57 protein-coding genes and 1 tRNA gene (1 of these 58 running past the window's edge) are annotated in these 57,671 nt (G+C 32.7%); 29 read left to right on the forward strand and 29 right to left on the reverse strand.

The window, feature by feature from the left end; all coding sequences use genetic code 11:
- Positions 1–150: 150 nt before the first annotated feature.
- Complete coding sequence (locus KHA90_RS19985; protein ID WP_213305435.1) at positions 151–1,062, reverse strand: AEC family transporter; 912 nt, start codon at positions 1,060–1,062, stop codon at positions 151–153.
- 116 nt (positions 1,063–1,178) lie between these two features.
- On the opposite strand from KHA90_RS19985, the gene KHA90_RS19990 reads away from it, so the two are divergent.
- From KHA90_RS19990 to meaB, 3 genes are all read left to right on the forward strand, one after another.
- Positions 1,179–1,586 carry an RrF2 family transcriptional regulator gene (locus KHA90_RS19990; protein ID WP_213305440.1) on the forward strand — a complete coding sequence of 136 codons (408 nt, stop codon included), beginning with the start codon at positions 1,179–1,181 and terminating at the stop codon, positions 1,584–1,586.
- A gap of 57 nt (positions 1,587–1,643) precedes the next feature.
- Positions 1,644–2,285, forward strand: a complete 642-nt coding sequence (locus KHA90_RS19995) for an NAD(P)-dependent oxidoreductase (protein WP_213305443.1) — start codon at positions 1,644–1,646, stop codon at positions 2,283–2,285.
- Between the two features lie 195 nt (positions 2,286–2,480).
- Positions 2,481–3,602 (forward strand): methylmalonyl Co-A mutase-associated GTPase MeaB, encoded by a 1,122-nt coding sequence (gene meaB / locus KHA90_RS20000; protein WP_213305446.1) that lies wholly within the window; start codon positions 2,481–2,483, stop codon positions 3,600–3,602.
- A gap of 37 nt (positions 3,603–3,639) precedes the next feature.
- Here meaB and KHA90_RS20005 read toward each other — a convergent pair whose 3' ends face one another.
- Positions 3,640–5,574 (reverse strand): LTA synthase family protein, encoded by a 1,935-nt coding sequence (locus tag KHA90_RS20005; RefSeq protein WP_213305449.1) that lies wholly within the window; start codon positions 5,572–5,574, stop codon positions 3,640–3,642.
- Between the two features lie 82 nt (positions 5,575–5,656).
- Positions 5,657–5,884 (reverse strand): hypothetical protein, encoded by a 228-nt coding sequence (locus KHA90_RS20010; RefSeq protein WP_213305452.1) that lies wholly within the window; start codon positions 5,882–5,884, stop codon positions 5,657–5,659.
- Between the two features lie 460 nt (positions 5,885–6,344).
- On the opposite strand from KHA90_RS20010, the gene KHA90_RS20015 reads away from it, so the two are divergent.
- Both KHA90_RS20015 and KHA90_RS20020 read left to right on the forward strand, forming a co-directional pair.
- Positions 6,345–6,860 carry a hypothetical protein gene (locus tag KHA90_RS20015; RefSeq protein ID WP_213305455.1) on the forward strand — a complete coding sequence of 172 codons (516 nt, stop codon included), beginning with the start codon at positions 6,345–6,347 and terminating at the stop codon, positions 6,858–6,860.
- 168 nt (positions 6,861–7,028) lie between these two features.
- On the forward strand, positions 7,029–7,964 hold the full coding sequence (locus KHA90_RS20020; RefSeq protein ID WP_213305458.1) for a DUF6268 family outer membrane beta-barrel protein: 936 nt from the start codon (positions 7,029–7,031) through the stop codon (positions 7,962–7,964).
- Positions 7,965–7,966: 2 nt separating this feature from the next.
- Here KHA90_RS20020 and KHA90_RS20025 read toward each other — a convergent pair whose 3' ends face one another.
- The 4 genes from KHA90_RS20025 to KHA90_RS20040 all read right to left on the reverse strand — a co-directional run bounded on the left by KHA90_RS20025 (position 7,967) and on the right by KHA90_RS20040 (position 11,954).
- Positions 7,967–8,680: a LytR/AlgR family response regulator transcription factor gene (locus tag KHA90_RS20025; RefSeq protein WP_213305461.1), complete on the reverse strand. Its 714-nt coding sequence runs from the start codon at positions 8,678–8,680 to the stop codon at positions 7,967–7,969.
- 410 nt (positions 8,681–9,090) lie between these two features.
- Positions 9,091–10,140: a sensor histidine kinase gene (locus tag KHA90_RS20030; protein ID WP_213305464.1), complete on the reverse strand. Its 1,050-nt coding sequence runs from the start codon at positions 10,138–10,140 to the stop codon at positions 9,091–9,093.
- 124 nt (positions 10,141–10,264) lie between these two features.
- Positions 10,265–10,861: a porin family protein gene (locus tag KHA90_RS20035; RefSeq protein WP_213305466.1), complete on the reverse strand. Its 597-nt coding sequence runs from the start codon at positions 10,859–10,861 to the stop codon at positions 10,265–10,267.
- A 214-nt stretch (positions 10,862–11,075) separates the two neighbouring features.
- Positions 11,076–11,954: a PPK2 family polyphosphate kinase gene (locus KHA90_RS20040; protein ID WP_213305468.1), complete on the reverse strand. Its 879-nt coding sequence runs from the start codon at positions 11,952–11,954 to the stop codon at positions 11,076–11,078.
- A gap of 270 nt (positions 11,955–12,224) precedes the next feature.
- Between KHA90_RS20040 and KHA90_RS20045 the strand changes: the two genes are divergently transcribed.
- From KHA90_RS20045 to KHA90_RS20080, 8 genes are all read left to right on the forward strand, one after another.
- Complete coding sequence (locus tag KHA90_RS20045; protein ID WP_213305470.1) at positions 12,225–13,061, forward strand: DUF6929 family protein; 837 nt, start codon at positions 12,225–12,227, stop codon at positions 13,059–13,061.
- Between the two features lie 450 nt (positions 13,062–13,511).
- Complete coding sequence (locus tag KHA90_RS20050) at positions 13,512–14,012, forward strand: RNA polymerase sigma factor (RefSeq protein WP_213305472.1); 501 nt, start codon at positions 13,512–13,514, stop codon at positions 14,010–14,012.
- 2 nt (positions 14,013–14,014) lie between these two features.
- Positions 14,015–14,956, forward strand: a complete 942-nt coding sequence (locus KHA90_RS20055) for a hypothetical protein (protein ID WP_213305474.1) — start codon at positions 14,015–14,017, stop codon at positions 14,954–14,956.
- A 35-nt stretch (positions 14,957–14,991) separates the two neighbouring features.
- Positions 14,992–17,130, forward strand: a complete 2,139-nt coding sequence (locus KHA90_RS20060) for a vWA domain-containing protein (protein WP_213305476.1) — start codon at positions 14,992–14,994, stop codon at positions 17,128–17,130.
- A gap of 44 nt (positions 17,131–17,174) precedes the next feature.
- Entirely contained in the window at positions 17,175–17,528 is a 354-nt protein-coding gene (locus KHA90_RS20065) for a TonB-dependent receptor plug domain-containing protein (RefSeq protein ID WP_213305479.1), read from the forward strand.
- 134 nt (positions 17,529–17,662) lie between these two features.
- Positions 17,663–18,250 (forward strand): phospholipid scramblase-related protein, encoded by a 588-nt coding sequence (locus tag KHA90_RS20070; protein WP_213305482.1) that lies wholly within the window; start codon positions 17,663–17,665, stop codon positions 18,248–18,250.
- Positions 18,251–18,362: 112 nt separating this feature from the next.
- Entirely contained in the window at positions 18,363–19,079 is a 717-nt protein-coding gene (locus KHA90_RS20075; protein ID WP_213305485.1) for a 3-ketoacyl-ACP reductase, read from the forward strand.
- A gap of 101 nt (positions 19,080–19,180) precedes the next feature.
- The gene (locus KHA90_RS20080; RefSeq protein ID WP_213305488.1) at positions 19,181–19,690 is read left to right on the forward strand and encodes a hypothetical protein; all 510 of its coding nucleotides are present in this window, start codon (positions 19,181–19,183) and stop codon (positions 19,688–19,690) included.
- Between the two features lie 198 nt (positions 19,691–19,888).
- Here KHA90_RS20080 and mtaB read toward each other — a convergent pair whose 3' ends face one another.
- Entirely contained in the window at positions 19,889–21,223 is a 1,335-nt protein-coding gene (gene mtaB / locus KHA90_RS20085; protein ID WP_213305503.1) for a tRNA (N(6)-L-threonylcarbamoyladenosine(37)-C(2))-methylthiotransferase MtaB, read from the reverse strand.
- A 503-nt stretch (positions 21,224–21,726) separates the two neighbouring features.
- Here mtaB and KHA90_RS20090 point away from each other — a divergent pair.
- Positions 21,727–22,245: a hypothetical protein gene (locus KHA90_RS20090; protein WP_213305506.1), complete on the forward strand. Its 519-nt coding sequence runs from the start codon at positions 21,727–21,729 to the stop codon at positions 22,243–22,245.
- Between the two features lie 100 nt (positions 22,246–22,345).
- On the opposite strand, the gene KHA90_RS20095 is transcribed toward KHA90_RS20090, so the two are convergent.
- From KHA90_RS20095 to hisS, 12 genes are all read right to left on the reverse strand, one after another.
- The gene (locus tag KHA90_RS20095; RefSeq protein ID WP_213305509.1) at positions 22,346–22,873 is read right to left on the reverse strand and encodes a GNAT family N-acetyltransferase; all 528 of its coding nucleotides are present in this window, start codon (positions 22,871–22,873) and stop codon (positions 22,346–22,348) included.
- Positions 22,874–22,884: 11 nt separating this feature from the next.
- A complete protein-coding gene (locus KHA90_RS20100) occupies positions 22,885–23,688 on the reverse strand; it encodes a Cof-type HAD-IIB family hydrolase (RefSeq protein ID WP_213305512.1) in 804 nt (267 codons plus the stop codon).
- A 90-nt stretch (positions 23,689–23,778) separates the two neighbouring features.
- A complete protein-coding gene (locus KHA90_RS20105) occupies positions 23,779–23,997 on the reverse strand; it encodes a putative signal transducing protein (RefSeq protein WP_213305515.1) in 219 nt (72 codons plus the stop codon).
- 39 nt (positions 23,998–24,036) lie between these two features.
- Positions 24,037–24,852: an alpha/beta hydrolase gene (locus KHA90_RS20110; RefSeq protein ID WP_213305518.1), complete on the reverse strand. Its 816-nt coding sequence runs from the start codon at positions 24,850–24,852 to the stop codon at positions 24,037–24,039.
- 88 nt (positions 24,853–24,940) lie between these two features.
- The gene (locus tag KHA90_RS20115) at positions 24,941–25,600 is read right to left on the reverse strand and encodes a DEAD/DEAH box helicase (protein WP_213305521.1); all 660 of its coding nucleotides are present in this window, start codon (positions 25,598–25,600) and stop codon (positions 24,941–24,943) included.
- Positions 25,601–25,696: 96 nt separating this feature from the next.
- Positions 25,697–26,860, reverse strand: coding sequence for a sigma-54-dependent transcriptional regulator (locus tag KHA90_RS20120; protein ID WP_213305524.1), 1,164 nt, complete (start codon positions 26,858–26,860; stop codon positions 25,697–25,699).
- 201 nt (positions 26,861–27,061) lie between these two features.
- Complete coding sequence (locus tag KHA90_RS20125; RefSeq protein ID WP_213305527.1) at positions 27,062–28,378, reverse strand: ABC transporter permease; 1,317 nt, start codon at positions 28,376–28,378, stop codon at positions 27,062–27,064.
- Between the two features lie 106 nt (positions 28,379–28,484).
- Positions 28,485–29,405, reverse strand: a complete 921-nt coding sequence (locus KHA90_RS20130; protein WP_213305540.1) for an ABC transporter ATP-binding protein — start codon at positions 29,403–29,405, stop codon at positions 28,485–28,487.
- 162 nt (positions 29,406–29,567) lie between these two features.
- Complete coding sequence (dnaJ, locus tag KHA90_RS20135) at positions 29,568–30,683, reverse strand: molecular chaperone DnaJ (protein WP_213305543.1); 1,116 nt, start codon at positions 30,681–30,683, stop codon at positions 29,568–29,570.
- 76 nt (positions 30,684–30,759) lie between these two features.
- Positions 30,760–31,338 carry a nucleotide exchange factor GrpE gene (locus KHA90_RS20140; RefSeq protein ID WP_213305548.1) on the reverse strand — a complete coding sequence of 193 codons (579 nt, stop codon included), beginning with the start codon at positions 31,336–31,338 and terminating at the stop codon, positions 30,760–30,762.
- 549 nt (positions 31,339–31,887) lie between these two features.
- Positions 31,888–31,958: transfer RNA gene (locus KHA90_RS20145), tRNA-Trp, on the reverse strand.
- 335 nt (positions 31,959–32,293) lie between these two features.
- A complete protein-coding gene (hisS, locus tag KHA90_RS20150) occupies positions 32,294–33,721 on the reverse strand; it encodes a histidine--tRNA ligase (protein ID WP_213305551.1) in 1,428 nt (475 codons plus the stop codon).
- A 210-nt stretch (positions 33,722–33,931) separates the two neighbouring features.
- On the opposite strand from hisS, the gene KHA90_RS20155 reads away from it, so the two are divergent.
- Complete coding sequence (locus KHA90_RS20155) at positions 33,932–35,176, forward strand: ABC transporter permease (RefSeq protein ID WP_213305554.1); 1,245 nt, start codon at positions 33,932–33,934, stop codon at positions 35,174–35,176.
- Between the two features lie 197 nt (positions 35,177–35,373).
- On the opposite strand, the gene prmC is transcribed toward KHA90_RS20155, so the two are convergent.
- The 3 genes from prmC to KHA90_RS20170 form a co-directional block, all read right to left on the reverse strand.
- Positions 35,374–36,240, reverse strand: a complete 867-nt coding sequence (gene prmC, locus KHA90_RS20160) for a peptide chain release factor N(5)-glutamine methyltransferase (RefSeq protein WP_213305557.1) — start codon at positions 36,238–36,240, stop codon at positions 35,374–35,376.
- A gap of 74 nt (positions 36,241–36,314) precedes the next feature.
- The gene (locus KHA90_RS20165; protein ID WP_213305559.1) at positions 36,315–37,121 is read right to left on the reverse strand and encodes a hypothetical protein; all 807 of its coding nucleotides are present in this window, start codon (positions 37,119–37,121) and stop codon (positions 36,315–36,317) included.
- A gap of 4 nt (positions 37,122–37,125) precedes the next feature.
- Positions 37,126–37,611 carry a GNAT family N-acetyltransferase gene (locus KHA90_RS20170; protein ID WP_213305561.1) on the reverse strand — a complete coding sequence of 162 codons (486 nt, stop codon included), beginning with the start codon at positions 37,609–37,611 and terminating at the stop codon, positions 37,126–37,128.
- 95 nt (positions 37,612–37,706) lie between these two features.
- On the opposite strand from KHA90_RS20170, the gene ribD reads away from it, so the two are divergent.
- The 3 genes from ribD to KHA90_RS20185 all read left to right on the forward strand — a co-directional run bounded on the left by ribD (position 37,707) and on the right by KHA90_RS20185 (position 40,166).
- Positions 37,707–38,756 carry a bifunctional diaminohydroxyphosphoribosylaminopyrimidine deaminase/5-amino-6-(5-phosphoribosylamino)uracil reductase RibD gene (gene ribD, locus KHA90_RS20175; RefSeq protein WP_213305563.1) on the forward strand — a complete coding sequence of 350 codons (1,050 nt, stop codon included), beginning with the start codon at positions 37,707–37,709 and terminating at the stop codon, positions 38,754–38,756.
- Complete coding sequence (locus KHA90_RS20180; RefSeq protein ID WP_213305565.1) at positions 38,749–39,351, forward strand: HAD family hydrolase; 603 nt, start codon at positions 38,749–38,751, stop codon at positions 39,349–39,351. Before ribD ends, KHA90_RS20180 begins: the two co-directional genes overlap by 8 nt.
- 182 nt (positions 39,352–39,533) lie before the next feature.
- Positions 39,534–40,166: an IMPACT family protein gene (locus KHA90_RS20185; RefSeq protein WP_213305567.1), complete on the forward strand. Its 633-nt coding sequence runs from the start codon at positions 39,534–39,536 to the stop codon at positions 40,164–40,166.
- A gap of 31 nt (positions 40,167–40,197) precedes the next feature.
- Here KHA90_RS20185 and KHA90_RS20190 read toward each other — a convergent pair whose 3' ends face one another.
- A complete protein-coding gene (locus KHA90_RS20190; RefSeq protein WP_213305569.1) occupies positions 40,198–40,602 on the reverse strand; it encodes an acyl-CoA thioesterase in 405 nt (134 codons plus the stop codon).
- A 186-nt stretch (positions 40,603–40,788) separates the two neighbouring features.
- On the opposite strand from KHA90_RS20190, the gene dnaA reads away from it, so the two are divergent.
- The 9 genes from dnaA (at position 40,789) to scpA (ending at position 50,501) form a co-directional block, all read left to right on the forward strand.
- Positions 40,789–42,216, forward strand: a complete 1,428-nt coding sequence (gene dnaA, locus KHA90_RS20195) for a chromosomal replication initiator protein DnaA (protein WP_213305577.1) — start codon at positions 40,789–40,791, stop codon at positions 42,214–42,216.
- A 9-nt stretch (positions 42,217–42,225) separates the two neighbouring features.
- On the forward strand, positions 42,226–42,690 hold the full coding sequence (locus KHA90_RS20200) for a low molecular weight protein-tyrosine-phosphatase (RefSeq protein WP_213305580.1): 465 nt from the start codon (positions 42,226–42,228) through the stop codon (positions 42,688–42,690).
- 33 nt (positions 42,691–42,723) lie between these two features.
- Complete coding sequence (locus KHA90_RS20205; RefSeq protein WP_213305583.1) at positions 42,724–43,437, forward strand: SAM-dependent methyltransferase; 714 nt, start codon at positions 42,724–42,726, stop codon at positions 43,435–43,437.
- A 53-nt stretch (positions 43,438–43,490) separates the two neighbouring features.
- Positions 43,491–44,618 (forward strand): methionine aminotransferase, encoded by a 1,128-nt coding sequence (locus KHA90_RS20210; protein ID WP_213305586.1) that lies wholly within the window; start codon positions 43,491–43,493, stop codon positions 44,616–44,618.
- Between the two features lie 77 nt (positions 44,619–44,695).
- On the forward strand, positions 44,696–45,577 hold the full coding sequence (locus tag KHA90_RS20215; RefSeq protein ID WP_213305589.1) for an SDR family oxidoreductase: 882 nt from the start codon (positions 44,696–44,698) through the stop codon (positions 45,575–45,577).
- Between the two features lie 276 nt (positions 45,578–45,853).
- Positions 45,854–46,462 carry a uridine kinase gene (gene udk / locus KHA90_RS20220; protein WP_213305592.1) on the forward strand — a complete coding sequence of 203 codons (609 nt, stop codon included), beginning with the start codon at positions 45,854–45,856 and terminating at the stop codon, positions 46,460–46,462.
- A 132-nt stretch (positions 46,463–46,594) separates the two neighbouring features.
- Positions 46,595–46,930 carry an FtsB family cell division protein gene (locus tag KHA90_RS20225; protein ID WP_213305595.1) on the forward strand — a complete coding sequence of 112 codons (336 nt, stop codon included), beginning with the start codon at positions 46,595–46,597 and terminating at the stop codon, positions 46,928–46,930.
- A 15-nt stretch (positions 46,931–46,945) separates the two neighbouring features.
- Positions 46,946–48,310 (forward strand): methylmalonyl-CoA mutase subunit beta, encoded by a 1,365-nt coding sequence (locus KHA90_RS20230; RefSeq protein ID WP_213305598.1) that lies wholly within the window; start codon positions 46,946–46,948, stop codon positions 48,308–48,310.
- 49 nt (positions 48,311–48,359) lie between these two features.
- Entirely contained in the window at positions 48,360–50,501 is a 2,142-nt protein-coding gene (gene scpA, locus KHA90_RS20235) for a methylmalonyl-CoA mutase (RefSeq protein ID WP_213305603.1), read from the forward strand.
- Positions 50,502–50,556: 55 nt separating this feature from the next.
- On the opposite strand, the gene KHA90_RS20240 is transcribed toward scpA, so the two are convergent.
- The 4 genes from KHA90_RS20240 to dapF all read right to left on the reverse strand — a co-directional run bounded on the left by KHA90_RS20240 (position 50,557) and on the right by dapF (position 54,141).
- A complete protein-coding gene (locus KHA90_RS20240) occupies positions 50,557–51,204 on the reverse strand; it encodes a peptidoglycan-binding protein LysM (RefSeq protein WP_213305606.1) in 648 nt (215 codons plus the stop codon).
- A gap of 521 nt (positions 51,205–51,725) precedes the next feature.
- Positions 51,726–52,766, reverse strand: a complete 1,041-nt coding sequence (gene mltG / locus KHA90_RS20245; RefSeq protein WP_213305608.1) for an endolytic transglycosylase MltG — start codon at positions 52,764–52,766, stop codon at positions 51,726–51,728.
- Positions 52,767–52,777: 11 nt separating this feature from the next.
- Entirely contained in the window at positions 52,778–53,311 is a 534-nt protein-coding gene (locus KHA90_RS20250) for a GNAT family N-acetyltransferase (protein ID WP_213305611.1), read from the reverse strand.
- Between the two features lie 47 nt (positions 53,312–53,358).
- Positions 53,359–54,141 carry a diaminopimelate epimerase gene (gene dapF / locus KHA90_RS20255; RefSeq protein WP_213305624.1) on the reverse strand — a complete coding sequence of 261 codons (783 nt, stop codon included), beginning with the start codon at positions 54,139–54,141 and terminating at the stop codon, positions 53,359–53,361.
- A 139-nt stretch (positions 54,142–54,280) separates the two neighbouring features.
- Between dapF and KHA90_RS20260 the strand changes: the two genes are divergently transcribed.
- Positions 54,281–55,681 carry a trypsin-like peptidase domain-containing protein gene (locus KHA90_RS20260; RefSeq protein WP_213305627.1) on the forward strand — a complete coding sequence of 467 codons (1,401 nt, stop codon included), beginning with the start codon at positions 54,281–54,283 and terminating at the stop codon, positions 55,679–55,681.
- A gap of 207 nt (positions 55,682–55,888) precedes the next feature.
- On the forward strand, positions 55,889–57,337 hold the full coding sequence (locus KHA90_RS20265) for a glyceraldehyde-3-phosphate dehydrogenase (protein WP_213305629.1): 1,449 nt from the start codon (positions 55,889–55,891) through the stop codon (positions 57,335–57,337).
- A 62-nt stretch (positions 57,338–57,399) separates the two neighbouring features.
- Here KHA90_RS20265 and KHA90_RS20270 read toward each other — a convergent pair whose 3' ends face one another.
- On the reverse strand, positions 57,400–57,671 hold the 3' portion of the coding sequence (locus KHA90_RS20270; protein WP_055095431.1) for an Lrp/AsnC family transcriptional regulator. 187 nt of this gene lie beyond the right edge of the window; the window shows 272 of its 459 coding nt (coding positions 188–459); its start codon lies beyond the right edge, outside the window; the stop codon is at positions 57,400–57,402.

The raw sequence follows: 57,671 nt of genomic DNA on the forward strand, positions 1-57,671 counted from the left end.
CCGAAAACAGATTTACTAGAAAAATAATTACTTTTACTCATCGTATTTTGTATGTCGAAACACAAATTTACGATTCATTTAAAGAAGCCATCTTTTTGGCTTCTTTTTTTATCGGACAACAATGATTTTCTATCTAGTTAGTATTTTAATCTAAATAAAACTGACTACAAAATACCAAATTGCAAGCGTTATAAAGGAAATCGGAATCCCGAAACCAATCATCATGCTGCTTAACTTTGGCTTTAAGCCATAAGTCGAAGCCAAAATTGCTCCTGTGATCATTGGCGCCATTGCCATTTCCATAATTGTAATTTTAATAGCTTCAGAATGTTGGTTGAAAACCAAAACATATAAAACAAAAATTACGGATGGAGTGACAATAAGCCTGAAGAAAAGTCCGAGTCTGAGAAATCGCCAATGTTGACTTTTTCGATCAAAAGTAAGCTGTAATCCTACAGAAAGTAATGCTAGTGGTGTAACCAAACTGCCAATTTTTAATAAAATAGCCTGTAGATTCAAATTTAAATCATACTTAAAAATATTCATTGAACACGCTACAACAAAAGTAATAAAGGGCGGAAAAAAGATTATTTTTTTGAAGATACTAAAACCATCGGCATTTCCTTTTGAATAAAAAGCAGCAACGAAAACACCTAAAGTAGAAACAACTACAAATGTTCCTGGCTGATCAACCAGAATGGCTGTTTCCAGTCCTTTTTTACCAAACAAAGCTTCGATGATTGGATATCCAAGAAATGATGAATTACTTAATCCGGCAGTTAAAATTAAACAGCCAATAAGTTTGTTTGACCACCCCAATCTTCTTCCTAAAAAATGAAAAAAGACAAATGCCAGTAAAAAACTGATCCAGCCTGAAGCTATCGGGAACAATAATTCGTTACTCCACTTTATTTTCGGGATGTGATATAAGGTTATGGCTGGCAGACATATATAAATTACAATTTTATTTAAAAGCTTATAGATATGAGTTGGAAATTGCTTTATATGCTGCAAAATCAAACCCAAAGCAAGAAAGAAAAATATAAGAATAAAATTGTTCATGTCGTTAAAAGAATCAAAAATAGGGATTTATAAGTTGCATCTAAAAATTAATTTTTCGTTAAAATATTTTTTATTCAATAAAAACAAATTACATTTGTAATATATTTTATTACAGTATGATTTCAGGTAAATTTGCCATAACGATTCACATTCTTACGTTGCTTACTAAATATCCTAATGATTATTTATCATCAGAATATATAGCGGGAAGTATTAATTTGAATGCTGTGTTGGTAAGAAAAGAAATCGCGAATTTAAAAGCGCATCATATTGTGGAAAGTAAAGAGGGTAAAAATGGCGGAACAAAACTGTCTGTTGATCCTTCGAACATTTCCTTGAAAGAAATATTTGAAATGACTTTTGAATCGATTAATTTAGGTTACGCTAAAAATCAGCCTAACCCCGATTGTCCGGTTGGAAAAAAAATCAATCAAAATTTAAGCGCCTTATATGCTGATATGAATCAAAAAGTTAGTTTGCAACTAGAAGGAATTTCGCTAGAAGATTTTTCTAACCAATTCTAAAACTATTTTTTTACATAAAACTGTAACATTTTTTATTACTAATTAAATTTATATATTATGAAAATCGCAATTATTGGAGCAACAGGATTTGTTGGCTCAGCCATTCTAAATGAATTATCAAACAGAAATCACGACATTACTGCTATTGCCAGAAATCCCAAAGACACAGCAAATGTTACCTGGAAAAGTGCTGATATTTTTAATGTTGATGCTTTAGCCGAAGTTTTAAAAGGAAACGATGCTGTTATCAATGCTTATAATCCAGGATGGACGAACCCAAATATCTATGATGATTTTATTGCTGGATCAAAAGCCATTCAGGAAGCCGTAAAAAAATCAGGTGTAAAACGTTTTATCACGATTGGAGGCGGCGGAAGTTTATTTGTAGCTCCTGAATTACAAGCGGTTGATACACCGGATTTCCCTAAAGAATATTATGCGGGCGCAACTGCTGCAAGAGATTATTTGAATATTATCAAGGAAGAAAAAGATTTAGACTGGGCATTTTTTAGTCCTGCTTTTGAAATGCACGCTGGTATTACAACCGGAAGAACCGGAAAATACCGTTTAGGTTTAGATAATCCTGTTTTTAATGACGAGCAAAGAAGCATTTTATCTGTTGAAGATTTAGCGGTTGTTATTGCTGATGAAACTGAAACTCCAAAACATCACCAAGTTCGTTTTACGGCGGGTTATTAAACACCAATTTCACTAATCTACACGAATTAAATTATTTAATGCTGTATGTAAGTCTGACAAAAAGGATAACAAAAAAAATGGCAATAATTCGTGAAAATTTGTGTAATTCGTGTTTCACTTCAAAACAGTTTCAAAGAAATCCTTTTTTGAAACTGTTTTTGTTTTCAGTACTTTTACAGTACCAAAAAATATACCTTGTCAAGTCCAAAAAAACAATCAGGCAGTTTACATGAAAAAGCAGGAATTTCACCTCCGGAAATTACCAATGTTGCTGCTATTCATCAAATTAAGAAAAACAGAAAACAACAACCTTCTTCTACTGAATTGATTGGTGGAATTTTACACGGAAACAGAACGGCGCTTAGTCGTGCCATAACTCTGGTCGAAAGTACCAATCCAGAACATACCGCAAAAGCAAATGAAGTTATTAATGGATGTTTGCCTCACGCTAACAAATCGATTAGAATAGGTATTACTGGTGTTCCCGGAGTTGGGAAAAGTACTTTTATCGAAGCTTTTGGAAGTTTCCTGACACGATTAGGTAAAAAAGTCGCTGTTTTAGCGGTTGATCCAAGCAGTTCACTTTCACACGGAAGTATTTTAGGCGACAAAACCAGAATGGAAGAATTGGTAAAAGATGAAAACGCTTTTATACGACCAAGTGCTTCGGGAGATACTTTGGGCGGTGTTGCCAGAAAAACACGTGAATCGATTATTTTATGCGAAGCGGCTGGTTTTGATACTATAATTATAGAAACTGTTGGCGTTGGACAAAGCGAAACTGCGGTTCATAGTATGGTTGATTTTTTTTTATTACTAAAAATTTCCGGTGCAGGCGACGAACTTCAAGGTATTAAACGCGGAATAATGGAAATGGCAGATGCTATTGTTATCAATAAAGCTGATGGTGATAATATCAAAAAAGCGAATCAGGCGAAACTGGAATTTAACCGGGCTTTACATTTATTTCCTCCAAAAAAATCAAACTGGCAGCCAAAAGTTACAACTTGCAGCGCAATAACAGGAGAAGGAATTTTGGAAATCTGGACTACTATTTTAAGCTATTTCGAACAAACAAATGAATCTGGTTTCTTTCCTGAAAAAAGAAAAGAACAGAATCAGTTTTGGATGATGGAAACGATCAACGAACAACTCAAACTGAACTTTTATAATCAGCCGGAAATTATTTCGCAACTGGAACAAAACAAAAAAGCAGTGCAAAATGATGAAATTTCACCTTTTGCAGCTGCTCAGCGTTTATTAAAATTGTATTTTAATAAAGGTACAGAGGTGCAAAGTCACAAAGGGACAAAGTAAAAAACCTTAGAACCTGTGTAACTTTGAACCTCTGAACCTATTTCTTCCTCAACTTATACTTATTCTCTTTATACAAATTTCCTGCGGTAATTACATGTGCCAAAGCATCTTTTGCTAATTCTTCATTTAATTTTACCGGGATTAAAGTCGTATCATTTTTGATTTCGAATTGTAAAGGTTTCAGATTCGGCTGCATAATAACAACTTGATTTTCAACTCTGAATGCATTGATATCATTAAATTGCATGATTGATCTTCCTTGCGTTTTTGGATCTAATTTGTTTAAATTCCTTCCTACCATTGGCGTTTCAAATGACTGTCCTAAATAACTCAATAGTGTTGGCGGAATATCAATTTGACTTGCTAATTTACTGTAAACAGCTCCTTTTTGAACTCCTGGCCCCATGATTAAAGCGGGAATATGAAATTTATTTATTGGCACTAAATTCTTTCCGTATGTTCTCGTATTATGGTCTGCAATTACGATGAAAATTGTATTTTTAAAATAAGCTTCTTTTTTTGCCATTTCGAAGAATTTTCCAATAGAAAAATCAGCATATTTCATGGCGTTATTTACTGTTGCCGGTTTCGCATCATAAGGTTTGATTCTTCCGGCAGGATATTCAAAAGGTTCATGATTTGAAGTCGAGAACATCAATGAAAAGAATGGCTTATTTCCTTTTGCTTTAAAATAATTATTTGCTTTGGTTACCAAATCTTCATCTGAATATCCCCAGGTTCCTTTAAAAGCATATTTATTTCCATCAGAATCAAAATCTTCCTGATCGACAATATCCTCAAAACCATTTCCGTTGAAAAACGAAGCCATATTATCAAAATTCGCCATTCCGCCATAAATAAAACTGGTGTCATAACCTTTTTGTTTCAGAGCCTCTGCCAAAGTAAAAAATCCTTGTTGGGAGTTTCCTAATTTCACTACACTTTCTGATGGTGAAGGCAAAAATCCGGTTACTACAGCTTCAATTCCGCGAACGCTTCTTGTTCCTGTGCAATATAAATTCGTAAACAACAATCCTTCTTTAGATAATTTATCAAATTCCGGTGTTAATGGTTTTCCTCCTAAAATCCCAACATATTCAGCTCCCAAGCTTTCTTGTAGAAAAATAACCAAATTGTATGGTTTCTTTTTTACTGAATCTGGCTGCTGTACATGTAAAAACGGAATTTCGGCATCTGTAAAATCATTTGGTCCGGCAATCATGTATTTTTTAACACGAGCGACTGCTTCGGCTTCATCCATTTTACCGTACATCTTTGTGTTTCCTTCGTTTTTAATAGAATAAGCTGCGTAAGCTACTGTATAAAAAGAGTTTAATCCTAAAGTATTCGTCAATTGATCTGTTGAAAAAACAGCATTACTGGCATTTATCGGACGTTTTGAAGTAAGGCTTGAACGTGCTCCAAAAAACAATAAAAATGCAACTAATGGAAAAACCATTAATTTGAATTTATACTCAGTACTTGTAGTGTAAAAATATTTTTTTCCTTTTTTGAACGCCAAATAAATTACTACTGCTAAAATTATAAAAGTCACAATAATCGAAGTCAGATAACTTTTTAAAAGCATTCCAACTACTTCTTTTGGATAAATTAAATAATCTAAGAAAATTTTATTGGGACGTGTGTCGTATTGTTTTACAAAATCCGGCGAAGCCAATTCCACGAAAAGAATCAGAAATAGAAATAAAAAGCTGTAAATCACTAAAAAATTATTGGTGAATTTTAGTGCTTTATTTGGTAGAAACGTAATTAAAAGTGCCGGAAGAAAAGACAAGTAGCATAATAATATTAAATCCATTCGGAGTCCGATTGGAAAAATATACCAGAAATTTGGAGTTTCTAATACTCTGTCTTTAAATATAAAAAATAAAAAGATTCGGCTTAAAGTAGTAATTAGCAATCCAATTGCTATGAAATTGAAAATTGGTTTTAAAAAACTTAATTTTTTCATCAGAAAGATATAAATGTTTTTTGTTAAGGCATATTTTAAAAGCAGACTATTTATACGATCATTGAAACGTATGCTGTGCGCCTTACTCTTCGTAACGTTTTACCTCTCGATCGTAAAACTCATTCGCCAAAACGATCAAACCTTCCATTTCTGCATTAAGCTCTGCTTCGTCAAGATCTTCTGCTTCTTCCATAAACTCAACCTCATCATCTTTTAAGTTGATTATAAATCTGGGATAATCAAGGTGAATGATGAAAATATCATCTGGGAAATCAGTATTATCTCCGAGTAAAAATTTAGGTAATTCCATTTTATTATGTATTTGTTTATTATTATTTTGCCATGATTTCAATGATTAAGGATTAAAAAATAATCTGTGTGAATCATTGAGACCTAAGGTTTACGTTTATTTTTGAAGTTTCAAAATTAAGTATTTGAAAATGAATTTTGGATTAATTTTTTGTTTAAGTAAGGAAAGGGAATGTCAAGGAATAATACCAACGGGTTAATCCTGGAAAAAGCCCTATTCATGCTTCTTGCGGATTATTAAAACTCTTTTGTGTTCACTGATTTAAATTCACTTGTTGCTCTTTTAGTCGGCAAAGATAATCAGAAGCTTTGGATTCTTTAATATTATTAAAAACATAAGCAAATATTAAGTCTATCCTGAACAAACCCTAATATTATATAACAATTTTTAAAAATTATATAACGACCTCCTTCGACCTTGAAACTATTTTTACACTATTAAAAATCGTAAAAAAATTGTCATGAGAAAATTAAAAATGTTTTGCCTATCTGCCGTTGCCTTATTATTTGCCAATACTACTTTCGCTCAAGACAGTGAAGTTAAAAATTATGATCAAGGTTTTAGATTAGGATTTGGATTAAATGGAGGAATTCCAACAGATAACGATTACAGCTGGTCACTTGGTGGAGATGTTCGTTTACAATATGATTTAACAAAAAGAACATCGTTGACTTTAACTACAGGTTTTACAAACTTGTTTATGAAAGATAAAGATGGAGTTGAAGCAAAAGATCTTGGATTTATTCCGGCAAAAGCAGGTTTTAAAGCCTTTATCTGGGAAGATCAATTTTATGTTTTAGGTGAAGTTGGTGCTGGATTTGCTGTTACAAACGGTTACGACCAAACTACTTTTTTATGGGCACCAGGAATTGGATATGCTAACAAATACATTGACATTAGTGTGCGTTATGAGGACTATAATAAATTCAAAACTAATCAGGTGGCTTTACGTCTAGCCTATGGTTTTGACTTATAAAAATACAGGTTTATTTTATTTTTTTGTTTTTGGTATAAACCCGAGAGATCGCATAGTCTCTCGGGTTTAGTTGTTTTATACCATTGGTCAAAACAAAACTGCCATTAGTCAAATGATTTTTTATGATTGATTTAGAACGCGGTAATTCGCAGAAAAATTAATCAAATCATGAACAAAACAGTTTTTTACCTATCACAGCTTTTCCTTTTTTTATTGGTGACTATTTCTGCCAGATCACAATCCGGAATTTCGGGAGAATTCAAAGTCGATTACGTTCCTTTTTCTAAATACGTGCGACCAATGGACAGCACTAAAACAAATGCTGAAAGCGATTTTAAAAGAGCGAAAATATCATTTGAAGTGCCTATTTCCATGAAAATGGACAAATACAATCATCCTAAACTCTGGACGGTTTTTTTTCAGGGTGCTTACGCCAGAATGGACAACAAGAATTATGAAATTCAATCTCTTCCGGTAGAATTTCAAGGCGGTTTTCCCAATAAATTGTTGAACACACAAATTGGAATCAAACATATACGTTCTATTTCTCCCTCGTGGTCTTTATTGATAATGGGTTCAGTTGGTGTTTATACTGATATGGTCGAAATCAATAAAGACGATGTGTTGATACAAGGAGGAGTTCTTTTTATCAAACAATTTAATCCTAATCTTTCTTTAGGAGTTGGTCCAGTTTTAACGAATAGTTTTGGTGTTCCGATGGTATTGCCGGGAATCTATTTTAATTGGGAATCACACGGTGCTTTGCATTTTAAAGTTACTTTTCCGGAAGGTATGGAATTAGGTTACAGAATGTCTGATAATCTTGATCTGAAAGCTGTTGTTGAATTAAGCGGAATGACGGCTGAAACCAAAATTGGAAACAAATCTACTTTATTGGGATATCAGCAAATTATTGCCGGTTTAAGACCTCAACTGAAATTTGGTGAACATTGGACTTTAGAACCTACTGCGGGAACAACGCTTGTCAGAAATTTTTCAACTACAAACAGAAAAATCAGAGACATCTTTAAAGAAAAAGATATCGCTGATCCCCGATTTACGACTACATTTTATGGTGCCATAGCTTTAAAATGGAAATTCTAAAGCTATCGGCTTAATAAGTTTTTATAGACTACCTCTTTCAATAATGCTTCACGGCGTGTTCTTGAAATTGGTAGTTCTTGTCCATTTATGAATAATCTTCCACCGGAAACGGAATCGATATGAGTAATGTTGACTAAAAAAGATTTATGAATTCTAAAGAAAATTTCTGTTGGGAGTGTTTCTTCTAATGAAATCATGGTTTGATGAATCACGATAACTTTTTCTTTAAAATGAAGTTTTGCATAGTTTTGCATTCCTTCGATATACAAAATATCTATCCAGGATATCTTCTGAAATCCTTCTTCCTGGCGCACATATAAAAACGGATCTAATTGATTTTGCTTTGGAGACTGCATCATTTCATACCATTGTTTGGCTTTTAGAGAAGCCTGATAAAAACGCTGAAATGTTATTGGTTTCAATAAATAATCGACAACCTGCAAACGGTAACCATCTAAAGCATGTTCAGAATATGCTGTTGTAAAAATCACTAAAGGCGGATTATCTAATGATTCCAAAAACTCTAATCCTGACAAATAAGGCATGTTAATATCCAGAAATAACAAATCGACCTGTTTTTCCTGAACGTATAAAGTCGCTTCTAATGCCGAAGCGCAAGTTCCTATAACTTCAAGAAAATCTATTTTAGAAACAAAATCTACTATTCCGTTTCGTGCAATCGGTTCATCATCTATAATGAGGCATTTCATGTTCATGTTATTATATTTTGTTTCAGATTTGCTGTGTATTTTTAAAAAGGGTTTCATTCAGATTTTGCAGATTGAGCACATTTTTTCCTTGTATTATTTTTAAAACCTTTTAATCTCTATATTCCTAAGCTATCGGAAGTGGCAAAAAAAAAAACTGCAGTGATCAAAAAGATTTTCGCAAAGTTGGCAAAGCTTAACTTTTAAAAGAATACAAAAATCACAAACAGTATATTTAAAATTCGTGCTAATTTGTGCAATTCGTGGCAAAAAAAATTAACCGCAATGGTCACAAAGATTTTCGCAAAGTTGGCAAAGCTTAACTTTTAAAAGAATGCAAAAATCACAAAACAGTATATTTAAAAATTCGTGCTAAGTCGTGGCAAAAAAATATTTGTTTTTTAATTATGATAAAAAAATTATTTTAAATCTAAGACGACTGTTACAGTAAAATCTGAATCGGTTTTATTGATATTCAATTGATGTTTCTGCGGATATTGAATCGCTAATCTTTTCTTTACGTTTTCAAGCCCTAATCCCTGACTTTTTGATGGAGTTTTATATTGTTCTGCATGTGAATTTTCTATTTTAAAACTCAACGTCTTATTTTCCTGTTCGCACGATACATGAACATATCCTTTTTGGTTTGGTAATCTTGAAACATGTTTAAAAGCATTTTCTATTAAAGGAACTAAAAGCAACGGCACAATTTGAAGTTGTCTGTTTTCAATATTCCATTTACTTTTTACTTCCAATTCATTCCCCCAACGGGTTTTTTCGACAGCAATTAAATCTTTCAGATATTTGATTTCCAGATGTAACGAAACATATTCTTTGTTGCATTCATACAATTGATATCTCAAAATATCAGAAAACTGTACCAATAAATTCGAAGCCAGTTTTACATCATTTTGCATTAAAATATGAATATGATTCAAAACATTAAACATTAAATGCGGATTGATCTGATCTTGTAAAATTTTTATTTGAGCTTCAAGATGAACTTGCTGCAATTGTGCATGGTTTTTTTCAATAACATTATGTTCCTGATAAAACCGAAGTCCGCATGCGGTTCCGTTAATTAAAATTGCTGCTGGAATACTGCCACAAAACCTCGCCCACAAAAACTCGAGTGTTGTTAGATGTCCATCTTCCGGATAAGTTCGTATTCGGGAAGAAGAATCTGAAAAAAGTGTGTAAATCAACGCGAGACAAAATGATAAAATCAAGACGACAATAACACTTTGAATGGCAAACAAAGTCATTTTATTTTTCTTTAATGCATTCGGTAATATTATATCACTAAGAAAATGCGCCAAAAAAATTGAACATAACAAAACTAAAACTGCCTGATAAGTAGCGGACCAAACATCATAGCCTTCTATCATTTGCGCCCAAATCGTGATCCCTAGTATAAACCAGAAAAAAACTAAAAATATCCAATGTTTATTTTTATTTAATGTAATCATCTAAAAAAGAAATAAGTAAATATTTGATTATTTGTGTTCAAAAATAACCCTATATTTTGTAAACAAACAGCAAAGAACCAAAAGATTCTTTGCTGTTGCTGAGGGTTAAAATATCAATTATATGCTACAGGAAAAAGTATCCAACACTTACATTAAAGGAATTTGGCTTAGAACTAAAATCTTTACTGACATTGTTTAATCCGCCCTGATAGATTACATCGACAGTAAATTTCCACATTTCAACTCCTGCTCCAATCTGATATCCAATATTAGATTTATTAAATTTCGTGTATGAATTTTTTAATTGGTCTACTGATGAAAAATTTTCATCGAGAACATAAGAGTAAACTCCTCCTCCAAAAATCCTCACGTTCAAAGCAGAAAGATCAATGACTTTGTAACCAATCAGCAAAGGCATTTCAAGACTTCTCCATTTTGCGTTTTTAGATCCTGCCACAGCAGTTTTTTCAATTTCGGAAGATTTCTCGGTATACAAAAGTTCATTTTGAATGTAGAATCTTTTAAAATCAAACCTACCCATCGCACCTACAAAATAACCAATGGCATATTTTGAATTAAAGCCATTTGAAACCGGTAATTCAGAATAATTAGATCCTCCTTTTATTCCAATGTGAACTGGAAATAGAGATTGCGCATTAAGTTTAGAAATTAATCCTAATAAGAAAATAGTAGCCAGCAATAATAATTTGTTCATGTTCATGATAATAGTTTTTATTAATTTGATGCAAAGAAGCACAAACCTGAAAAGCTGCTAAAATTAGTTTGATGAACGGCATTGGTGTTTTGACAAACGGACTTATTTTAAGATTTTGATTCCTTTTAAACAACAAACCCGACAGGTTTTTAAAAATTTTAAAAACCTATCGGGTTTGACTACAATTTATCTTAATTATTTAATTGAAGAAATATCTTATTTATTTTTTTTGCAAAGCTTTTTTATAAACTTCAAAATTGTCTTTTATTTTTTCATCCAGTTCAGGTTCTTTAATATCAGTATGTTTTTGCATTTCTTCCCAGATAATCTTCGCAACAATATAGCGTGCCATTTCCTTATCATCAGCAGGAACAATATACCACGGCGCATGTTCCTTCGAAGTTTTATTTATAGCCTCTTCATAATATTTTTGATATTTATCCCAATATTCACGCTCCTTTAAATCACCGGGCGAAAATTTCCAATTGTGTTTTCCTTCTTCTAAACGACGCAATAATCGCTGGCGTTGCTCCTCTTTACTCAAATGCAAAAAGAACTTCATGACAATAGTTCCGTTTTCAGCAATATGACTTTCAAAATTATTGATTTGCTCAATTCTTTTTTTCCAGAATTTTGGCGTAATATCCTTCACCGAATTAATCCCCGGCAAGTTCTCAGCCAAAATAAATTCAGGATGAACTCTCGTAATCAAAACATTCTCATAATGCGTACGGTTAAAAATCGCAAACTTCCCTTTTTCCGGCAACGCAATATAATGTCTCCACAAATAATCATGTTCGAGTTCAGTCGAATTGGGCGTTTTAAAACTATGCACGACAACCCCACGTGCATTAAATTCCTTAAAAACTTCTCTGATCAAACTGTCTTTCCCCGATGTATCCATTCCCTGAAGACAAATTAAAACCGAATATTTATTGTGCGAATACATTACATCCTGCAAATCGCTTAATTTTTTCTGAACTTTCTCCAGTTTTTCTTCCTTTTCATCATCATCGGCTTTCACTTTGAGCAAAGTCGGAATCTTTGATAATTTTATTTTATCTGTAACTTTAAAATTATTTGGGTCTATAGATTTCATATATTTTCACTTTTTGTATTATAAATATACTAATTTTACGAAGCATATTCCTGCTATTCATTGCAATACTTTTTTTTTAGATAATTGCTTTTTTTCAGATCAATAGCAAGAGTTTATCCCTAAGCGTCGGGAATAGCTTTGTTTCGTCAGGAAAGAAATCAATTTCTTCTCAAAGTATTTTCATTACAGACGAAGTTCATTGAACTCCAATTAAAATGAAATTTTTGTGAGATAATCCGGGCTAAGCATTTATTTTCAAAACAAACATTCATGGAAAAATTCACATTAGAAATATTATTTCAAATCATTGGCATCGGCTCTGCATCAGGATTATTTTTAAATAACGATTCTCTATATATCATTGGCGACAACAGTGGTTTTTTATATGAATATAATATTCAGAACAAGCAATTAGATCACCATCCTTTAATTGACAATCCGTCGCAAAACATTCCAAAAAATATCAAACCAGATTTTGAATCGGTAACACATCATAACGATACTTTATATGTCTTTGGTTCCGGCTCAACCGAAAACCGAAATAAAATGATTGCCTTTGATCTTAAAAGCAAAACCATTCTTCAAAAAAATAATTTGGTCGATTTATATGCCGTAATGCAAAGTTTCGGATCTATAAAACCTGAAGATTTTAATCTTGAAGGCGCCATTTTTGATGGCGAAAACTGGTATTTATTCAATCGCGGAAACGGAATCTCCAACAAAAACACCATTTTTACAATCCATGCTAAAAATCTTGGAGAAGAATTTGCTTTGGTTGCAACCAATTATAAACTCCCAAAAATAAAAGGCGTTCGTTCCAGTTTTACCGATGCTATTCTGGTCGACGATAAAATCTATTTCCTTTCTACTGCCGAAGACACAAAATCAACTTACGACGACGGCGAAATCCTGGGAAGTTTCATTGGCAGAATCGATCTTAAAACCATGAAAATAGATTTTACTCAAAAAATTACCTCAACAAATAAATTTGAAGGTTTGACTTTTTATAAAAAATCAAATGACAAAATCGAGTTTTTGTTGTGTGAAGATAATGACACGGAATTGTTAGAAACAAAGATTTTTAAATTGACTTTGCCAATGAAGTAAATTTAAACGCGTGATATTGATTAAAATACAACGAAAAACACAACGCCAATCGTAGAGACGCACAGCAGTGCGTGTCCCGCAATAAATATCCGTTTGCTTTATAATGTGGCTCATCTAAATGCGAATGATGGATTAAAATCCATCTCTACAATATGATCCATTCCTTCGGAACTCTTTTATAAATTCCGTAGGAATGATTTATTTTGTAGTAAGGGATTTTAATCCTTTGAAAAGAATAGAAAAAATTGGCGAATATCTTTGCGGAAGACGCACTGCTGTGCACCTCTATAATAAAACCTACATGCCTTTGAACCTTTGCAACTCTGAACCTTTGAACCTTTAAAAAAAACTTTTTTTCACAACCTTCCCAACCTTTTTATCTTTTTCTCCCTCTTTAGTATAAAGACAACAATTGTGATAAACGAAACTCTAATTTCTAACTGCAAAAAAATGAACCGAGATGCTCAGCGTCAGGTTTATGAGCATATGGCTCCAAAATTGTATCGCCTTTGCAAACGATACCTCAAAAAGGAAGAAGAAATTGAAGAAGCTATGGCTGACGCTTTCTACACCATATTCACAAAACTGGAACAACTTAAGGAAGTTCTGGCTTTTGAAGCGTGGGCGCGAAAAATAACCGTCAATCATTGTTTGGCAACCATCAAAAAACACACCAATTTCAATATGTATCTTGATGATGTCAAATTGCTTTCTCAACCTTTTACAGATGAGATTAATTCATTAGAAGAAGAGGATTTACTCAATTTACTAAATCATATTCCAGACGGCTGTAAAACTGTTTTTAACCTTTTTGTTATAGAAGGTTTTGGACACAAAGAAATAGCTGCAATGCTTAACATTTCTGAAGGCACATCAAAATCACAATTGAATGCTGCAAAAACCAAGCTAAAGGAATTAGTAAATAAATTGTATTACCAAAAAGCAAAATAGTCATGGACAATCAAGATAAAATATTCGATAAATTTAAAGAAGCCGCACATAACTCGGAATCAAGGGATTTTCCGGGAATGGAAAAAGTCTGGTCACGCGTTGAAGATAAACTGGACAAGAAAGAAGATAAAAAAGCCATTTCGTTATGGAAAAAAATTGCCATTGCAGCTTCTTTTTTATTATTGATTTCGATAGCATCACAATTCTTCAAAAAAGATAAAATATTATTTCAAAATCAAAAAGTTGTTATAAAAGAAAACACAGAGAAACCTGTTTTACAGAAAAAAGATGGTCTTGTTTTTTCAGATTCTCCTTTATTTCCAAAACCTGACGCTATTAAAATTCTGAAAAATCCAATTATTCAACAAAATGAAGTTGCAGCAAACGAATCAGCAGTTTCTGTTGCTGAAACGGGAACCGGTACGGCAGATGCAATGATTATCGAAGAGCCTGTAGCTTCTGTAGCATCAAATTATGCTGAGGAAAATGAAAGTAGCTATTCCAAAGATAAAGCAGTAGAAAATATAGATTATTCCAAAACAATAGAAAGAGAATCAGCTAAAGTTGCTTTTGCCGACAGACAATCGCAAGCACCTAAAAAAAGCGCACCACTTGTTATTATAAACGGAAGCCCTATATCTCATAAAAGCGATGAAAAAAGAGATAAAATGATGCAAAATGAACTTCATAATTTACAACCTGAAAATTTAGATTCCCTGGTTATTTTAGATCAGCCATTATATATTATCGACGGAATCTATTATTCTGAAAATGATTTATTTGGCAAGAACCCAACAAGTCCTTACGCGCCTTTGAACAAACAGGAAATTAAAACTATTACCGTTCTTCAGGACTTGGAAGCCACATCAAAATACGGCGAAAAAGGCAAAAAAGGTGTCGTAATAATTACTACCAAAAACGGAAAACCAGCTGACAAAAACTAGCTAAAACACACTTTTTTAATTTAAAAATTACTATCATGAAAAACGTAAAACTTATTTCATTAGCCCTTTCTATGCTTATATGTTTCCTAACAACAGCACAGGAAAAAAGAATTTCAGGAACAGTTACAGATAAATCTAAAGCGCCTTTGCCGGGTGTTAGTATAATGGTGCAAAAATCAAAAAAAGCAACACAAACAGATTTCGATGGCAATTATGCTATTCAGGCACAACCCGGTGACGTTTTGATTTTTAGCTATATTGGATTCAAGACTGAAAATATTACTGTCAAACAACCCAACATCATCAATGTAATAATGCAAGAAAACAGCAACCAATTACAAGATGTTCTAGTGGTAGGTTACGGATCATCAGAATATGAAGACAACAGTTATTCACGTCCTGAGAGAAAAAGCAGACCCGTCAAAGCATCAAAAGTAAAAGCTGTAAGTGTTCAGACTTCTGCAAACTATGTTCAGGCTGCGCCAAATCAAAATAGTGTAATTCGTGGAGTTCAATCTGTTTCGGCTAAAGATGAACCTTTGTATATTATTGACGGAATTCCGGTAAGATCAAATCAATTTGCTAAAGTTAATCCAAATGATATTCAGGAAGTAAAAGTTTTAAAAGATGATGATGCAACCTCAATTTATGGAAGCAAAGCCGGAAGTGGCGTTGTGGTTGTCTATACAAAAAACGGAATCTATAAAAATCTTTCTGAGAAAGAACTTAATGCCAAATTAAATATTCAACCCGTTGAACCAAGTCAGGAAGATTATAACACTTTTGTAGAAAATGACTTTGAAAGCCCAAAAACGGCGCCACTTTCTACATTTTCTATTGATGTCGATAATGCATCTTATACAAATGTGAGACGTTTTATTAATAACGGACAAGCTGTTCCTAAAGATGCTGTTCGTGTCGAAGAAATGGTAAACTTTTTTAAATATAATTATCCACAGCCAAAAGATCAAAATCCTTTCTCGATTAGTACTGAATTAAGTGATTCTCCCTGGAATGCTAAAAACAAAGTGCTAAAAATTGGTCTGCAAGGAAAAAATATTCCAACAGAAAGTTTGCCGGCTTCAAATCTGGTGTTTTTAATTGATGTTTCGGGGTCAATGAGCGATATCAATAAATTACCGTTATTGAAACAATCTTTGAAAATATTGGTAAATGAATTAAGAGAAAAAGATAAAGTTGCAATTGTAGTTTATGCCGGAGCAGCAGGATTGGTTTTGTCTCCAACTTCCGGAAACGAAAAACAAACAATCAATGATGCTCTTGAGAAATTGAATGCCGGAGGAAGTACAGCCGGAGGAGCCGGAATTGAACTGGCATACAAAATTGCAACAGAAAATTTTATAAAAAACGGAAATAACAGAGTAATTCTTGCGACTGATGGAGATTTTAATGTTGGCAGCACTTCTAATACCGACATGGAAAAACTAATTGAAGAAAAAAGAAAATCCGGCGTTTTCCTGACTTGTCTGGGTTACGGAATGGGAAATTATAAAGACAGCAAAATGGAAACATTGGCCGATAAAGGAAACGGAAATTATGCCTATATCGATAATATTCAGGAAGCAAATCGTTTTTTAGGAAAAGAATTCAAAGGTTCTATGTTTGCAATTGCAAAAGATGTAAAAATTCAAATCGAATTTAATCCAAAACAAATTCAGGCATACCGATTAATTGGTTATGAAAATAGAAAATTGCGTCCTGAGGATTTTAAAAATGATGCGATTGATGCCGGCGAATTAGGAAGCAATCATACGGTTACGGCTTTGTACGAAATTATTCCCGCCGGAGTTACAAGTGATTATTTAAACACACAACCTGATGATTTGAAATATACAAAAGTAAAAGAAACAGATAATAATTATAAGGATGAACTTGCCACAATAAAATTTCGTTATAAAAAACCGGATGGAGATAAAAGTATCGAAATTGTACAAGTGATCGAAAACAAAGCTGTGGCTTTAGAAAAAGCTTCTGATGATTTTAAATTCAGTACTGCTGTTGCCTGGTTTGGATTAAAATTAAGAGATTCAAAATTAATTTCGAATACATCTTCTGATGATATTTTAAAATTAGCCAAACAAGGAATTTCAAATGATACTGAAGGTTACAAAGCCGAGTTTATTCGTTTGACCGAATCAGCAAAATTCAATTAAAATTCAAAGCTAATCCTAAAAATCTTTGTCAAAGTTTTAAAACTTTGACAAAGATAAATTCAACTTTTATTAAAACGATGAAAAACATTAAACTTATTTCATTAGTATTTCCAGTCCTTACATGTTTCATGTCAAACGCACAGCAAAAAGAAGTTTCAAATGTAAAGCCTGTAAACGAAGTTAGTTGGATAACAATATGTACGCCATCAAAAAAAACTCTTATGAATGCACCTTTGATAATTCTTGATGGAGTCATAGTAAATTCAAAACAATTTTCTAAAGTAAACCCGAATGATATTCAAGAAATGAAAGTTATTAGAGAAACTGAAGCAATTGAGATCTACGGAAATAAAGGAATAAATGGCGCTATAATTATTACAATAAAAGAAAATGAGTGAATTTGATTACACAGATTCATTCCATTTAATATTGATTTATTAACAGAATTATTTTTACATTTGATCTTCTTTAAAGAAAATTAGAACTAACAATCTTTAAAAAATCATTTACAAATCAATTCAAACAAAATTTAATGAACCCTATCTTAAATCAGAACCTATTTCTTGTAAAAGAACATGTTGGAATGTTTAAAGCCGCTAACAACTACGATATTTATAATCCTGAAACCAACGAAATTGTCATGAATTGCAGAGAAAATAATCTCGGATTTTTTACTAAAATGTTGCGCTTTACAGATTACAAAACAATGACACCTTTTAATATTGAAATTACTACCGTTTCCGGAGAAAAAATAATTTCGGTAAAACGCGGAATTGCATGGCTTCGTTCGACTGTTGAGGTTTTTGACGAAAAAGATCGTTTGTTGGGAACATTCAAGCAAAAAATATTTTCGATTGGAGGTAAATTTGAAATTTTGGATAAAAACGAAAGATCTGCTGCAACTCTTCAGGGAAAATGGACGGGTTGGGATTTTAAATTCAGTCATGAAGACAAACAATTAGCTCAGGTAACTAAAAAATGGGCAGGAATGGGTAGAGAACTTTTTACCAGTGCTGACAATTATGTGTTGCAAATTGAAGAAACTGTTGCACCGGATAGTCCGTTAAGACAATTAATTCTTGCGGCTGTAATGTGTATTGACATGGTATTGAAAGAATAAAAAAGTTGTTAAACTTAGATTAAGAAATTATCTAAAAGCATCATTTTAGGGCTCAAAAACTGTATTTTTGTGTAACTAAAATGATGCTTTTTGCATTTCTAAAAAATAAATCATGACAGACTTAAAAAATAAAAATGCCCTGATTACCGGCGCAGGAAAAGGAATTGGAAAAGCAATTGCAATTGCACTTGCAAAAGAAGGTGTAAATGTAATTTTAGTTTCAAGAACTCAGGCTGATGTTGATCAATTAGCTACTGAAACTGCTGCTTTAGGTGTAAAATCTTTGGCTTTATCTGCTGATGTTTCAGATATTAATTCTATAAATAGTGCTGTTGAAAAGGCTTTCGCCGAATTTAAAACAATAGATATTTTAATCAATAATGCAGGAATTGCCGCTTTTGGAAATTTCATGGCGCTTGAACCGGATGCATGGGAAAAAATTATTCAGGTAAACTTAATGGGAACGTATTATACAACCCGAGCTATTTTACCTAATATGATCGAAAGACAAACGGGTGATATCATTAATATTTCATCAACAGCGGGATTAAACGGAAATGCCCTGACAAGTGCTTACAGTGCTTCTAAATTTGCTGTTTTAGGATTAACTGATTCTTTAATGCAGGAAGTTCGTAAACATAATATTCGCGTTACTGCTTTAACGCCAAGTACAGTTGCAACTGATTTAGCCTTAGATTTAAAGTTAACAGATGGAAATCCGGATAAAGTAATGCAATCTGAAGATGTTGCCGAATTAATTATTGCGCAATTGAAATTAAGCCGCAGAGTTTTTATTAAAAACAGCAGTATCTGGTCTACGAATCCTTAAACTAAAAATAAATAAATTCCAATAATTCGTAAATTCCAAATTCCAACTGTTGAATGAATTGGAGTTTGGAATTTTTTAATTGGAATTTTAAAAAAAACCACATGGAACAATATTTAAGACAATTAATTGCAATAGAATTTACAGATAAAAAAGAAATTTTTACCGGATTTCTAATTGATTATTCAGATGACTGGATTTTACTGAGAAACAATCCCGAGGATTTTATTTTGGACGGTTTTGTAATTCTGAAAAACAAAAACATCGAAGCGGTTCACAGAGATCAGGATTTAGAATTTACCGAAAAAGTAATTCGCCTGAAAGGTTTAAAAACAAATGCCGAAGATATTATCCCAATTCGTGATTTAAGTTCCATCCTGAATTATGTAAATAACAAATACGGAATTTTTCAGATTTCGAAAAAATCGGCTAAATCAGCTTATTTAGGAAAACTGATAGAATTAAATGACGAAGAACTAACAATTGATTTTTTAGATATAAAAGGTCAGTTTGGTGGTGATTTGAGTTTTAATCCACAAAAAATAAGAGTTATCGAATTTGATACGGATTATATTAATTCTTTGAAATTAGTGATTCCTGAAGGTCAGAAATAGGATTATTCTAAAATTCAACTTATGTATCACCTTTGTCAAAGTTTAAAACTTTGACAAAAGGTTTACAAAAACAAGAAAGCCCTTTTGATAAAGGGCTTTCTTGTTTTTTGTAACAGAAATGACAAAACTATGCTGTTCTAATTGCGTATGATGGATTAAAATCCATCTCTACAATATGTTTCGTTCCTTCGGAACTTTTTAAACTTCTGTCAATTTGTTTATAAACTCCAAACGAACACTTCCATCTTCGTCGATTTTAGTCAAATTGATTTCCTGTAATGTATTCACTAATTCAGGATTCCATGGAGTTTTTACTTTCACATAATTTTCGGTAAAACCGTGAATATATCCTTCTTTATTTTCACTTTCGAATAAAACAGTTCTACTAGTTCCTATTTGAGTTTCATAAAAAGCACGGCGTTTTTTAACTGATAATCCACGTAGCATTTTGCTGCGTTTCGCTCTTACGTTTGCCGGAACAATTCCTGGCATATTTGCAGCTTCTGTATTGTCTCTTTCAGAATAAGTAAAAACGTGCAGGTAAGAAATGTCCATTTCGTTAAGGAAATGATAGGTTTCTAAAAAGTGTTCGTCTGTTTCTCCGGGGAAACCTACAATCACGTCAACACCTATACAAGCGTGTGGCATTACTTCGCGAATTTTATTTACTCGTTCTGTATATACTTCACGTAAATAACGGCGTTTCATTAATTTTAAAATATCATTACTTCCGGATTGTAAAGGAATATGAAAATGCGGTACAAAAGTTCTGCTTTTAGAAACAAATTCAATCGTTTCATTTTTCAATAAATTAGGTTCGATTGATGAAATTCTCAAACGCTCGATTCCTTCAACTTCATCTAATGCTTTAACTAAATCCAGAAAAGTATGTTCGTGTTTTTTATTCCCAAATTCTCCTTTTCCGTAATCTCCAATATTTACTCCTGTCAAAACAATCTCTTTAATATTTTGAGATGAAATTTCTTTGGCATTTTGCAGAACATTTTCTAAAGCATCACTTCTTGAAATTCCTCTTGCAAGCGGAATTGTACAATAGGTACATTTATAATCGCAGCCGTCCTGAACTTTCAGGAATGCGCGGGTACGATCGCCAATAGAATAACTTCCAACATAAAAATCAGCTTCAGAAATTTCACATGAGTGCACTTCACCCATATCATTTTTGCTTAAGTCGTTAATATAATCGGTGATTTTAAACTTTTCTGTAGCTCCAAGAACCAAATCAACACCGTCAACGGCTGCTAATTCTTCTGGTTTTAATTGTGCATAACAACCCACAGCAGCTACAAATGCCTTATCATTAAGTTTCATTGCCTTTTTCACCACCTGCTTAAATTGTTTATCAGCATTCTCTGTCACTGAACAGGTATTTATGACATAAATGTCGGCTACTTCTTCAAAATCAACACGATCAAAACCTTCATCATTAAAGTTTCTGGCGATTGTAGAGGTTTCTGAAAAATTCAGTTTGCAACCAAGCGTATAAAAAGCAACTTTTTTTCTATTTTCCATGGGAATAAACTACGTTTTAAGTAGTAAGATATTATATTTACATCTCTTTTAAAGAGTTTGCAAATTTACGTACAATATTCTTTAAAATAAAATCAATAATACACTATATATCAATAATTTGCGACAAACATATATTTAAAAGCACGATAAAAAACTTTAAATCAAACTAAAATACCAATGAATAAATTTTACCTGTAAATAAACAATTAAATATTTCAATAAGAATAAAATGACAAAAACATCGATTAAATGCAAATAACATCGATTAAATACATTTTTATACTGTTTAGATTGAAATTTTCTTACATTTAGATTTGATTAAATTATTTTTTAGAAGTACTTTCACTTCCTCAAAAAAGTTGATAAAAAAAATTATATTATTTAAATAATAATTCATCCATAACAATTTTGATTTTCCCTCGTTATGTTGTTGTTTTGTTATAATAAAAATGGGAAGGCCGAAAACCAGAAAGAGTAGGCAAAAATTATAAATTAAATTCCATATGAAAGCATTTTTACCCACAATCTGCTTGATGTTCTTAACCATTTTTAGCTCGCATGCACAAACTGCTGCTCCGGCTGCTAATCCATTTCCATCTATTAGTACATTGACAACTTGGGCGAGCTTAAACTCTCAATCTCAATTTGATATTGCAATTCGTGCGGTTGGATTTAAATTTGAAGTAAAGGAACCTAGTGAAGGCTCAACAGCTTATACTTATATTCGTAAAGTAACAGTAAATGAAGTAAATTATACTGATAGAATTGTTTACAGAATTACTAATAATAACTCGGCAAGTATTATCTCTTTGGTAACAGCTTCTACTGATTTAGTAAGTTTGTACACGCCACAACTGTCTACTTTTAAAAACAACAATTGTAAAACAGAAATGTCTAAAGATAAAAACACTACTTGTACTTGTTACGAAAGCGCTAATTTTGCTATCGATCTTTGCGACGAACGTGTAAAACTGACAATGGGTGATGGAAATAAATATTTTGTTTCTGTAGCTAAAAAATAATATCTAATATTTTACTATTAGAAAAACTACGAGCTGTTTTCCAAATCTTTGTATATCTAAACAAAGAGATTACAAAGATTTGGAACGCATTTCTTAGGATTTATAAGTTTGGATTTTTCATTTCGTACCAAACTTCCAATTCTCCTTCATATTCAAAAGAATTTACGTAATGTAATCCAAGCTTTTCTAAAATTTTTCTTGAATTCTCATTCCCTGCATCGGCGTAAGCATAAAGCGCTTCAACCTTCATTACATTAAATGCATAATCTATAAAAGCTTTTCCGGCTTCAGTGGCATATCCTCTTCCCCAATGTTTTTCGATAAAACGATATCCTAATTCGTAAAAATCTTTATGATTGTTGATTTCATTTTTGATCAGCTTAATTCCGGACCAGCCCAAAAACTCATTCGTTTCTTTTAGAATTACAGCCCAGCGGCCAATTCCAAGATTCTTATATTGTTGCTGGATATTTTTTATTTGATCAAGACTTTGCTCAATATCTTTTACCGGTTTATTTCCAAGAAAAAGATGCACTTTTGGATTCGAATCCAATTCGAACATTCCGTCAGCATCTGAAATAAGTAATTCTCTCAAAAGTAATCGTTCCGTTTCTATTGGTTCTTTCATCTCAACTAAATTTAGTTTAAAATATAACGCTGCACAACCTCAGCAACTCCATCATTATTATTTGACGCCACAATTACATTTGCTCTGTCACGTAATTCCGGCGTAACATTATCAACCCAAACTCCAAGTCCGGCATATTCAATCATTGTTAAATCATTTCCTGCATTTCCTACTGCAATAATTTCGCTTTGATGAATATTTAATTTCGCTGCCAAAAGCTTAATACTTGCCGCTTTATCTATTCCGTTTTGAGCAGCTTCCAGGAAAAAAGGCTTAGACATTGCAATACTTAAATGGGGCATTGCTAGTTTTAAATCTTTTTCTACTTCTTTTAAATAAGAAGGTTCTGCTAATAAAATACATTTCACTGCTGGTTTAGTTACAGCTGCTTTAAAATCAGGCACTTTATTATGTGGCAATCCTGTTATATCTTTTTCAATTTCTATATATTTCGAATCAGTTTCGCTAACAATTTCACCATCAATATAAGTGATAATATGCGTTTTCATTTTTACACTATAATCGTATAAATCATGAATTTGTTCCGGCGTTAAACATTGTTCAAATAATATAAGTTCATCTTTTACAGTGCTAATTACAGCGCCATTAAATGAAATAATATACGAATCATTCAAATCAAGTTCTAAGTCTTTAGCATAAGCCGTCATTGCCGATGTTGGTCTGCCAGAAGCCAAAACTACATACACGCCTTTTGCCTGCGCTTCAAGAAGTACTTTTTTATTTAATTCCGAAATTTTATGATCGTCTGTCAACAAAGTATCATCCATGTCGAGCACCAGCATTTTATATTGCATATTTTCTTAGTTTTCAGTTTTCAGTTTTCAGTCGCAGTTTTCAGTCACAGTAAGGACTGAAAACTGAGACTGCGACTGACTACTCTTTTATTAGATACTCATCCTGAATTCTTCGATAACCGGATTTGCTTTTGCGAAATCTGTTTCCTGAATAAATACTTCAACAGCTAAATCTGAACCTCCGTACCCGCCTAAACGTGCCGATTGGATATTATCTTTTTTTACTGTTTCTACTCCAGCTTCTTCTAATCTTTCTAACAATGCAATTGCTAAAATTTCACTTCCTGAATACACCTTCATTAATCCCATAACATTTTATTTTTTCTAATTATTTGAATTCTTTATTCTTTATTGTAATATTATTTTTAACTGATTTTGAAAATCGTTATTTTCATTCATTCCGGTATGTTCCTGATCTTTTAATGGATAAAAATGTCCGTTACTTTTCAAAAGTTTACTCAGTCTAACCGAATTTTCATAAGGAATTAACTGATCGTGCATTCCATGAAAAATATAAATCGGCACTTTTATTTTGGGCAGATATTCATAAGTTTCTAAAGTAAACTTTTTTAGAAAATCAGGAAAAAATGGTACTTTGCTACTCGACAATTCGGTAAAACTATAATAAGGCGATTGCAAAATCAAAGCTTTTGGATTATTTTCCGAGGCTAAAATTGTCGCCAATCCTGAACCAATCGAATAACCTGTAATAATAATTTTATTTTCAGGATATCTCTGCGTTAATGTTTTATAAACTACCGAAACATCTTTGTTTAATTGTTCTTCATTTTCAATTTCACCTTCACTTTTACCAAAACTTCTGTAATCTAAAATAAAAATATCATATCCCAGATTCGTATATATTTTAGCAATACTTCCCCAGGTTTCTAATGTTCCGGCATTTCCATGAAGATAGAAAACAAGTCCTTTAGAATGTTCCGCTTTAAATAATAAACCATTTAATTGTACTCCATCAAAAGACTTAATATTGAGTTCTTCAAATTTATGTTGGTAATCAAATCGATGGTCTTTTGAAAGTTTTGCGCTCTGAAAAACCATTCCAACCTGATTGAAATAAACATAGAAAACAATAATTACGTAAATAACAACAAAAAATGCCAAAAGCACAATTGTCAAAAACTTAATCGTTTTTAACATCTCCATATTTCAAAATATTATATTTTTTTCAGTCTCAGTTTACAGTCTCAGTTTACAGTCTGGGTAATAGTGAACAGTGAAAACTGTGACTTAATTATTCTTCAATATCACTTTCTTCTTCACCAAGCTCTTCTTCACCTTCTTCATCCATATCAAATAAATAAGGTTCCAGCATCATTTTATCTGCTAAAATCTCGATACGTTCTGTCAGGTTTTCAGCAAAAATAATACGTTGCGTTTTTGTGATACTGTTTGAAATACGCATGATTTTAGTTTCATGACGCAATTTCAACATTGGATCTGCATCATCGATAATGAACATTTTTAGGCGGTTTACATTATAACCCGCTGTTGTAAACATCTCACTTAATTTATTTGGCGTACCAATTAAAACATCTACTCCTGTCGAAATATAATTTTTATCATAATCTGTATCACCTTTGTCGTGAACACCGTAAACTTCAAGATTCGAATGTTTTCCGTATTTCTCAAAAAGCGCTTCCATCTCTAAAACTTTCGCTTTGTCCTCAACAAAAATCAAAGCACGCGGAGATTCTTCTGTTTGACCTGACAATTGCTGAATTACATTCAATACAATTGTTGTTGTTTTCCCGCTTCCTGCCGGAGAAAGAATAATACAATCTGCTCCACTTTTTATTGTCGAAAAGGTTTCCTGCTGCAAAACATTTGCTTCTGTTAATCCATTTTCAATTAGTGCGTTTTGTAATTTTTCGTTTATTTTTTTTAGTTTCATCTATTTTGATTAAAAGATTGAAAAATTTAAAAATTTAAAAATTATACCTGAAAAGCAATCTTTTAATTTTTAAATATTTTAATCATTGAATTAATTTTATTTGCTTGCAAACATTTTTACGTCAGTTTCCGAAATTTCAGTTCCTCCCAAAATGATTAATCTTTCGACAACATTTCGAAGTTCACGGATGTTTCCTGTCCAATCGTACTCTTGCAATAATTGCACGGCTTGCGCCGAAAATACTTTTACCACGTTCCCTTGCTCTGAGGCAATTTTCTCTGCAAAATATCTTACTAGAGCCGGAATATCATCACGTCTTTCGTTCAATGGCGGAACTTTTATCAGGATTACTGCCAAACGATGGTATAAATCCTCCCGAAAACGACCTTCGGCAATTTCGATTTTTAAATCTTTATTGGTTGCAGCCACAACACGCACATCGACTTTAATATCTTTTTCAGCACCAACTCTGGTAATCATACTTTCCTGTAAAGCGCGCAAAACTTTGGCTTGCGCCGAAAGACTCATATCACCAATTTCATCTAAGAAAATAGTTCCTTTATCAGCTGCTTCAAACTTTCCTGCACGATCTTTAACCGCAGATGTAAATGCACCTTTTACGTGACCAAACAATTCACTTTCAATCAATTCACTTGGAATTGCAGCACAGTTTACTTCAATCATTGGAAAATTAGCGCGTTCGCTTTTTTCATGTAATTGATGTGCCACCAATTCTTTTCCGGTTCCGTTAGGTCCCGTAATTAAAACTCTGGCTTCGGTTTGTGCGACTTTATCAATCATCACTTTTATATGATTGATGGCTTCGCTCTCACCTACCATTTCATAGTTTTTACTGACTTTTTTCTTCAGGATTTTATTTTCAACTACAAGTTGTTTTTTATCTAAAGCATTACGAACAGTATTCAATAAACGGTTTAAATCCGGCGGTTTTGAGATATAGTCAAAAGCTCCCAAACGCATGGTATGAATTGCGGTTTCCATATCGCCGTGACCGGAAATCATAACCATTGGAATTTCAGGTTTGATTTTTTTGGCTTCTTCCAAAACCTCAACACCGTCCATTTTTGGCATTTTGATATCGCACAAAACCAAATCGTAATCGTTGTTTTTTATCTTCTCAAGACCAGCAACTCCATCTTCTGCTTCATCTACCTGATACGTATCATTTTCTTCTGATAAAATTTTTACCAAAACTCTTCTGATCGATGCTTCGTCTTCTATAATTAGTATTTTACTCATTCTTTTCTAGGTTCAAAGTTGCAAAGGTTCAAAGCAACAAAGTTTAAAATCTTTGTCATTTTGTTCCTTTGAACCTTTTATTATTATAATATTTTAATACTCTTGTAATTCCTTAAAGTTCTTCTTTTATGTAAACATCTAGATTCCGATATTCAAAAACCTTTGCAACTTTGTACCTCTGAACCTTTGCAACTATAAAAACTAATATTTAAGCCATCTATACAATTCCTTCCAGGTTGGTTTTTTGCCGTACATTAAAATACCAATGCGGTAAATTTTTGCTGCGAACCAGACAACAAGGAAAAAGGTTGCAAACAATAATGATACCGAAATTGCGATTTGCCACCACGGAACTCCAAACGGAAGTCGCATTAACATTACGATTGGCGAGGTTAACGGAATCATCGAAAATACCACAGCAATTGTACCGTGTGGATCGTTTACGACTGTAAAAAAGCCTATGTAAACACTTAAAATAAGCGGCATAATAATAGGCAAAAGAAATTGCTGAGAATCGGTTTGATTGTCAACTGCAGCTCCAATTGCGGCATAAAATGAGCTGTATAAAAAGTAACCTCCTATAAAATAAACTACAAAACCAAATAAGATACTTGCAATTGGTAAATTCCATAATTCACTGATATACATTTGTGCCGTTCCTGACATTTCATGTTGTGCAGATTGCATTAATTCCGGCGAAATTCTTGCCGTAGGCCCAACATTTACGCCAAAAAATGTCGAAGCAGCAAACATTAATCCTAAACCAATTATGGCCCAGATCGTGAATTGTAATAGTCCTGCTAGTGAGGTTCCTACGATTTTACCAATCATTAACTGAAATGGTTTTACTGATGAAATAATAATTTCGATAATTCGGTTGGTTTTTTCTTCGATCACACTTCGCATTACCATATTTCCGTAAATGATAATGAACATCATAATCAAATATCCAAAGGCGCCGCCAATTCCTATTTTGATTTCATTTAATCCTTTTAAACTTTCCTCGCCGGAAGCTTTTACCAAATGAATATTAACTGAAGATTGTGCTTTTTCAATTGCCAAAGTATCCAGTTTTGCGGCTTCAAGATTTATTTTTGTGATCTTTTGAGCTATGAGATATTGCGTTTTTTCGATAAAAGAAATGCTCGGACTATTGTTCGAAATAAATTCGATTTTACTTTCTAAATCTTTTAAATTATTTGTCTTCGGAATAATAATTAAACCTTCAAAACTTTCATTTGTAATACTGTCTTTTAATGCCTGCGTATCAATTTCAGATAAATTCAGGTATTTAAATGCTGCGTCTTTTTTATTCTGCTTTACAAAATCGTTCGCAAACAAACCGGTTTCGTCACGTATTGCGATTTTTTTGGTTTCTGCTTTCATCGAACTCAAATAACCAATAAATCCGGCAATTGCAACAAACAACAACGGGCTTAAAAAAGTCATGACAACAAAAGATTTATTGCGGACTTTTGCAATAAATTCTCTTTTTATAATTAATGAAATTATACTCATTTATTTAGATTAGTTAGATTTTTAGACTTCTTAGATTGTTAGATTGTTAGATTTTTTGATTCTCAGATTTATTCTAAAAACCTAAGATATCTAACGATCTAAAGATCTATCCTGTTACTGTTTGAATAAAAATATCGTTTACACTTGGGATTTTCTCAACAAAGTGGGTTACTTGTCCGCGTTGTGTAAGGATATTCAACAACTCATTTGGCGTTGAATTTCCTATCTGAATGTCTAGTTTTAAATCATCGTTTAATGACTTGAAATTTGCCGGAGCAACAGTAAACTTTTGTGTAATATCATACATCAAACCTTCGACATTACTGGTCAAAATCCCAACTTCAAAACTATTGGTTCTAAACTGGCGTTTTACATCACTTAGTTTTCCTTCTATTAATTTATTCGATTTATGAATTAAGGCAATATGATCGCAAAGTTCTTCAACACTTTCCATTCTGTGTGTCGAAAAAATAATTGTTGCGCCTTGTTCTTTTAATGCCAGAATTTCATCTTTGATCACATTTGCATTTACAGGATCAAATCCGGAAAAAGGTTCATCAAAAATCAGCAATTTTGGCTTATGCAATACACAAACCACAAACTGAATTTTTTGCGCCATTCCTTTTGAAAGTTCCTGAATTTTCTTGTTCCACCAACCCTGAATTCCCAAACGGTCAAACCAATATTCCAGTTGTACTTTTGCTTCGGCTTTAGAAAGTCCTTTCATTTGTGCCAGATACAAACATTGCTCGCCTACTTTCATGGATGTATACAATCCTCTTTCTTCAGGAAGATAACCAATTGTCTGCACATGTTTCTGCTGCAATTTTTCTCCGTCCAAAATTATTTCGCCGCTATCAGGCAAAGTAATTTGATTTATAATACGAATAAGGGAAGTTTTTCCAGCTCCATTAGGACCTAATAATCCGTAAATACTGCCTTTTGGCACATTTAATGAAACTTCGTTAAGCGCTACATAATCACCGTATTTTTTTACGACTTTATGTACTTCGAGTAAGTTGCTCATGCTATATTTAAGATTTTCTGCGTCAGTTTGATCATTATGACCACCAGCCTGTAAAAGTAAATAATTCAGAGCGAATCTTTGTATAATTAAGCAAAAAACCCATTCTAAATTTACATTAGAATGGGTTTTTATATTTATTAAACACTTTAGAAAAAGTTTAGCTTATGAAAACATATCTTTTACTTTCTCAAAAAATGATTTTTCTGATTTTTCAGGACTTGGAACAAAATGTTCGTCGGCTAAAGCATTTTCAAAAAATTGTTTTTGCTCTTTATTCAACGTTTTAGGTGTCCAAACATTTACATGAACCAGTAAATCTCCGCTTCCGTAACCGTTTATACTTGGAATACCTTTTCCTTTTAGTCTTAGGATTTTTCCAGATTGAATACCTTCTTCCAACTTAATACGAACTTTTCCGTTGATAGCTTCTATATCTTTAGAAACTCCTAAAACCGCTTCTGGAAAACTAATGTATAAATCAAAGTGAATATTTTCTCCTTCACGTTTCAGGAATTCGTGCTCTAACTCTTCAATTGCAACAATTAAATCACCTGGAACACTATTTCCAGGAGCATCATTTCCTTTATTAGAAACTTTTAATTGCATACCATCAGTAACTCCAGCCGGAATTTTGATTGAAACAGTTTCATCTTCCACAACCATTCCTTGTGCATCTGCTTCAGAAGGTCTTTTATCTAAAATCTGACCAGAACCGCCACAAGTTGGACAAGTTGACGCAGATTGCATTCTACCTAAAATAGTATTTGTTACACGCATTACTTGTCCCTGACCGTTACAAGTCGAACATGTTTTGTATGTTACTCCTTTAGCCTGAACTTTACGTTTTACTTTTACTTTTTTCTCAACACCATTAGCAACTTCTTCTAAAGTCAATTTTACTTTAATTCGAAGATTACTTCCTTTAGCACGACGAGGACCTCCGCCACCGCCTCCACCGAAGCCGCCAAATCCACCACCAAAAATGTCACCAAACTGGCTGAAAATGTCATCCATATTCATACCACCGTGGCCACCACCGCCAAAACCTCCAGAACCATCAAAAGCCTGGTGTCCGTATTGATCGTATTTAGCTTTTTTGTTAGGATCGCTTAGAACTTCATAAGCTTCTGCCGCTAATTTAAAGTTTTCTTCTGCCTCTTTGTCTCCCGGATTTTTATCCGGATGATATTTTAAAGCGCTTTTTCTGTACGCTTTTTTAATTTCGGCAGCATCTGCACCTTTTGAAATGCCTAATATTTCGTAAAAATCTTTTTTCATAATAAGGTTAAATTCCAAATCTTAAATTCCAAATTCCAATCTTAAAACTGGCGTTTGAAGCTTCTGTTTGCATTTTTTAGTTTCCGATTACCACTTTAGGGAAACGAATAATTTTGTCTCCTAATTTGTATCCTTTTTCGATAACATCAACAATTTTCCCTTTTAATTTATCAGACGGAGCTGGAATTTGGGTAATTGCCTCAGCAAAATCAGCATTAAAAGTATCACCTGCTCTTACTTCAACTTGCTCTAAACCTTTAGAAACCAAAGTGCTTTTCAATTTTTCATGAATTAACTCCACTCCTTTTTTCAAATTTTCATCTTCAGATTTGTTGATTTCTACAGTTGCTCTGTCAAAATCATCTAAAACTGGAAGCATTGCTAACAAAACTTCTTGATTTGCTGTTTTAAACAAATCCATACGTTCTTTTGAAGTTCTTTTTTTATAATTTTCAAATTCAGCAAATAATCTCAAGAATTTATCTTTTTCTTTTGCCAAGTCTTGAGCTAATTGCTCTTCAACACTTAATTCTTCAACAATTAATTGCTCGCCATTGGCATTATTTTCTAACGTTGCATCATCTAATTCTTGATCGAACTCTGTATTTTCCGTAGTCATATTACTTTTATTTTTAAAAATATTTTTAAACTTCATTTTGTATTCTTTCTGTTGGATTGCAAAAGTACTGCCAAATCTTTTAAAATGTCAAATTGTCACTTTATTAAAACTGAGCGATTTAAAAAGTAATATTACAACTAAGAAATTTAGTATAATTTTAAGACTATTACGTTTTAGTTTATACTATATTTGGGATTCCAATTTGAAAATTAAAGATTACCTATCAAAATTGAATTTAAGGGTTGGCCTCGGCTTCATAAATAATTATTAATTCAAGTTTACCTTATATTAAAAAAGCTTCGCCTATTACAGACGAAGCTTTTTTTTGTTTTTGTTTTTTTTATCGCATAGAACACAAAGGTTTTACGCAGAGTTGACAAAGATTTAAGTTGTTTATGCAATCTAATTCGCCAAAGCTCTGTGAACTTTGTACTTGTATAACCTATACTTCGACAAAGATCTCTGCCTTTCTCTATTGTAAAAAAAAAAATCGCAAAACTATGTATTAGATAGCTTTGCGAATTTTATGCTTTTTGAAAATATTCTTAGATAAAAAACTTTACGTTCTTTGCGATAAAAATAGTGCACGGGCGGAGGGATTCGAACCCCCATCAACGGTTTTGGAGACCGCTATTCTACCCTTGAACTACGCCCGTAATAAGCCGCAAATTAAAAGTTTTTTTTCTTCTCTGGCAACTATTTCACACAGAGATTTAAAAAGAAAATCCTTTAAAATCGCGTAATCTGGGGCAAAAACCTTCACTCCAAACAGTTAACTTAGCAAAGTATTTTTCAATTCCTGAAATCTACATAAACCTGTTCACTTTAAACTAAATTTTATTTCACGCAGATTTAAAAAAGATTTAGCCAGATTAAAGCAGATTTACTTTATATAAAAATCAAATTTAATTTGCTTTAATCTGCAAAATCTGCGTGAAACAAAAAGCCAAATAATTCTTTTAATCTGTGGCAAAAACACTTTACAATCAACTTATGCCAATAAAGCATTTTTCAATCCTTCAAAATCAACTGAAATCTGTTCTCCTGAAACTAAATTTTTAAGAGAATATGAATTATTTGCAATTTCCTGATCGCCTGCAATTACAGCAAACGGAATCAAGCGTTTATCAGCATATTGAAACTGCTTGCCCACTTTTACATTATCAGGATACAATTCTACTTTTATATTTTCTTGTCGTAATTTCTGAATCGCTTTCGAAGCGTATAAAGCTTCAGCATCTCCATAATTGATAAACAACGCTTTTGAAGTTGCTGCTACAGTTTCAGGAAACAATTGCAATTCTTCCAGAACTAAATAAATTCGGTCCAAACCAAAAGAAATTCCAACTCCACTCATGTTTTTCAAACCAAAAATACCCGTTAAATCATCATATCTTCCGCCACCGCCAATAGAACCCATTGAAACGGTTTTTGGGGCGGCTACTTCAAAAATAGCTCCCGTATAATAATTTAATCCACGCGCAAGAGTTACATCAAGATCTAAAGTTGCAGTTGACAAACCTAAAGTTGCCACATTGTCACAAATAAATTTCAATTCCTCAACACCTTTCATTCCTTCTTCTGATTCTGTTAATAAACTGGAAAGTTGATTGATTTTATCCGAAAAAGTTCCGCTAAAACTAAAAAGCGGCTGTACTTTAACCAATGCTTCTTCGGCAATACCTTTTTCAATCATTTCTTTTTTAGCACCATCTTCACCAATTTTATCCAGTTTATCAAGAGCCACCGTAAAATCAATCAATTTATCCGAAGCACCGATAACTTCAGCAATTCCGGATAAAATTTTTCTATTATTGATTTTGATCGTAACACCTTCTAAACCTAAAGAAGTGAAAACTGTATCATATAATTGAACCAATTCTACTTCCTGCCATAATGATTTTGAACCTACAACATCGGCATCACATTGGTAAAATTCTCTATAACGTCCTCTTTGAGGTCTGTCTGCTCTCCAAACAGGTTGAATTTGATATCTTTTAAAAGGAAATTCAATTTCGTTTTGGTGTTGTACCACATATCTCGCGAACGGAACAGTTAAATCATAACGCAAGGCTTTTTCAGAAATTTTTCCGGTAAATTTATTCAGTTCAATTCTTTGATCAAGATTAATTGTTTCTGCCGAATTAACTTGCAGAGATTCTATTGATTCCGGTAATTCAATTTTATTTTTATTGAAGAAAAAGTTTCCTGAATTCAATATTTTAAAAATCAGTCGATCACCTTCTTCTCCGTATTTACCCATTAAAGTATCTGAATTTTCAAACGACGGAGTTTCGATTGGCTGAAACCCAAATTTCTCAAAATTATTTTTTATTGTCTGAATAATATATTGACGTTTTGACACCTCTGCAGGCGAAAAATCTCTTGTTCCTTGTGGTATGCTTGGTTTTGAAGCCATTTTTTAGATCTTTAGATTATTGGATCTTTAGATTATGAGATTTCACTTGCCTGAAGTCTTACATCTAAATGATCTTTTAGATTATTGTATTTTCTCAGAATTAGATTCCTCTATTTCTAATGGACTGCAAATATCTTATTTTTTAAAATAAATAATGCCTGTTCGAAAACAAACTTGTAACAAAAAACGTATTTTCGTGACAAATTGGTCATGATGCTAAAATTATTTAAAGAAAATATCCGAATTGCTTTTGGTTCTATCAAAACACAATTGTTGCGTACCATTCTTACCGTATTAATTATTGCGATTGGGATTACTGCTTTGGTGGGAATTTTAACCGTTGTAACAGCACTTAATAATACCATTTCAACCAATTTTGCTTCTATGGGAGCAAATACTTTCAACATTAACCAATACGAAAACAACCTTAAAAATCGCGGAAGCAACGAACGTGAAATTGTAAATCCTATTATTTCATATCCGGAAGCAGTTGCTTTTAAAAACAAATATAAATATCCTTTTACTGAAACTTCTTTATCGTTCACAGCTACTAAAACAGCAGAAGTTAAATATTTAGATAAAAAAACAGATCCGGAAATTAAAATTCTTGGTGTCGATGAACATTTTATCGCCAACTCTGGTTTAGAAATTAGTTCAGGACGTAGTTTTAATCAATTTGATATTGACAATAACACTTATTCCTGCATTGTAGGATCTGATTTTGAGAAAGGATTATTAAAAGATCTGAACCCAATTGATAAAATAATTTCAATTCGCGGTGCTCGTTTTAAAGTTATTGGCGTTTTAAAAGAAAAAGGATCAACGTTTGGAAACAGTCAGGATTTACGCGTTTTAATTCCAATTCAGGTGGCGCGTTCCTTATTTACTGCCCCAAATATCAATTATACAATGAGCGTAATGGTTTCTAAAAAAGAACTTTTAGACCAGGCGATTGACAATGCAACAAGTACAATGCGAAGAGTTCGAAAATTGAGTCCAACGCGTGACAATAATTTCGGAATTGGACGCAGCGATGATTTGATAAATCGTATTCTGGGAATCACAAAATATTTGGGCTGGGCATCATGGATCATCAGCGTTATTACCATTTTAGGATCTTCAATTGCATTAATGAACATCATGATTGTTTCGGTTACAGAACGTACGAGAGAAATAGGAGTTCGAAAAGCTTTAGGCGCAAAAAAAATAACGATTGCCGTTCAGTTTTTTATCGAAACTTTATTGATTGGACAAATTGGAGGTTTAATAGGTATTGTAATCGGAATCCTTTTAGGTTTTGCCATTGCAACCGCAATGAGTTTTGTATTTGTAGTGCCGTGGGTTGCGATTTTTGCCGCTTTTGGGACCAGTTTTACCGTTGCAATCGTTTCCGGTTTATATCCGGCAATCAAAGCATCAAAACTCGATCCTATTGAGGCTTTGCGTTATGAATAGTTTTCAGTATTCAGTTTTCAGTCGCAGTTTTCAGTGAAATGTGAATAATCTTTGAAGCAGAAATTTATCATTTCAAAAGAACTTTTGTCCCGCTATACGCTACAATCTTTTATGCCGAACGCCGGCATAAAAGGATTTTCACTTCTATCGGGGCTAGATTAGAAGTTTAATTATTTTCAGTAACTTCTCTTAAAAAATTATGCAGTTTTAGAAACCTTGCAGGAAATCATTCTGTCATTATCATAAATATCTCTTCGTAATTCGATATTTTTAAAATCCATTTTTTCAAGTAACTCTCTTGTTTCGTCGCCTAAATACTGATTGATTTCAAAATACAATTGTCCGTTATCCAAAAGATTATTTTGTGCCAGATCTGCTATTTTTCTATAGAAAATCAGTGCATCATTATCATCTACAAAAAGTGCCAGATGCGGTTCATAATCCAGAACATTCTTTTTAATTTCCTCTTTCTCTAAATTTCGAACATAAGGCGGATTCGAAACAATAATGTCAAAATTACATTTCAAAGCTTCTGTCTCTAAAATATTCTGAAGCATAAAAGTTACTCCGGTTTTATTATTAATTGCATTTCGTTTTGCAGTTTCTATGGCTTTTTTCGAAACATCAATACCGTAAACTTCAGCATTTGGGATATTTTTCGCCAGAGAAATGGCAATACAACCGCTTCCTGTACCAATATCAAGGATTTTTATTTTTTTAGAAGTATCAATTTTTGAATTTTCATTGATAATCCATTCGACTAATTCTTCTGTTTCAGGTCTCGGAATCAAGACATTTTCATTGACTTCAAAATCCAATCCATAAAAATGAGTTTTTCCCAGTAAATACTGGATAGGAACTTCTTTTTTTAATTCCGTTAAAAAGGAATCCCAAACCACAAAATCGTTTTCTGAAAACGTCAATTCATGATTTAAGGCTAAATCAATTTGTCGTAATTTATGTTTGTCTTCTAATATTAAATAGAAAAAACTCTCCGCTTCATATGCATCGTAAAAAGGGGATAATTCTTTTATAAATTGAGTACGATATTGTTTGATTCTCATTTTGAGTTTATTTTAAACGCCGCAGCTTTTTGTCAATTATTACCATTATCTAAACTATTAACTTTATTATATTCCTAGCAATCAAACTGAACTGCTATTTCGGCAACCTTTTTCATCGCTTCATCATTTGTAGCTTTTGATGAAAGAAATAAAATTACCCGCTCTTCTTCATAATTTCTACTTGCACTAAAAATCAAATCCAGTTTTCCGTCTCCATCGATATCTCCTGCAAAAAGCAATGCTACAAATGTATCATCAAACGACTCTTCGGCTAAAAGCAGTTTCTCAACGCCATTAACCGCCGTTAAAAAAAGTTTATAATTTGCTACATTTTTAAAAACTTTGTCATCATCATTGTCTGAATCTGTTTTATCCTCAGATAAAACTTTTCCTTCCGCTCTAAGAACGTAATTAATACCATTAAATGTATACGTTACTTTTTCTTTTGGCCAAACTTTGTGTTTATTAATTTTCAAAGACTTAATCTTCCCTACTTTCAAACCCGGATAATCCATAAAAACAATCGTTTTATTTTTCGAAATAATTGACTGTAAAGAATCTCCGGAACATTCGTCAAATCCTTTTTCTATTTTAAAATCGGCTTTTGCCAAATAATATTCACCGTTATTTTCATATAAATCTATCCATTTATCCGTTAAAGACGCAGCCGGATTTACCTCATAAGTTCGATAACTGCGTGGTAACAAAATGTCAAAATCATTTTTAATTTTTTCATCAGCTGCAACTTCATTCTCTTTTACAGAATCTTTTACAACAGTTTTATTAGCAACTTTAACCTTTTTATCTGCCTTTTTTTGTTTAGAATTATTACAAGAAAACAAAACTGAAACTAAAACAATTCCAAAAACAATTTTTTTCATATGATTATAAAACTTTTAGCATCCAAACTGGACAAGAACTATGCCCAGTATTTCCTAATGGTGCATCTAAATATTCAAAACCTGATTTTTTATATAATTTTTGGGCGGCATGCATAAATGGCATTGTCTCGATATAACATTTTTCAAAACCAAAAATTCTTCCTTGTTCCAAGCATTTTTCTATCATTTGTGCTCCAATTCCTAAACCACGGGTTTCCGGTAAAAAATACATTTTTTGTAATTCACAAATCTTGGGATCACCATTTTCTAAAGGCGCAACTCCTGAACAGCCCACAATTTTACCTTCGTTTTCAACTACAAAATAAGCTGATTTTGGTTTGTTATATTCTTCAAACATTAAATCTAAATACGGATCTGCATATGCTGTACCTACTTTTGGTATTTCCATTTCATCAAAAACTGATCGTATTAATTGAGCAACTGCTTGATTGTCTTCTTTTTTAATTCTTCTGATAATCCAATTTTCCATATTTTTTTATTCGTATAACTTCTTACAAAAGTAAAAAATACTTTTTGATAGTTTCTTAACTTATGCCTAAACTCAAAAATAACTACTTTTGCACTGTGAATATACATGAAAAATACATAAAACGCTGCATTGAACTGGCACAAAATGGCTTTGGAACTACATATCCTAATCCAATGGTGGGAAGTGTAATTGTTTACGAAAACCAAATAATTGGTGAAGGCTGGCATAAAAAAGCCGGACAACCACACGCCGAAGTCAACGCAATTCGATCTGTCGAAGATAAATCGTTATTAAAAAACGCTACCATATATGTGAGTTTAGAACCTTGCAGCCATTTTGGAAAAACACCTCCTTGTTGTGACTTAATAATAGAACACAAAATCCCGAATGTGGTTGTAGGAACTGTAGATCCTAATGAAAAAGTTGCCGGAAACGGCATAAAAAAATTAATTGCAGCAGGCGCAAATGTGACAGTTGGTGTTTTAGAAAAAGAATGCAACGAACTCAACAAACGCTTTTTTACCTTTCATCAGCAAAAAAGACCTTATATTATATTGAAATGGGCGGAAAGCCAAGACGGATTTTTATCTCCTGAAAAAGAGATTAATCAGGATCGAAAACCTATCTGGATTACCAATCAATATTCAAGACAATTGGTACATAAGTGGCGCAGTGAGGAACAGGCAATTTTAGCAGGAACTCAAACTGTTATTGATGATAATCCGAAATTAAATACCAGAGACTGGTCAGGAAATAATCCGGTTAGAGTTGTTTTAGATCAAAAGAATCGCATTTCAAAGGAGAGTTTTATTTTTGATGATACTGTTAAAACAATTGTTTTTACAAAATCTGAAATTAGCTTTCAGACAGAAAACACTAACTTTGAAGTAATTGATTTTAATCAAAATATAATTCCGCAGATTTTAGCTGTTTTACATCAAAATCAAATTCAGTCTATTATTATCGAAGGCGGACTGAAAACATTGCAATCTTTTATAGATGAAAATATTTGGGATGAAGCGAGGATTTTTATCGGAAAAGCTACTTTCGAAAAAGGAACAAAAGCTCCAAATATTCAGAAGAAAAATTTGACTAAAACTTACATTCAAAGCGATGAATTAATAAACATTAGAAATCATGATTGATACTATAATTTTTGACTTTGGAGATATTTTTATCAATTTAGACAAACAAGCTACTATTTCAGGATTGCAGGATTTAGGCATGACGGAATGGAGTGCTGAATTGGACAGTTTGAATCTTTTGTTTGAAACGGGCGACATTTCGTATGATGATTTTTTGGCAGGTTTTCAAAAGGAACTTCCTAACGCATCTGTTGAAGAAATCCTAAAAGCCTGGAATGCTGTTTTAGCTGATTTTCCTTTATATCGATTAGAGTTTTTACAATTGCTTTCTCAAAAATACCGTTTATTTTTATTGAGCAATACTGATTCGATTCATATTGCAACTTTTGAAAACGCAAGCGGAATTTCATTTTACAGTGATTTTTATCAATGTTTTGAAAAGGTTTATTTTTCTTTTGAAATTGGAATGCGAAAACCAAATCCTGAAGTCTTTCAATACTTAATCAATAAACATGAATTATCGCCAAAACGTACTTTGTTTATAGATGACAAAAAAGAAAATACTGATTCCGCCGCTGCTTTAGGATTTCATGTCTGGAATTTACAAGTTGGACAGGAAGATGTTGTTGACTTATTCGACAAAAAAATAATTTAGCTGCCAAAAGTTTTTTATTTCTCGCAGATTTTGCAGATAAAGCAGATTTTTTTTAGATGCCTTGTAATAATCTGCTTTATCTGCAAAATCTGCGATAGAAAAAGTCTCGCTAAAATTAAAAACTACCTGAGAAAATCCATTTATTCTGTGGATAATAAACAAACATAATTTAAAAATTCATTTTGGAATATAACGATACGTATCAAACCATAGCTTTTGAATCTGAAGAAGTGCTTTTTAAAGAAAAAGGCAGCAAATTCTTTGGTTACGCATTTCCTATAGAAAACGAAGATGAAGTAAAGCCCATCATCGAAAATTTAAAAAAGCAGCATCCACATGCGGTTCATTTTTGTTATGCGTATCAATTAGGCACAGCTCCAAAAATTTCTTATCGTGCAAATGATGACGGAGAACCAAGTAATACTGCCGGAGCGCCAATTTATGGTCAAATACAATCTTTTGGCTTAACTAACGTTTTGGTTGTTGTAGTGAGAATTTTTGGCGGAGTAAAATTAGGTGTTGGAGGATTAATTGCAGCTTATAAAACTACGGCGCAAATGACACTTGAAGTTGCTGATATTATCGAAAAAACTATCGATGTTCATTTTTTAATTTCTTTTGATTATAAAAACATGAATAAGGTTATGCGGGTTATCAAAGAAAAAAAGCTGGAAATAACATCTCAGGAAATGGAAATTGATGAAGATTCAGGTTTACCAATTGGGAAAATCAAAACAAAAACACGCAAAAAAAATGCCGAATCAGTATTCGACATTTTCGACTTAATGTTTGAAATTGATATTAAAATTATCTAAATTGATATAAAAACCAATCTCATTTTAACAATTATACAAGTGTTTTAAACAATTCTAAAATATAATCCGGAGGGGCAGTTGGGCGACCTGTTTTTAACGAAATAAATACTAAAATAAATGCCGCAGTTGTTAATAACTCATTCGCTTCATTATAGATTGCGCAATCAAATTCAATCTTGACCGATGACTGACTTTTGAAAGCCGTATGGATAGTAAGAAGCTCATCATAACGTGCAGATTTTTTATAATTTATTTGCATGGAAACAATAGGTAATCCAATTCCGCTTTCTTCCATACTTTTATAGGAAATCCCTTTATCTCTAAGCCATTCCACGCGTCCTATCTCAAAATAAGGTACATAATTTCCGTGATAAACCACTCCCATTTGATCGGTTTCAGAGTAACGAACACGCACTTGCGTTTGATGATTTTTCATTCTTTATAGATTAAAAATAGTTAACTTCAAAAAGTCTACTTACAACATTTTTTTATAAAATTAGACCCCAATTTATTTTTTTTTACAGAAATTTGTTCACATATTTGTTATCCCGAAATACGGAATAAAATTGCTCCTTTTTTATTAGGAGAATCTTTATCAATAATAAAAAATTTATCTGAATCTATGACTAAAACTGCTCAATCGGTATGGGAAAACTGTTTGTCCTTTATAAAAGACAATATTCAAGATCAAGCCTATAAAACTTGGTTCGAACCAATCAAATCAGTTGAGCTAACCGACAACGCGTTATATATTCAGGTACCAAGTAAATTTTTCTACGAGTGGTTAGAAGAACACTATGTTAAATTATTGAAAGTTGCGCTTACCAAAGAACTGGGAAAAAACGCAAAGTTACTCTATAAAATTAAAATGGAGAACACTTATGGCAATAAACAACCGTTTACCGAACAGTTGCCAAGTGCCAACAGAGTGCCTATGAAACCGCAAGAGGTTGATGCTCCGTTTAAAAACTTAAATCCTGAACTAAAAAATCCTTTTGTAATTCCCGGAATTAGAAATCTTAAAATTGAATCGCAATTAAATTCGAACTACAGTTTTGATAATTTTCTTGAAGGTGATTCAAATCGTTTAGCTCGTTCTGCAGGTATGGCTGTTGCCAATAAGCCCGGAGGAACATCATTTAATCCTTTATTGATTTTTGGTGGCGTTGGTTTAGGAAAAACACACTTAGCGCACGCGATTGGTGTTGAAGTAAAAGACAAATATCCTGAAAAAACGGTTTTATATATTTCTGCCGAAATTTTCACACAACAATATATTGATTCGGTTAAAAAGAACAATCGTAATGATTTTATTCACTTTTACCAATTAATCGACGTTTTGATTATTGATGATGTTCAGTTTTTATCTGGGAAATCAGGAACTCAGGACGTATTTTTCCACATTTTCAATTATTTGCATCAAAATGGAAAACAGGTAATTTTGACTTCGGACAAAGCCCCTGTTGACATGCAGGATATTGAGCAACGTTTATTATCTCGTTTTAAATGGGGACTATCTGCTGAATTACATCAGCCGGATTACGAAACCCGTATTTCAATCCTGAAAAATATCCTATATCGTGATGGTGTTGAAATACCTGAAGATATAATTGAATATGTTGCACGCAATATCAAAAGCAATGTTCGTGAACTTGAAGGTGCTATTATTTCATTAATCGCACAATCTTCTTTCAATAAAAAAGAAGTTACAATTGAGTTGGCAAAAAGCGTTGTTGAGAAATTTGTTAAAAATGTAAAGAGAGAAATCTCTATCGATTATATTCAAAAAATTGTGTCAGATTATTTCCAGTTGGATATTGAAACACTTCAATCAAAAACCAGAAAGAGGCACGTGGTTCAGGCGAGACAATTGGCTATGTTTTTTGCAAAGAAATTTACAAAAGCTTCCTTAGCAAACATTGGTTCACAAATTGGAGATCGTGATCACGCTACCGTTTTACATGCTTGTAAAACCGTTGACAATTTAGTTTCTACAGACAAACAATTCAAGAAATTTGTCGAAGATATCAACAAAAAACTAACGCTATAAACGCGAATCATGCCAGTAAAAATTTTAATGGTTTGCCTGGGTAATATTTGCAGATCACCTTTAGCAGAAGGAATTTTGGCATCAAAATTACCTAATAACTTTATAGTTGATTCTGCCGGAACAGGATCCTGGCATGTAGGCAATTCACCTGATAAACGTTCCATTGCTGTTGCAACAAAAAATGGCGTAAACATTCAAAATCAAAAAGGGAGACAATTTAAAACTTCTGATTTTGATGAATTTGATTATATATATGTAATGGATAGTTCAAATTACAGCGATGTAATTGATCTTGCCAAAACTCCGGAACATAAAAATAAAGTTCAGCTTATCCTGAACGAACTTTTTCCGGATGAAAATGTAGATGTTCCTGATCCTTACTATGGTGTTGCTAACGGATTTGATAATGTATATCAAATGCTGAATGAAGCAACAGATATAATCGCAAAAAAACTCATCGAAAAACATTCTTAGTTTTTCTTCTTCAAACAATATAAAAAGACGCACATGAAACTTCCAGGAAAATTATATTTAATTCCAACTACAATGGGCGAAAGTGATCCGATGGATGTTTTGCCACAAACTGTAAAAAGAAGTATTGATTTTATAGATCATTATATTGTAGAAAACGAAAAAACTGCCAGAAAATCAATAAAAGCAGTTTCTCCAGAAAAAAAACAATCAGATCTTATTTTGTTTACCCTTAACAAGCGCACGGAACCAAGCGAACATTTAGACTTCATCAAGCCTTTATTAGAAGGAAAAAATGTGGGTTTAATGAGCGAAGCAGGTTGCCCGGGAGTTGCTGATCCCGGTGCTGTAATTGTAAAATTAGCTCATGAAAAAGGAATTCAGGTTGTCCCTTTAGTTGGTCCATCTTCTATATTATTAGCCATGATGGCTTCCGGAATGAACGGACAAAGTTTTACTTTCAACGGATACTTACCTATTGATAAAGACGAGAAAAAATCGGCGTTGAAATATTTTGAGAAATTATCTCAGGAGAAAAATCAGTCACAACTTTTTATAGAAACACCCTATAGAAATAACAAATTAGTAGAGGATATTCTGCAAATTTTAAATCCTTCTACTCATCTTTGTATCGCTACAGATATTACTTTACCAACAGAATTTATTAAAACGATGCGTGTTGCAGATTGGAAGAAACTAAAAGTTGATTTGCATAATCGACCTACGATTTTTATTATACATAAAATGTAATCGTAAAAATTATCTTATATTGTACTCACAAGTTTCCCTAACTAAACTTTATAATGAGTAAACTTCCTAACGTAACCACAAGTATTTTTACGGTAATGTCAAAAATGGCATCCGAACATAATGCCATTAATCTTTCGCAGGGATTTCCAAATTTTCCCGTTGATGAAAGATTGACTGATATTCTGGCAAGATTATCCAAAGAAAACGTACATCAATATACACCAATGGCAGGTTTTCCGCCGTTGATGAATCAGATTGCTAAATTAGTTTTAGACTCCTATAATAGAACAATTGTTCCTGAAACAGAAATATTAGTTACTGCCGGCGCCACTCAGGGAATTTTCACTTCGATTTTGGCTTTGGTGAAAACGGGTGACGAAGTTATTATTCTGGACCCCAGTTATGATTCTTACGAATCTCCGGTTTTACTTTGCAATGCAAAACCAGTTCGGGTGGCACTAAATGATGATTATACGCCAAATTGGGAAACCATACAAAAAGCATGTTCGGCAAAAGCGAAGATGATTATCATTAATAATCCTCATAATCCAACAGGAAAAATTTTAACCGAAACCGATTTTCTTCAACTGGAAAAATTACTTTCTAAATTTCCTGACATTATTGTTTTATCTGATGAAGTGTATGAATACATCACTTTTGAAGAAAAACACATTTCGGCACATACTAAAGATTTTCTTTTAGATCGTTGTATAATGGTTTCTTCTTTCGGAAAATCATTCCATATTACCGGCTGGAAAATTGGCTATACCGTTGCTCCGGAACATTTGATGAAAGAAATCAAAAAAGTACATCAGTTTTTGGTTTTCAGTGTTAATAGTATTTCTCAGGCTGCAATTAGTCAATATTTAGATGTTGTTGATGTCAATTTACTTGGAAAGTTCTATCAGCAAAAACGAGATTATTTCCAGAAATTGCTTCAAAATAGCCGTTTTGAATTAAAACCTTGCGAAGGAACTTATTTTCAGGTGGCTTCATATGCCAACATTTCAAACGATGAGGATGTTACTTTTTGCAAAAAACTAATTACAGATCATGGCGTTGCAGCAATCCCGATTTCTACTTTTTATTCGGATCATAAAGACCAAAAGCTAATACGTTTTTGCTTTGCTAAAGATAATTTTACTTTAGAATCGGCAGCAAAAAAATTGTGTGATATATAAATTTTATCAAAAAATTATAACATTATTATGCGTGCATCCTATTTATTTAATTAATATTGTAAGAAAAAGAAAAAAATATGAGCTATACAGATAAAATGTTAAGAGATGACGCTTTAAAAGGTAAAGTCATTGTAGTTACAGGCGGCGGAAGCGGTTTAGGAAAAGCGATGACTAAATATTTCTTAGAATTAGGTGCTCAGGTGGCAATTACTTCAAGAGATTTAGATAAACTAAAAGCCACTGCAACCGAACTTGAAACTGAAACCGGAGGAAAATGTTTACCGCTTCAATGTGACGTTCGTCATTATGAAGAAGTCGAAAATATGCTTCAGGAAGTTTTAAAAGCTTTCGGAAAAGTAGATGTTCTTTTGAACAATGCAGCCGGAAATTTCATTTCTCCAACCGAACGTTTATCTGCAAATGCATTTGATACTGTCATCGATATTGTACTTAAAGGTTCGAAAAACTGTACACTCGCTTTTGGAAAACACTGGATTGATACCAAACAAAAATCTTCTACGATTTTAAATATTGTCACCACTTACGCCTGGACAGGATCTGCTTATGTTGTGCCAAGTGCGACTGCAAAAGCTGGAGTTTTAGCCATGACACGCAGTTTAGCGGTAGAATGGGCAAAATACGGAATTCGTTCTAACGCAATTGCTCCGGGACCGTTCCCAACAAAAGGCGCTTGGGACAGATTATTGCCTGGAGATCTTGCCGAAAAGTTTGATATGGCAAAAAAAGTGCCTTTAAAACGTGTTGGCGATCATCAGGAATTAGCCAATTTAGCAGCTTATTTAGTTTCTGATTTTTCAGCATATATAAATGGTGATGTAATTACAATCGATGGTGGCGAATGGTTAAAAGGGGCTGGACAATTCAATTTATTAGAAGCTATTCCGGAAGAACTTTGGGATCAGCTTGAAATGATGATAAAAGCAAAAAAGAATAAATAATTTTATGTGCTTACTAAATTCAGAATAATTTTTTAAAACTATACTGATTGCACTAAATCCCGAAGGTTTTACTTTCGGGATTTTTTTTATTCTTTCACCATATAAGTAATAATCTTTTAACCATATAAGTAATATAAGTTCAGTTAAGTACCATTTTGTTTAAATATCCTGCTGATTACATTTACTTATATTACTTATATGGTTTAAATAAATAATATGTCCGGAGAATTCACTTAAATTATTATTTTTGCCAAACAAATATCAAACAAAAAATATATGCTCATTATTGGAATTGCAGGAGGAACAGGAAGTGGAAAAACAACAGTAGTACATCAAATCATGAACGAGTTGCCACATACTGAAGTTGGCGTAATCTCTCAGGATTCATACTATAAAGAAACCCATAATTTGTCATTCGACGAAAGAGCATTAATCAATTTTGATCATCCACGCGCGATCGATTTTGAGTTATTGGTAAAACATTTAAAAGCTTTAAAAGAAGGCGAAACGATCGATCAGCCGGTATATTCTTTCATACAACATAACAGAACTGACGATACCGTATCAACACATCCAAGAAAAGTTATGATCGTTGAAGGGATTTTAATCCTGACAAATCCGGAATTACGTGATCTTTTTGATGTTAAAGTTTATGTTCACGCAGATTCTGATGAAAGATTAATTCGTCGTTTAAAACGTGATATTTCAGAACGCGGACGTGATATCGATGAGGTTTTAACACGTTACCAAAACACTTTAAAGCCTATGCACGAGCAATTTATCGAGCCATCAAAAGCTTTTGCAGACATTATTATTCCTAATGACAAATACAATACTGTTGCAATTGATGTAGTCCGGGCTGTAATTAATCAACGAATTTCATAATTTTTATCGTAAATTTATTCCATAGAAATTAGGAGCTATCCCGATAGCAATCGGGACCAGCTCTCGCCTTTATTTTTTTATGGCAAAAAAAGCCATAACTTGAAATTATAAGACGTAATCGTTTAAATAAAAATGAAAATGAAAAATCCATATAAAGGCAAACGCTGGTTTAAATTACTAAGCAATAAATATGTTTGGGTTTTACTGTTTTTTATTGTTTGGATGTTCTTTTTAGACAATTACTCTTATTTTGATCATCGTTTTTTAGACAACCAGATAAATGAATTACAAGACAATAAAAAATATTATCAAGTCGAAATAAAAAAAGATCAGGAACAGATCAAACAACTTAAAAATCCTGAACAAATAGAAAAGTATGCTCGCGAAAAGTACTTTATGAAAAAAGACAGCGAAGATATTTACATCATTCAATTTGAAGGAGACACTATTCAAGATACTAAAGAATAAACAGAAAAACATTCAATGGCAACTACCCTATTCGACGATTTTAATCCGATTTCATCCAAACAATGGAAACAAAAAATTCAGTTTGAATTAGACGGAGCTGAATATAATGAAACCGTAATCTGGAATTCTCCGGAAGATATTCAGGTAAAACCATTTTATCATATTGATGAATTTTCTAAAGCAGTTCCAGTAAAAACTGAAGCTTCAAATTTTAAAATTTGTCAAAACATCTTTGTATATGATATCGACAAATCTGTTCAAAGAGCCCTAAATACGATCGAAAGAGGCGCCGAAAGTTTACGTTTTACTATCGAAAACGAAAAAATTGATATTCAAAAATTATTAGAAACTCTTCCTTTAGAAAACAGAACTGTTTACTTTAATTTGTCGTTTATCTCAATCGATTTCGTAAAGTTATTAGACACAATTTCGATTCAGAAAAAAGCTTTTTTTTATTGTAATATTGACCCAATTGGCCATTTTGCAAGAGAAGGAAACTGGTTTACAACATCAGATAAAAACAACTTTGAAACGATTGAAAAAATTGCAAAAGCCACAACAAATCTTTCTTTAATAAGTATTGATTTAGGATTATATCAAAATGCAGGAGCTAATATCACCCAACAAATTGCGTATAGTCTGGCACATGCAAACGAATATTTGAATCGTTTACAAACTATTACAAAGCCAATTGTTTTTCAAATATCAGTAGGCACCAATTATTTTTTTGAAATTGCAAAACTTCGCGCTTTACGAATGCTTTTTAAATTAATTGCTAATGAATATAATCCAGATTTAGAATGTCATTTTTTGGTAACACCTACCAAACGAAATAAAACTATTTACGATTATAATGTTAACATGCTTCGTACTACAACCGAATGTATGTCGGCAATTTTAGGCGGAGCTGATGCTGTTGCAAATTTACCATACGATTCTTTATACCATAAGGACAATGAATTTGGTGACCGAATTGCGAGAAATCAATTATTGGTTTTAAAACACGAAAGTTATTTTGACAAAGTCAATAATCCCGCTGATGGAAGTTATTATATAGAAAGCCTTACGACACAATTAGCAGAAAAAAGTTTGACTTTATTTAAAGATATCGAAGCTAACGGCGGTTTCCTTAAACTTTTAAACGACGGAACTATCAAAAAGAAAATCCAGGAAAGTGCGGCAAAAGAGCAGGAATTATTCGATTCTAAAAAAGAAGTTTTACTGGGAACAAATAAATATCCAAACAAAGACGACAAAATGAAACATGATTTAGAATTGTTTCCTTTTGTAAAAATAAAACCAAGAAAAACTTTAATTACTCCAATTATAGAAAAAAGGCTTGCGGAGAAATTGGAACAGGAAAGACTGGAACTTGAATAAATTAATTTTCTAAGTAATTAATAAACCTACTCAAAAAAAGAGTTTTTCCATGATAAGAAAAGACCTTAAACATATTAAGTTAAACCTAAAAAGTGAAAAGTCAGATGAACAGACGCATAACTCTGAGCCTTTAACTGAAAACTTTTACACAGCCGAAGGAATTGAACTCAAGAAAAACTATTCTGAAAAAGACATTGAGGATTTAGAATTTCTTGAATTTGGAGCTGGTTTTGCGCCTAATTTACGCGGACCATATGCAACAATGTATGTGAGAAGACCGTGGACAATTAGACAATATGCAGGATTTTCTACTGCAGAAGAAAGTAATGCTTTTTACAGAAGAAATCTGGCAGCCGGACAAAAAGGACTTTCCATAGCTTTTGATTTACCAACGCATCGCGGTTACGATTCAGATCATGAAAGAGTTGTTGGCGATGTTGGCAAAGCAGGAGTTGCCATAGATTCTGTTGAAGACATGAAAGTTTTGTTTGATAAGATTCCGTTAGACGAAATGTCTGTTTCAATGACAATGAACGGTGCCGTTTTACCTATTATGGCATTTTATATTGTTGCGGCTGAAGAACAAGGTGTTGCAATCGAAAAACTATCCGGAACGATCCAGAATGATATTCTTAAAGAATTTATGGTGCGTAATACCTATATATATCCACCAACTCCTTCGATGCAAATTATAGCTGATATTTTTGAATTTACAAGCAAGAAAATGCCGAAATTCAATTCTATTTCTATTTCAGGATATCATATGCAGGAAGCCGGAGCAACAGCCGATATCGAATTGGCTTATACTCTTGCAGATGGTTTAGAATATATCAGAACCGGACTTTCTACTGGAATGACAATTGATGAGTTTGCTCCTCGCCTGTCTTTCTTTTGGGCAATTGGAATGAATCATTTTATGGAAATCGCTAAAATGCGTGCCGGAAGAATGATTTGGGCTAAATTAGTACAGCAATTTAATCCTAAAAGTGATAAATCCCTTGCTTTAAGAACACATTGCCAAACAAGCGGATGGAGTTTAACAGAACAAGATCCTTTTAATAATGTGGCAAGAACTTGTATTGAGGCAACTGCAGCAGCTTTTGGAGGAACTCAGTCTCTACATACCAATGCGCTGGACGAAGCTATTGCATTGCCTACAGACTTTTCGGCACGAATTGCTCGTAATACACAAATTTTTTTACAGGAAGAAACTAAAATTACTAAAACAGTTGATCCTTGGGGAGGAAGTTATTACGTTGAAAACCTCACCAATGAGATTCTAAAAAGTACTTGGAAATTAATAGAAGAAGTTGAAGAATTAGGCGGAATGACAAAAGCTATTGAAGCCGGAATTCCTAAATTAAGAATCGAAGAAGCTGCTGCCAGAAAACAAGCCAGAATAGATAGTAGTCAGGATATTATTGTAGGAGTCAATCAATATAGATTAGAAAAAGAAGATCCGCTGCATATTTTAGATGTAGACAATCAAATGGTTCGTAAACAGCAAGTAGAGCAACTTTCAAACATAAAAGCAAATAGAGATACTGAAAAAGTAAATCAATCATTGCAAAAATTAATTCTTTGTGCAAAAACCGGACAAGGAAACTTATTAGAAATTGCAATTGAAGCAGCTCGAAACAGAGCTACTTTAGGTGAAATAAGCGATGCTCTTGAAAGTGTTTTTGGAAGGTACAAAGCGCAAATTAAATCCTTTAGCGGTGTGTATAGTGCAGCAATAAAAAATGACGAGAATTTTGAAAAGGCAAAACAGTTAGCTGATGCTTTTGCAAAACAAGAAGGAAGACGTCCCAGAATTATGATTGCCAAAATGGGTCAGGACGGACATGATCGTGGCGCAAAAGTAGTTGCAACGGGTTATGCAGATGTTGGATTTGATGTAGATATAGGTCCACTTTTTCAAACTCCTGCCGAAGCTGCTAAACAAGCCGTTGAAAATGACGTTCATATTTTAGGAGTTTCATCATTAGCTGCCGGACATAAAACTTTAGTCCCACAAGTTATTGATGAACTTAAAAAGCATGGACGTGAGGATATTATGGTAATTGTTGGCGGAGTAATTCCAGCGCAGGATTATCAATTTCTATTTGATGCGGGCGCCGTTGCGGTTTTTGGACCGGGAACTAAAATAAGCGAAGCAGCTATTAAAATCCTGGAAATTTTAATTGACTAGAAAGCATAAAAAAATCCCGAATCATTCGGGATTTTTTCATTTTAAACTTAAATGTTTAATCGTGTATTGTAGCATTGCTATCTGCTTCAATAAAAGAAAGATCATAACCTCCAAACGCTCTCATATAACTTTTTAATGAAGTTCCATAGGCATCTCTAAAATGTCTGTTTCCTCTGTTTTTAAAAAAGTTTTTTACTGAGCCGGCGCCTCCAAGATGTGCAGCTGCCAAAATTCCTGATTCGGTAATTTCAACGCCACTAATAATTTTTCCTTCGTACTTTTCGATTTCATTACGCAAAATCCATTTGTTTTTGGACAATAGCGCAATAAATGCTTTTTCTTGTAATGCAGGATCTTTTAAAAATGCTTTGTCATTTCGAATACCAATAGCTCTTAAAGCTTTAGAACCAAACTGGTATTTGCCCATGTAACCAAGTGAATTTACTAAGCGGTATTTTCCTTGAGATTCTTTAAAAGCAACTGCTTCTTTGAAACCAATAAGTCGCTTTCCTGTAAACGGAACATTTAGCTTTTTTAGAATTGGATAATCATCCTCTTCCTGCGATGGAAATAAGTATTCAGATCCATCTGTTTTTTCTATTAAAAACCAAGGTTTGGTTTCTAGATTAAAGGGTTTGAAACCCAAACTTAAAAATGTAATAATAACGATTAAACTCGCATAAAAATACCATTTCTTTATCATAAATTGTTTTTCTTCAAAAAGCTGTCACCCTCTTGAAATTTCTACGGTGCAAAGATAAGAAATACAAAACAATACTGATAATCAGTAGTTTACAGGTTTTTCGAAATGTAAATTAACACGCTAATCCCTTTATTGATGCAGTTTTCGAGCGCAAAAGTGAAATTTGTTTTTTACTCTAAAGGCATCAAAAAAAAAGTTCTAAAAATGCAATTTTTATCATTTTTTTATCAAATATGTTAAAATAGCAAGATTAAGCTTACGTAATTTTAGGTTTTTTTACATATAATTTTTATCATTAAAATTTGTTTTTTAATAAAATAATTTGTAAAATAAATAAAATTTAAATCTCCATAATTCAATTTTAAGAATAAATTAAAGTACAAATATGTAAACCAATTAACAAAAATTTAATTGACAATTTATCTTCTATCATTTAATTTTTTTATGTTGATATTAAAGTAAGCTTCAAAAAAAAACCGAAGCTTTATACTTCGGTTCTATTACATTTTAAAAATAAAAAATTATCTTGTTACTCCCTGACTGGCAATCCAGTCAGAATATTTTTTTGCATTTATTTGGTGCTGCTCATAAGTCGAAGCAAATTCATGATATCCAAAACGTTCTACACTAGCACAGAAATAGATATAATCGTTCTTCTCAGGATCTAAAACCGCTTCTAAAGCTGTAATATCCGGCATAGCAATTGGTCCGGGAGGAAGTCCAATATTCACATAAGTATTATATGGAGACCTCATAACTAAATCATTATAAAAAACTCTTTTAATTACCTGATCAAAATTATTATCTCTTAATTTTAAAGCATAAATAACGGTTGGATCTGCTTGTAAAGGCATTTCTAAACGCAAACGGTTTAAATAAACGCCGGCAATACGTGGTCTTTCATCTTTTTTAACAGATTCTTTATGAACTATAGAAGCTAGAATTGTAGCCTGAACCGGAGTTAGTCCTTGTTTTTTTGCTTTTTCAATTCTTTCAGCTGTCCAGAAATTATGATACTCCTTAATCATCTTATCACGGAATTTTTCTGCTGAAGTATTCCAATAGATTTCATATGTATTTGGAATAAACATCGCAAACACATTTTCTTCATTAAAACCATTTTCCTTTAAAAAAGCAGGATCTTTGATTGCTTTCATTAATGACAAACTATCTGCTTCGATCTCAGTTCCTACTCTTCCTGCAAAGTTCTCTAAACGTTCCTGATTATTAAAAGCCAATTTTACAGCAACATTGGAACGCATAGCACGAACCAAATCGATATTATTCATATCTTTTTTTAGTAAAAAACGACCTGATTTTACATTTTCAGGATAACTTCTTTTATCGGCAACCATTTCAAAATTGTCGAAATTTTTAATATAGGGTTCTAATATTTTTTTTACGTCGGTGTAGTTTGCTCCTGTTGGAACATGGACATAAAGTTCTTTCTCTTCAAATTTAGTATTAGCACTGAAAATTTTATTAATTAAAATAAATCCATAAATCATTAAAACTGAAATTACGGCTACAGCTGCTATCGTGATGATTTTTTTTATGCTCAAAGTATAAAATTTTAAATTTGTTTGTTAATTAATTGAAAAATTGCTTCGTCTTGATAGTGGTTATTCAGCAAAATCCAATCTTTTTTAATTCCTATTTTCTCAAAGCCAAATTTAGTAAAAAGAGCTATACTTGCTACATTTCCTACAGCAATATTTGCATATAATTGATGTAAATTTAAATTATGAAAGGAATACCTAATTAAAAGTTCTAAAGCTTCAGATCCAATGTTTTGCTTTTTGTTCTCATCCTTTTGAATCACAATACCAATTCCCGCCCTATTATTTTTAGGATCAAACTCAAATAAATCAATCAAACCAATAGCCGGAAAATCCTGCTCCTGACAAATTGCCAATCGCAATTGCTTCGCTTCATAAATATCCTGTTGTGCATTTTCAAGATATTGACGCACTAAAAATCGGCTATAAGGTGTTTGTGTATTACTGACTTCCCAAATGCTTTCATCGTTTTCCATTGCATAAACAAACTCTAAATCATTAGGTTCTAATGCACGCAAATAAATATTTTCGCCTTTGAGTGTGATCATTTTATTGTAGATTGATGATTTTAGATTTGGAAATTCATTTTTGGAATTTAAATCCCTATTGTTCCTTTAAAAACAAATTTTGCTGGTCCGGTTAAAAAAACATTTGTAAAATGTTCTCCTAATTTATCAAAAGAAACAATAAGTTTTCCTCCTTCAACATTCAAATTAATCGAAGTTTGATCTGTTTGACCAATCGCATTCATAGCAATTGCAACCGCTGTTGCTCCTGTTCCACAAGCCAAAGTTTCATCTTCAACTCCTCTTTCATAGGTACGAAGTGAAAAAGTACTGTCATCAACTTTTTTTACAAAATTGATGTTGCTTCCTTTTTCTCCATATAATTCACCATATCGAATTGCTGCTCCGTTATCTTTTACATTATAATGTTCTAAGTCTTCAACAATTTGAACATGATGCGGAGAACCTGTATTTAAAAAAGTATATGAATCATTTTTTTGTACTTGATCTACGTCAATCATTTGTAATGAAATAATGGCATCATCTCCTACTGAAGCATGATGTAAACCATCTGTGGCAATAAAGGTAGTTTTATTGTCAATCACTCCTAATTGATTTGCAAAAGCTACTAAACAACGACCGCCATTTCCGCACATTGAACTCTGATTTCCATCTGAATTATAATACACCATTCTGAAATCAGTTTCGCCATCATTTTCCAGTAAAATAAGTCCGTCAGCCCCTATTCCGAAACGTCTGTCGCATAAACGCTCAATTAGTTTAATGTCTTCTTTTGGAAAAAATTCTGAACGGTTATCAATCATTACAAAATCGTTTCCGGTACCTTGATATTTATAAAATTCTATTTGCATTTTTCTCTCATTAATAACACAAAAGTACGAACAAATAATTAATGAAATGTTAATCAATGTTAAAGAGAGTTAAAGCGTTTTGTTGGACAAATTTTTGAATTATTTTTACTCTAAAATAACCTAAAACATAAATTGTAATATGAAAAGATTTTCAGCCTTATTTTTAGTTTCACTTCTTAGTGGCGCTATTACCCTTGGTGCTTACAAGTTATTATTTGAAAGCAACAATTCTTTTTTTGGAAGAGGAAATTCTGTTGTTACTCTTGCTCCCAATTCATTTGGTCGAAATGTAGCTTTATCTGCCGAAACTGTCGATTTTACAGCTGCTGCTGATAGAACGATTCATACAGTTGTTCACGTAAAAAATGTTTCCCGAAGAACAGTTAGTAATCCTATGATGGAATTTTTCTATGGTTATGGAGGTCAACAACAGCAAGAACAAGTTGGAACGGGATCTGGTGTTATTATTTCTGAAGATGGATATATTGTAACCAATAATCACGTTATTAAAGATGCAACGGAAATCGAAATTACCTTAAACAATAAAAAGTCATATAAGGCAAAATTAATTGGTACTGATTCTAAAATGGATATCGCATTATTAAAAATCGATGCTGATGAAAAATTACCTTATACCGCTTTTGCTAATTCTGATTCTGTAAAAATTGGAGAATGGGTTTTGGCAGTTGGAAACCCTTATAATTTGACTTCAACTGTAACTGCCGGGATTGTTTCGGCGAAAGCCAGAAATTTAGACACAAACGGAATCCAGTCTTTTATTCAGACTGATGCTGCAGTAAATCCTGGAAATAGTGGTGGCGCATTGGTAAATACAAGAGGAGAATTGATTGGAATTAACACGATGATTTCGTCAATGACTGGTTCTTATGTTGGATATTCGTTTGCAGTTCCTTCAAATATTGCCCGAAAAATTATCGAAGATATTATGGAATTTGGAAATGTTCAAAGAGGAATTCTGGGTGTTGAAGGTGGCGAACTAAATAGCACTGCTTCAAAAGAATTGGGCGTTACCGAAACACAGGGTTTTTATATTAGTAAAGTTTCTAAAAATTCCGGAGCTGAAAAAGCAGGACTAGGCAAAGGAGATATAATTATAAAACTTGATGATCAAAATATTGCGACATATGCTGATCTTTCAGGATATATAAATACAAAACGACCAAATGATGTTGTTAAAGTCACTTATGTAAAAGAAGGAAAAACTAAAACTGTTCCCGTGACTTTAAGTAAAAATGAATTTTATAGCACGGAATTTAAAGGAATAGAATTAGAAAACATTGATGCTGCTGATAAAAAGAAATTTAAAATTGATTATGGTGTAAAAATCAGAAGCATTAATAATGAAAATTTAATGCAATATCAAAACGAATTACAAGGCAACATTATTTTAAGTATTGATAATGTAAAAGCGACAAATATTGAGACAGTTTCTAAACTGATAAATAAAAAAGACGAAGGACAAAGTATGCGTCTTGAAATGATAAATAAAAATGGAGAAATTCTTAGAATTATTATTTAATCACAGTTTACAGTCGCAGTATTCAGTCGCAAAAAACTGCTAACTGAGACTGAGACTGAAAGCTCAAAAAAAGCCATCTTAGAAATAAGGTGGCTTTTTTTATTTTTCAAAAATAAATCCTAAAATAGCTTACGAAATCGATTGAAATGGATACTTTTGCGCAAAATTTAAAAATATTCGTGTATTTATTTTTTCAATTTAATCATTATGAGCAAAAAATCTTTGTACCAAAAAGAGGTATCATTACAAGTCGACCGAAGAAGAGCCGGTGTCGAATTAATTAAAATCATAAGTGATTTATGGTATGACAAATCCATAGAAATGGTATTATTCAAAAATCAATTATTGGATAAAAATGTCAGCGATATTATCAATCTGCATCAATATGCCGGTGAATTTGTGGGTAAGCCAATCACTATTTTTGACTCAGTTGAAATCGCAAAAGTTGTTTTATCATTAGATCTTCCGCCTGCAAAATTAGATCTTGGAAAACTGACTTATGAATATGGTTTAGAAGAAGAAAAATATCCGGATGCGAGATATTTTGTAATGGACAAATTGAAAAAAGCTAAATCATCTGAAGAAATTCAGCCAAAAGATGTTGTTTTATATGGTTTTGGAAGAATTGGCAGATTATTAGCACGAGAATTAATGTCTAAAACCGGAAAAGGAAATCAATTGCGCTTGAGAGCAATTGTGACCCGCGACAAAAATGATGCATCAACTTTAGAGAAACGAGCTTCTCTATTGCGTTATGATTCTATTCACGGAGATTTTCAGGGATCTGTTATCGCTGATCACAAAAACAATTCTTTGATTATAAACGGAACTACTGTACACATGATTACAGCTAATTCTCCTGAAGAAATTGATTATACACAATATGAAATTAAGGACGCATTAATAATTGACAATACAGGAGTTTTTACTACTGAAGAAGCTTTAAAAAGACATTTGACTTCACAAGGGGTTAGCAAAGTTTTATTAACCGCACCTGGAAAAGGTATTCCGAATATTGTTCACGGAGTAAATCATAACGAATATAATCCTGACGAAATCAACATTTTTTCTGCTGCTTCCTGTACTACAAATGCTATAACTCCGGTTTTAAAAGCTATCGAAGATACTCTAGGAGTTGTAAAAGGGCATTTAGAAACGATTCACGCCTACACAAATGATCAGAATCTGGTAGACAATATGCATAAAAAATACCGTCGCGGAAGAGCTGCCGCCCTCAATATGGTCATTACCGAAACTGGTGCAGGAAGTGCTGTTGCAAAAACATTACCATCTTTAGAAGGAAAATTAACTTCAAACGCTATTCGTGTTCCGGTTCCAAATGGATCTTTAGTGGTTATGAACTTAGAAGTTAAAAAAGCAACTTCTATTGCTGCTATAAATAAAATAATGAAAAAATATGCTCTTGAAGGTGAATTGGTAGAGCAAATAAAATATTCCTTAAATAACGAATTGGTTTCATCTGATATTGTTGGAACATCTGCTCCTTCAATTTACGATAGCAATGCTACCATTGTATCAAAAGATGGAAAAAATATTGTGCTTTATATTTGGTACGACAACGAGTTTGGTTACAGCCATCAAGTTATAAGATTGGCAAAATATATTGCCAAAGTAAGACGTTTTACTTACTATTAATATACCTTAAAACCAACTATTTCTAAAGCCATCAAGTTTACTTGGTGGCTTTATGTTTAAAATTATATTGGTAAAACCGTTGTACTCTTTACTTCAGAAATAACAAAAACAGTATTTATTAGTGATACCTCCGGCAAGACAGATAATTTTTTTTGATGGAACTGATGATAACTTTCCATATCCGGAATTATGATTTTTAACATATAGTCGAAGTTTCCAGACACATAATTACATTCGACAACTTCCGGTAAATTCAAAATCGATTGATTAAATCCTTCCGAAGTATCATACGTTTGTTTTGTTAGCGTGACCTGACAATAAACGGTGAGATTGT

It is taken from the genome of Flavobacterium psychroterrae (genome assembly GCF_018380615.1).
Taxonomy (GTDB): domain Bacteria; phylum Bacteroidota; class Bacteroidia; order Flavobacteriales; family Flavobacteriaceae; genus Flavobacterium; species Flavobacterium psychroterrae.

Excerpts from the sequence above, each read along its gene's own strand:
- dnaA (WP_213305577.1), top strand. The coding sequence starts at position 40,789 with ATGACTAAAACTGCTCAATCGGTATGGGAAAACTGTTTGTCCTTTATA.
- mtaB (WP_213305503.1), bottom strand. The coding sequence starts at position 21,223 with ATGGAAAATAGAAAAAAAGTTGCTTTTTATACGCTTGGTTGCAAACTG.
- KHA90_RS19995 (WP_213305443.1), top strand. The coding sequence starts at position 1,644 with ATGAAAATCGCAATTATTGGAGCAACAGGATTTGTTGGCTCAGCCATT.
- KHA90_RS20100 (WP_213305512.1), bottom strand. The coding sequence starts at position 23,688 with ATGCAATATAAAATGCTGGTGCTCGACATGGATGATACTTTGTTGACA.
- udk (WP_213305592.1), top strand. The coding sequence starts at position 45,854 with ATGCTCATTATTGGAATTGCAGGAGGAACAGGAAGTGGAAAAACAACA.
- KHA90_RS20105 (WP_213305515.1), bottom strand. The coding sequence starts at position 23,997 with ATGGGATTAATGAAGGTGTATTCAGGAAGTGAAATTTTAGCAATTGCA.
- KHA90_RS20260 (WP_213305627.1), top strand. The coding sequence starts at position 54,281 with ATGAAAAGATTTTCAGCCTTATTTTTAGTTTCACTTCTTAGTGGCGCT.
- KHA90_RS20010 (WP_213305452.1), bottom strand. The coding sequence starts at position 5,884 with ATGGAATTACCTAAATTTTTACTCGGAGATAATACTGATTTCCCAGAT.
- KHA90_RS19990 (WP_213305440.1), top strand. The coding sequence starts at position 1,179 with ATGATTTCAGGTAAATTTGCCATAACGATTCACATTCTTACGTTGCTT.
- KHA90_RS20050 (WP_213305472.1), top strand. The coding sequence starts at position 13,512 with ATGAACCGAGATGCTCAGCGTCAGGTTTATGAGCATATGGCTCCAAAA.
- KHA90_RS20075 (WP_213305485.1), top strand. The coding sequence starts at position 18,363 with ATGACAGACTTAAAAAATAAAAATGCCCTGATTACCGGCGCAGGAAAA.
- KHA90_RS20110 (WP_213305518.1), bottom strand. The coding sequence starts at position 24,852 with ATGGAGATGTTAAAAACGATTAAGTTTTTGACAATTGTGCTTTTGGCA.
- prmC (WP_213305557.1), bottom strand. The coding sequence starts at position 36,240 with ATGAGAATCAAACAATATCGTACTCAATTTATAAAAGAATTATCCCCT.
- KHA90_RS20015 (WP_213305455.1), top strand. The coding sequence starts at position 6,345 with ATGAGAAAATTAAAAATGTTTTGCCTATCTGCCGTTGCCTTATTATTT.
- KHA90_RS20025 (WP_213305461.1), bottom strand. The coding sequence starts at position 8,680 with ATGAACATGAAATGCCTCATTATAGATGATGAACCGATTGCACGAAAC.
- dapF (WP_213305624.1), bottom strand. The coding sequence starts at position 54,141 with ATGCAAATAGAATTTTATAAATATCAAGGTACCGGAAACGATTTTGTA.
- KHA90_RS19985 (WP_213305435.1), bottom strand. The coding sequence starts at position 1,062 with ATGAACAATTTTATTCTTATATTTTTCTTTCTTGCTTTGGGTTTGATT.
- KHA90_RS20040 (WP_213305468.1), bottom strand. The coding sequence starts at position 11,954 with ATGAAATCTATAGACCCAAATAATTTTAAAGTTACAGATAAAATAAAA.
- KHA90_RS20250 (WP_213305611.1), bottom strand. The coding sequence starts at position 53,311 with ATGATCACACTCAAAGGCGAAAATATTTATTTGCGTGCATTAGAACCT.
- KHA90_RS20140 (WP_213305548.1), bottom strand. The coding sequence starts at position 31,338 with ATGAAGTTTAAAAATATTTTTAAAAATAAAAGTAATATGACTACGGAA.
- KHA90_RS20240 (WP_213305606.1), bottom strand. The coding sequence starts at position 51,204 with ATGATAAAGAAATGGTATTTTTATGCGAGTTTAATCGTTATTATTACA.
- KHA90_RS20030 (WP_213305464.1), bottom strand. The coding sequence starts at position 10,140 with ATGATTACATTAAATAAAAATAAACATTGGATATTTTTAGTTTTTTTC.
- KHA90_RS20120 (WP_213305524.1), bottom strand. The coding sequence starts at position 26,860 with ATGAGTAAAATACTAATTATAGAAGACGAAGCATCGATCAGAAGAGTT.
- KHA90_RS20265 (WP_213305629.1), top strand. The coding sequence starts at position 55,889 with ATGAGCAAAAAATCTTTGTACCAAAAAGAGGTATCATTACAAGTCGAC.
- KHA90_RS20045 (WP_213305470.1), top strand. The coding sequence starts at position 12,225 with ATGGAAAAATTCACATTAGAAATATTATTTCAAATCATTGGCATCGGC.
- KHA90_RS20070 (WP_213305482.1), top strand. The coding sequence starts at position 17,663 with ATGAACCCTATCTTAAATCAGAACCTATTTCTTGTAAAAGAACATGTT.
- KHA90_RS20125 (WP_213305527.1), bottom strand. The coding sequence starts at position 28,378 with ATGAGTATAATTTCATTAATTATAAAAAGAGAATTTATTGCAAAAGTC.
- dnaJ (WP_213305543.1), bottom strand. The coding sequence starts at position 30,683 with ATGAAAAAAGATTTTTACGAAATATTAGGCATTTCAAAAGGTGCAGAT.
- KHA90_RS20095 (WP_213305509.1), bottom strand. The coding sequence starts at position 22,873 with ATGAAAGAACCAATAGAAACGGAACGATTACTTTTGAGAGAATTACTT.
- KHA90_RS20155 (WP_213305554.1), top strand. The coding sequence starts at position 33,932 with ATGATGCTAAAATTATTTAAAGAAAATATCCGAATTGCTTTTGGTTCT.
- KHA90_RS20005 (WP_213305449.1), bottom strand. The coding sequence starts at position 5,574 with ATGAAAAAATTAAGTTTTTTAAAACCAATTTTCAATTTCATAGCAATT.
- KHA90_RS20180 (WP_213305565.1), top strand. The coding sequence starts at position 38,749 with ATGATTGATACTATAATTTTTGACTTTGGAGATATTTTTATCAATTTA.
- KHA90_RS20055 (WP_213305474.1), top strand. The coding sequence starts at position 14,015 with ATGGACAATCAAGATAAAATATTCGATAAATTTAAAGAAGCCGCACAT.
- KHA90_RS20190 (WP_213305569.1), bottom strand. The coding sequence starts at position 40,602 with ATGAAAAATCATCAAACGCAAGTGCGTGTTCGTTACTCTGAAACCGAT.
- KHA90_RS20200 (WP_213305580.1), top strand. The coding sequence starts at position 42,226 with ATGCCAGTAAAAATTTTAATGGTTTGCCTGGGTAATATTTGCAGATCA.
- KHA90_RS20130 (WP_213305540.1), bottom strand. The coding sequence starts at position 29,405 with ATGAGCAACTTACTCGAAGTACATAAAGTCGTAAAAAAATACGGTGAT.
- KHA90_RS20115 (WP_213305521.1), bottom strand. The coding sequence starts at position 25,600 with ATGAAACTAAAAAAAATAAACGAAAAATTACAAAACGCACTAATTGAA.
- KHA90_RS20215 (WP_213305589.1), top strand. The coding sequence starts at position 44,696 with ATGAGCTATACAGATAAAATGTTAAGAGATGACGCTTTAAAAGGTAAA.
- KHA90_RS20170 (WP_213305561.1), bottom strand. The coding sequence starts at position 37,611 with ATGGAAAATTGGATTATCAGAAGAATTAAAAAAGAAGACAATCAAGCA.
- KHA90_RS20080 (WP_213305488.1), top strand. The coding sequence starts at position 19,181 with ATGGAACAATATTTAAGACAATTAATTGCAATAGAATTTACAGATAAA.
- scpA (WP_213305603.1), top strand. The coding sequence starts at position 48,360 with ATGATAAGAAAAGACCTTAAACATATTAAGTTAAACCTAAAAAGTGAA.
- KHA90_RS20035 (WP_213305466.1), bottom strand. The coding sequence starts at position 10,861 with ATGAACATGAACAAATTATTATTGCTGGCTACTATTTTCTTATTAGGA.
- KHA90_RS20165 (WP_213305559.1), bottom strand. The coding sequence starts at position 37,121 with ATGAAAAAAATTGTTTTTGGAATTGTTTTAGTTTCAGTTTTGTTTTCT.
- KHA90_RS20210 (WP_213305586.1), top strand. The coding sequence starts at position 43,491 with ATGAGTAAACTTCCTAACGTAACCACAAGTATTTTTACGGTAATGTCA.
- hisS (WP_213305551.1), bottom strand. The coding sequence starts at position 33,721 with ATGGCTTCAAAACCAAGCATACCACAAGGAACAAGAGATTTTTCGCCT.
- KHA90_RS20225 (WP_213305595.1), top strand. The coding sequence starts at position 46,595 with ATGAAAATGAAAAATCCATATAAAGGCAAACGCTGGTTTAAATTACTA.
- KHA90_RS20020 (WP_213305458.1), top strand. The coding sequence starts at position 7,029 with ATGAACAAAACAGTTTTTTACCTATCACAGCTTTTCCTTTTTTTATTG.
- KHA90_RS20090 (WP_213305506.1), top strand. The coding sequence starts at position 21,727 with ATGAAAGCATTTTTACCCACAATCTGCTTGATGTTCTTAACCATTTTT.
- KHA90_RS20230 (WP_213305598.1), top strand. The coding sequence starts at position 46,946 with ATGGCAACTACCCTATTCGACGATTTTAATCCGATTTCATCCAAACAA.
- KHA90_RS20060 (WP_213305476.1), top strand. The coding sequence starts at position 14,992 with ATGAAAAACGTAAAACTTATTTCATTAGCCCTTTCTATGCTTATATGT.
- KHA90_RS20205 (WP_213305583.1), top strand. The coding sequence starts at position 42,724 with ATGAAACTTCCAGGAAAATTATATTTAATTCCAACTACAATGGGCGAA.